Raw genomic sequence first — 57,252 nt, 5'->3', positions numbered from 1 at the left:
CTCGTAGGGGTGGCCCTCCGGCGTGAAGATGAGGACGAAGTTCTCTCCGGTCCCAACAGCTACCTCCCGCAAGCAGGCCAAGACGTCTGCCTGGTCCGGAAGGTCGAGGCCCAGGGCTGCTGCGGCACGGTCTCTCCGAGTCACGAGATCCGGCATGTCCTCCAGGTACTCGGCCGCGAGCTCGCGACTCTCCTCGTCCGTGAACGCTTGGCAGTCGCGCCACCAAGGGGCGACCAGCAACAGGCGCAGGAGATCGGGCAGGCCGATCGCAACCAGAACCGCACCTCCTTCGGGGGCGGCATAGAGGATGGGACGGTCCTCGCCACCTTCACCGCAGAAGAAGTACGTGCCCCCCGGCGCCGTCGCCCGCGGAACCCTCGAGCGCGGCACCCGAGGCGGGATGGACTTCTTCGACATGATCGCCTCGGTCCAGGTCGAAGTCACCCGGCCAAGCGAGCAAACGGGCGACTGCGTCCCGTTCGCGGACGGCAGCGATCAGCGATTCCATGGGCCGCACCTCACGGCTCACCGGGTTGACGAGAATCGATGGGAATCAGTCGGCTGTTCCACTGCGGGCTGCCCGAGGTGATCTTCAGCAGCATGTCGCGGCGGACGGTCAGCGGCTGGGCCACGAAGGAAGAAGTGGGACTGCTCGCCGACGCCAGCAAGGGGCGGGATCGCGAGCCGGCCCCTCGTCCTTCCCCTTCGTTGCGCGGAGCCCCTTCTTACTGACCGACCGCCTTGGCCGCCCACGCCGACGCGGTCCTCGCCGCGAGGGCCGGCGTCGACTTTGCGCCCACAGGGCCCGCCGAGCAGGAGCGGCTGCTGCGCGATGGCCGGGGCCCCACAGTCCTTGACATTATCAATTATTTACTTAAGCACCTCAAACATTTACTTGACCACCTCAAGCATCAGGACCTACCTTCGTCGTATTACTTGAGGACATCAAACATCTATGAGCTGAAGCACTGAGAAGGTCCCCACCCATGAGTCACGAGATCACCCCGCCCGCCGCCGATCCCCGGCGCGAGACGCTCGTCGTCTTCGCGCTGAGCCTCGCCGCCATGGTCGTATCGATGATGCAGACCCTGCCGGTTCCGATCCTCGGCCTCATCCGCGCTGACCTGGGCACCTCGGCCGCGAACGTGAGCTGGGTGACCACCGCCACCCTGCTCTCCGCCGCCGTCTTCACCCCGCTGCTCGGCCGCTTCGGCGACCAGCACGGCAAGAAGCCCACCCTGGTCGCCGTCCTCGGCGTCATGGTCGCCGGCTCCGTCGTCGCCGCCCTGGCGACCTCGCTCCCCCTGCTGATCCTCGGCCGTGTCCTCCAGGGCGCCGCCACCGCGATCTTCCCGCTGGCCCTGTCCGTGCTGCGCGAGGAGGTCCGCCCGCAGAAGCTGCCCGGCGCGATGTCCCTGGTCAGCGGCACCCTGGCCTTCGGAAGCGGCCTCGCGCTCGTCGCCACCGGGCTGCTCACCTCGGGCTCCGACGCCGACTACCGCAGCGCTTTCTGGATGGCCACCGGCTTCGCCGCGATCGCCCTGCTCGCCGTCGTGTTCCTGGTCCCCGCGACCCGCCACAAGACCGGCGGCCGCACCGACTTCCTCGGCGCGCTCACCCTCGGCGCCACCCTGCTGCTGCTCCTGCTGCCGATCTCGCAGGGCCACGAGTGGGGCTGGACCTCCGGCCGCGTCCTCGGCAGCTTCGCGGCCGCGGCCGTCATGACCGTCGTCTGGGTCCTCACCGAGCTCAAGGTCCGCGAGCCCCTCGTCGACATGCGGATGTTCGTGCACCGGCCGGTGCTCATGGCCAACCTGGCCGGCATCCTCGTCGGCTTCGGCATGTTCGCGAACTTCCTGGGCGTCTCGTACCTCGTCCAGATGCCCGAGGCCCTCACCGGCTACGGCTTCGGCGCGTCCATCCTGCGCGCCTCCGTCGAGTTCCTGCTGCCCGGCGCGATCGTCTCCCTGCTCGCCTCGCCGATCGGCGGCCGGCTCGTCCGCCACCGCGGCCCGCGCACCGCGCTGACCCTGGCCGCCGCCCTCGGTGCCGTGGGCTTCGGCTGGCTCGCCCTCGACCACGGCCACACCGCCTCGGTGATCGGCGCGGGTGTGATCGTCGGCGCGGCCGTCAGCTTCGGATACGCGGCGATGCCCGCCGTCATCATGTCGAGCGTCCCGCACCACCAGAGCGGCATCGCCAACGGAATCAACTCCATCTCCCGCTCCACCGGCAGCGCGATCGGCAGCGCCGTGGTCACCACGATCCTGGCCTCGCAGACGATCGAGCACCTGCCCACCGGCGTCCCGGCCCTGCCCTCAGAGTCCGGCTTCACCCTCACCTTCTGGATCGGCACCGCGGCCTTCGCGCTCGTCGCGGTCATCGCCCGCCTCGGCCTGCGGGCCGGCCAGACGCCCCGTACCGAGCGGGTGAGCGCGCCGGCCGCCGCGAAGGAAGCCGAGAAGGAGAAGGCAGCCGCGGCATGACCAGAGGGCGGGCCCGCCGGACGACGGGCCCGCCACTGTTCCGGAACGCCGTCAGGTCGTACTGGAGGGAGCCGTCCTCGTACGACTCGATGAACGGCTCCTCGATACCGGTGACCAGCGAAGACAGCCGACGTCAGCCAGGGAGCGATGCTGGTGTCGAGATCCTGAAACAGCCGCTGAGGCTCACGCCGCCGCCGGGCACGGCCGGTCGCGGTTGACGGGCCAGAAGACGAGCAGGGCGACGTGGTTGCCGTTGGCCCGGTCTCGAATCTGCCTCCGGTCTCCGGCGTGGTCGTCTCCCGTCGGCCGGAGAGGCGCCTCATGCCGGAGATGCCGACATGGGCATACGCGGTGGTGTCGCTCCAGCCGAAGGTCGACTTCAGCCAACCGCTCGGCCATCGGCCGGATCGACTTCCGCCGGCCCTGCAGCATCAGGCCCCGCAGATGACACCCGCCCCACGGCAGCGCGGCGGAACGCGGCCAGCGCCGCAGAGCGGGTGGGTGCGGCCGGCCGCGAGCCTCCCGGGCAGCCATCCGCCGCATGCTCCGGCACGAACCAGTCGCCGTCATCAAGGACCGGCAGAAGTGCGGGGGTACGCAGCTGCACTGCCGAGCGTGCGGCCGAGAACGCGTCTCTCGCCGTCCCGATCCGCCCCGAGCGCGCGGCCTGTCCGCAAGCTCAGGGAGGCGGCGGCACCTCGTCCAGAAGGACGCGCAGGCGCTCCAGCGCCCATGCTTCCGCATCGTCTGCCGGCTCCCGTTCGAGACAGGCGTGCAAGTCGACGCGTCGGTTGGCCCAGCTCTTCCCTGCCTGGTCGTACGGGTAGAGCACAGAGACGAGGAAGTGCGCCAGGTCCGAGTGCCGGGGATCCTCCGGCTCAGGGGAGATGAAGAACGTGCGGATCGGCGGAGCGTGATCGCCAATCGTCCCCGCCCCCTCCAGGTCGACGACGCGCACACGCTCGTCCTCGCCCTCGCCCTCGCCCTCGTCGGCCCGAACGTCGACGAGGAAGTTCGCCAGTTTGGCGTCGCCCAGGTAAACGCCTTCCGCATGAAAGCGTTCGAGCAGCAGCCACGCCTGCTCAAGGTGCCGCGGGCGCAGCCGCCCGTTCAGCTTGTGGTGCAGGAAGTTCGGCCCGTCGACGTACTCCAGGACGAGGGCGACCTTGCGCGGGACGTCCAGCGTGTCCAGCAGCGCCGGGGCCATCCGATCCAGTCCGCGTTCGGCGAGGAGCCGGTAGCAGGCGATTTCCCGGCGCAGCAGGTCGCAGCCGTCGGTGCCGTCCGGCTGCACCTGCCCGCGGTGGTAGCCGGCTTTCAGCACGACCTGTTGGAGCGTTGCCGCCGTCGCGTCCATGGCGTGGAAGACCCCGCACTTGCCCTGCTGGGCGAGGGCGCGGAAGGCGGGGTACCGGCGCAGGAAGCGCCGGACGTCGGGGTCCTCGGCCTCCGGCTCGGTGAACCCGGCGAGGGCGTCCGTCACGCCCTCAGGCACGGCGCGCGCGAGGCTGCTGCGGTCGTCCACAACCTCGCGACCGCCCAGGACGAGCGTGCTGCCCACGTACGCGCCGAAGCGGTAGAAGAGCGGCAGCCGGCCGCCGAAAGGCCGGGAACACGGCACCGCAGGGCACTGGTCCCGGTATTGCCCGAGCGCCTTCTTGAGCACTCCCAGGAACGACGCCTGCGGATCCGGCAGGTAGACGACCAGGCACTTCCCGATCTGGGAGTAGCCATGCACCCCCGCGTTGAGCTGCTGCAGGGTGGCGAGGTCCTTCACGTACTTGAAGTGATGGCCGGCATCGAGCAGCAGCGGCGCCACCTTGTGCAGCATCTCGCGGGCGTTGAGCAGCGTCATCGGGACGTACAGCTTCCACCCCTGACGGATGCCCGGGACGGGAACCCCGCACGCGTACCAGAGGGCGGACTCGGTGAAGGAGCTGCCGGCACCGAGCTCGCGGGGGTGGGGCAGCGCGGGGAGCGCCGGGGCGGCGGGTGTTCCCGGGACCGCCGCCGGCGCGCCGCGCACGACGGCAGGTCCGGCCCTCAGCACTCCACCAGGACCGTGGTCACGGTCACCGTGGTGATCGTGGGAGTGGCAGCCTCCTCGTCCGCTCCGGACCGGGCCGGAAGGAGGGCGGCCAGCTCACGCTCACCGGTCGCGAAGCCGATCAGCCTCTGCACCCGTTCCTCGTCCGTCTTCATCGCCTCCAGCTCACGGATGACGGACTTGTACTGCTCGGGATCCTCGCGCATGGTCCGGATGACTTCGAGAATCGCTTGTTCGGTTTCGCGTTGCGCGTCCGGCTCGCTCGGCTCGCTCGGCTCGCTCGGCTCGTAGGTCATGATTCCTCCTGGTCGTGGGAACGGAGATCGACTAAGTCAGCACTGCTGTCCGGGCGTCGAGAGGAGCCTCGGGCGCCGTCCCGGGCCCGGCCCCCGTCGCCGCCCCGAGCTCGGCCGCTGTCGGCTCGGGATGCCGCTCTGCCGTCCGGCTTGCGCAGACCGCAATGGCGAGAATCTTCCCGTCGATGCGGATCACCAGGCCGTCCGACAGCCACTGTTCGACCAGCCCCGCAATCCCGCTCGCCCCGCCGAGCGCCTCGAACGCGCCGGGGTCCTCGTCCCGGAACTTCTCGGCGAGCAGCCTCTCCGCCGAACCGGCATCGAGGTGCCGGTACAGCGCGCTCGCGGCCCGGCTGAGGGGATGCCGGACGGGTGGGCTCCCGACGTCGCGGTGATCGACGACGACACCCTCCCCGTCGGGACGTTCGACGAACTCCAGGCGCGCGCCCGCCCGATTGGTCCGCCGCCACTCCACGACCGCCGCCTCCACCTCCGAGGTGTCCACGGGCTCGCCCAACGACGGGTCCAGCGTGAAGTCGTGGAGATAGACGAGCTGGTCCAGGTCCGCCTTGTCGATGGGGAAGGCGTAGGCGAACATCCGGTGCGCTCCCTCCCACCGCACGCCGTGGACCTCCGGCTGCTCGAAATACGGGCTGAAGCGGTGCAGCTGGAACCTGCCGCCCCCGGAGGGTGGCTGGAGGTGCGTGAGTTTGGGAATGAGCTCCGCCATCCGCGCGTAGGACGCCTGGCTCTCCCCCGGAAGACCGAACAGCAGGTTCCAGCCGCAGTAGATGCCCAGCTCATGGCACCACTTGAGCAGCTGAATGTTCTGGTACGGCTTGACCCCCTTGCGCATCAGCGCCAGGAGGTCGGCGTCGAGGCTCTCGATGCCCGGCTGTACCCAGCGGACTCCCGCCGCTGCGAGCGTCTCCAGCTCGCTGCGCCGCATGTTCGCCTTGATCTCGTAGAAGAACATCCAGTCGTGGCCGCGCGCGACGATCTCGGGGAGGAGGGTCCGCAGGTACTCCCGGGGCATGATGAGGTCCATGGAGTAGAAGCGCCCTACGCCGTAGCGCTTCTGGAGGCTCTCCAACTGCGTCAGGACCACGTCCGCATCCCAGGCGCGGAAATCCATGATGTCGTGGAGGCCGCAGAACGTGCACTGCACCTTTTGCCCGTACCAGCAGCCGCGACTGCTCTCGAAGGGCAGCCACGGGTTCATCTTCTCCGTCAGCCCGAGGCGCTCGAGCCGGTGGAAGTAGGCGTCGTAGCCCAGGTCCAGCTTCCGGCTGCCCGCCACCACCAGCTCCGCGGCGGGCGCGGTCACCACCTCACCGTCTGCGGTCCGATGGCTTACTCCCGCCAGCCCGCTCAGCGAGCGCCCGTCGCGGAACCGCCGGACCAGTTCGCCCAGCACCTGCTCACCCTCGACGTGCACGACCGCGTCGACGTACGGGCAGATCCGCATGATCGTGCTGCCCATGGGGCCCGCGCACTGCGACCCGCCGAACACGATGCGCAGTGAGGGGAACGCGTGCTTGAGCCGCCGCGCGAACGCCATCGAGGCACCGAGCTGGGAGATCGTCAGCGAGAAGCCGACCACGTCGTACGCGGACCAGTCGACCTCGTCGACGAGGTCGTCCAGGTATTCCTCGGTGACGGGTGCGAGCGCGGCCAGGACCGTGTCGGCTAGTTCCGGCCACGGGAAGCCGACGCCCAGCGGGCGCTGTTCCAGCATGCCCGTGAGGTGGTCGCCCTGCTCGGGTCCGTAGTAGTGCCGGGAGAAGATCCACTCTGGCAGGTGGCCGAGCAGGTTGCCCAGGACGTTGTAGAGGTTGAGTCCGATGCGTGCCGCGTAGTCCACGTACACCTCGTGGACGTCGGACGCGACGCCTTCCTGCCGCAGCGCCGACGCGAGCGTCGCCAGCTGGATCGACGGCAGGGTGGGTGACATCCACGGCAACGAGACCAGCGCCACCCGGGCGCCGGCGGTGTCCGTCCCCCGTGTCTGCGCCTCCCGGGCCGCCAGCCCGGGGAAGTCGACGCGCTGGCCTGGGAGGCTGCCGGATCCCGCGATGAGCCGGTCGACCTCCTGGAGGAAGCATCTGGCCAGACGTCGGTGCTCGCGCTCCAGCTCCTCAGGCCCGAGAGAAGTCATGTTCGCGATCACCGCGGCCCCCAGCCCGCCGGCCGCTGTCGGCTGCGCGGCACCGCGGTCCCTTGGTGTCGGGGGTAGCGGGCTCTTCTCCGCGCGCCTGGACTTCTCCGCGCGCCTGGACTTCTCCGCGTCGGCCCGGGTGAAGAGCAGGCGCAGCAGCTGAAGCCGTACGGGGTCGGACCGGTCCGGGCCCAAGCCGTCCACCACAGGATCCTCTCGAACAACCACGGCCCCATACTGGCCGGTTGTCCACCACCGACAGCCCCGGCCCGCCAGGGACGCGCCGACGCTCACCCGAGCGGACCAAGGGCCGCGTCCGGCACACCTGCCGGGCGCGGCCTGACCCTGAGGGTGGAACACGTTTCGACACCGGCGGCGGCAGAGGGGTCGGGAGAGGGAGCGAAGTACGCCGGGTGTGGGAGGAGGTTCTGGCCGACGTCACCGGCCGTGACCTCGCCACCCGCGCCGAGGTGGCGCGGCAGCTCGTCCACGGTGCAGCGGGACCGACGACCTGCTCGAACCGGCAGCTGACGTCCGTTCCCCAGATCGGCCGCTATCCCCGATGCTGGGATCCGCCCATGGCCGTGGATCAGGCAACACGTACATGACGGTGGAGGCCGGCACCCCGTATGAGGCGTGCGCGCGGACTCTCAGCAGCAGACGGCAGCACGCCGTCACGCACAAGAAGCGTCCCGTGCGGCCGACTCCATGGCAGCCTCCATGGCGGCCTCCGAACGGAGTTGGCCTTACGCGGCACAGGCGGCCGCAGGTGAGGTGGAGTCCGCTCTGGACCTGGTGACTCGGCACCGGCGGCCGGACAGCATGCGCGCTCGTGCCGCGTGGCGGAAGGCCGACCGGGTCGCGCGCATCGCCGTCGCCACGGAACTCGCGACGCTCGCACCCGACGTCTCCGCCGAACTGATCCGGCCCGTGTCAGGGGACTTCTTACCTCGCTCGTCGAAACATGAAGGGTCGTCAGTGCCCTGATCCACGCAGGCCGGTCGGGTGAAAGCGCGCAGAGAACAGAGAAGGATCGCAGCCCTGCCGTTCACCGAGACGGATCGGGATCACGCCCGCACGCCGTACGCTGCCGACGCCTCCGCCAGTCCCTCCAGGCCGCCGTCCTCCCCTGCGCCCTCACCCACGCGGGATATCCAGAGCACCCGGGCCGGCAGGCCGGTGGCAGCGTACGCGGCGAGCCGGTGGTGGCCGTCAAGCACCACGCCGAGGAGCCACCGCTCCTCGTCCCGGGCCTCCACGTACCGGTCGTCGACCCAGCCGAGGACCAGGGCGGCGGGCCTCTCCCCCGCCGCCACGGCGGCCGCGTGTCGGGCGAGGGCTGTAGCGTCGAGTGCCTCTGGTGGTTGCGAGGGCAGCAGGGCGCCGTACGTGGACTCTCGGCCAGCCAGCGCTGCAAGTGCGGTACGGCTGCGCTGTCGCCCATGAGCTCCAGGGCGACGGTGAACGCGGCGTGTTCGAGCCCGGTCACCTCCGACAGCCGTTCGGCGATCGGCACCGTCCACTCGCGTGCACCAAGCCGGCCCAGCGCCACCGCCGCACGCCCGCGCGGGGCGGCGGGGTCCGCGAGGAGAGCGCCGAGGCGCGGCGCGAAGGACTGGTCGCCGGACAGACCCATGGCGTCGACGAGCTCGGGGGCGGGAGGGCTGCCGACACCGGCATCGCCCCCGTCGGACAGCGGGCCTTGCTGCGCGTAGGCGTGCAGCGGTCCGGGCGGCAGCCTCAGCCCGCGCCCCACGGCGGTCCTCAGCAGGTCCTGGCGTTCGTCGGCCGCGAAGGCGGGCTCGGCGAACAGACGCAGCAGCGCCTCGTCGCCCGCATCACCGAGGTCGCGCAGCAGCCAGGTGAGGTACCGGCCGAAGGCGGCCCGGTCGGCGTCCGACCGGTACAGCTCCTCGGCCGCCTCGGCGAGACGGCTGGGCCGGTCGGTGTTCAGCGCGCACAGCTCGGTCCACGGATCGTCGGCGCGCAGGGCGGCGCGCAGGCGTGTCCGCGTGGTGTCGTAATCCCCCATGCAGGCAGTATCCGGTACGCCGCGGCTGACTGGCAGCGCGGGTCGCACGCCCGGCGGCGACCGGGGCCCGGGCTGTTGGCGTTCCAGGAGAGCCGGATCGGGCCACGGCCGTGGCAGGTGGCCTGCCCTGCGGGGAAGGCGGCGCTCTCAAAGCTCATCCGACCGCCTCATTCCTGCCAGGTACACACCAAGGGGCGTTACCCTGCGAGCCATGTCATGCGCGCAGTATCAGTGGCCCAGATCGCAGCAATGCCCTGGCGACGCAGGGCTGTTGGAGTGCCACGGGAGTGGGCATCGGGCCCCGGTAGACCTGCGTGAGGGCCTTTGCTTGTCCCGGACTGCTCTGAGCCCCGACGGCCCGGCGCCGAGGACGGCAGCGCCCTCAGGGTCACCCGCCGCCGTCGGCTAGACCCGTACGATCGCCGACGGCGGCTACCCGGGAACCAGACTCGTCATCCCGCGCCGCCGCGAACGCGGTCAGAGCGAACTCCCGGCCTGGGAAGAGGAACACAACAAGTCCCACAAGCAGGTCCGGGCCCGCGTCCAGCCCGCCTTCGCCCGCACGAAGACCTGGAAGATCCTCCGCGACTGCCGCCTCCGGGGCGACGGCATCCACCGCTCCGCACTCGGCATCGCAAGGACGCACAAACTCGCCCTCGCCGGACAGACCAGCGGGCCACACTGCGGCCAGCCAGATCCGAGGCGGCTCGCAGATCAGTTACGGGACAGCCCTCAGCCGACGAGGCGAGCGAGCGTGGGTTCTCGTCAAGTGCGCCGCATGTCGTGCCGAGGGCGACACTCATCCGGCGGGCCGTCACCGTCCTCGGCGCCGTACGACGCTAGCGTCGTACGGGCACCGGATCACCGGCCAGACCGTGGTCAGAAGGGAAGCATCCGAGATGAGCAAGCCCCGAGTTCTCCTCGCCGGCCGCGGACTGGTCGAGGCGCCGCGCTGGCACGACGGCCGACTGTATTTCTCCGACTGGTCGGCCGGAGAGGTCCTCGCCGTCGACCTCGCGGGCACGAGCGAGGTCATCGCGCGGGTCAAATCGCTGCCCCTGTGCAGCGCCTGGCTCCCGGACGGTCGCCTGCTCATCGTCTCCTCAGCGGACGGCCGACTGCTCGTGCGGGACGCCGACGGGTCTCTGTCCACCTACGCCGACCTCGGCAAGCCCGGCTGGAACGACATCGTGGTGGACGGCCGCGGGAACGCGTACGTGAACCGGGTCGGCTACAACCCGATGGCCGGAGAGGAGTTCCGGCCCGGTTCGGTCACGCTGGTCACAGCGGACGGGACCGTGCGCGAGGCCGCGAGCGGCTTCGCGTTCCCCAACGGCATGGCGGTGACCCCTGACGGCTCGACGCTCATCGTGGCGGATTCCCACCGCAGCGAACTCGTGGCGTTCGCCATCGGCGCCGACGGCAGTCTGTCCGGGCGGCGGGTGTGGGCGGCCCTGCACGACGCAGCCCCGGACGGCATCTGCGCCGACGCCAAGGGGACGGTGTGGTACGCCGACGTGCCGAACCGACGGTGCGTGCGGGTCGCGGAGGGCGGCTCGATCCTGCAGACAGTCGCCCTGGACCGCGGCGCCTTCGCCTGCGTCCTGGGCGGGCCCGAGCGAACGACCCTGTTCGTGACGGCCGCCGAGTGGCGGGGCATGGGCGTCGACGAACTGGTCGCGCCGGGATCCGGACAGGTGCTGGCCGTCGAGGTCGAAGTGCCGGGGGCGGGATGGCCGTGACCGGACGCCAAAACACGCCCGGGCACCGCCCAGCCCCCCCGCTCCTTCGGCACGTGGGTGGCAGAGCTGCGGCACGAGGGGGCTGACGCGGTTCGCAGAAGTCAGCTGTGGAGCCTGCCGCTGGAGGATCGGATGCTTCTTGGTCACGGCCTCCTGGCGTACCAACTTGACGTTACGACAGCGCGCCCCACCGTTCGGCGTCTCGAAGTCCACAGCCAACTGCATCGTCAGCCACTTCGGCCCCCTGATCGCGCTCGAACCCCGCAGGCGATTCCGCAAGAGCACCGTCCTCATTGTGGACGGCACCTTGGCCCCCACTCACGACCACGTGGTGGCCGAGCAGTCGAAGAACCACCGCTGCTCCACCAACCATCTGGTCGTCTTCGACGCCGACACCCGGCGCGTGGTCGTGGTCGGACGGCCGTTGCCCGGCAACCGCAACGACTGCAAGGCGTGGGCACTGTCCGGAGCCAAGGACGCCGTCGGCCGCACCACCGTGATCGCTGACGGCGGCTACCGGGGCACCGGCCTGGTCATCGCGCACCGCCGTGATCGTGCGCCTCGCTCTTCCCGGAAGGTGCTGACCGGCCGGATGCCGACCCAGGTCACGTGGCGTCAGGCGGGCTGCGGGGCGGGGGTCGCCGGAGCGGTCGCGGGATTGCGGGTCTCGTGCGTGATCAGCAGGCCGTTGACCACCATCAGTGTCGCGGTCAGGCAGTGGACGCCGAGCGCGGTGGCCACGGAGCCGTGGTGGGCCAGTACGTTGGCCATGTCGCCGTACGCGGCGAGGGCCTCCACGAGCAACGCCCAGCCCAGCGCCCTGCGGTGACCTGTCACCAGCAGGATGCCCAGGACCAGGGCCATCACGACGTCGCGGATTCCCTTGACGACCAGGAAACCGCCGCCGTCGCCGGACGGCCGGCTCGGCAGGCCGTAGCCCGGCGCCATCGTCTCCGGGCTCAGGATGTATCCCGTCCCGAACCAGAGGACGAAGAGGATGAAGACGGCGGCCAGGACGGTGTTGAGCTTCTTCAGTGACATGGTTCTTCTCCTTGAGGGTCCTCGCCGGATGGGTGTGCTTGATGGGGCTTGCCGAGTCGTGTGGAGGGGAGTTGGGAATGGTTGCGTCGCCGGGCGCCGCGCCGGCCCGCGCGTTCAGGTGAGGGCGGTGACGAGGAGGGTGAAGGCGGCGATGATGACGGTGACGCGGGCGTAGTGGTAGCGGTCCCAGCGGTTCATCTGCTGCTTCCAGTCGGCGGGGCGGTTGTCGGGGGTCCAGGTCTTGCCTCGGTTGTTGATCGGGACAAGAAGGAGGACCGACATGATCACGCTGACGATCAGCAGGCCGGCGGCGATGACGACGAGGCCGGTGCCGGCCTGATGCCATCCGGTGACGGCCCAGGCGGCGGTGAGGGCGAGTGAGCCGATGTACCAGAAGGGCATCAGGGCGCCGAGCATGCGGCCGCCGTGGGCTCGGCCGAGTTGGCCGGCGTCTTCGGGGAGGGCGTCGAGGATGCGGTTGACGACGAAGGCGACGGAGAACTCGACTCCGACCATGAGGCCGACGGTGACGGTGGTGAAGACCTCGAGTGCGGTGAGCATGACGGCCCCTCCAGGAATGGCGCGCTAGCGGCGCTAGATGATGAGGCAACGCTAGTACTGCTGCCGCTTGATTGTCTAGCGGTGCTAGGATCGAGTCATGTCGGTACAGGAACGCAAAGCACGCGAACGCGCGGACCGCGAGCGCCTCATCGTGGCCACCGCCCGCGAACTCGCCGAGCAGCAGGGCTGGGACGCGGTCACCACCCGCCGGCTCGCCGAGCGCATCGAATACAGCCAGCCCGTCCTCTACAGCCACTTCCGCGGCAAGCGCGAGATCATCGGCGCCGTCGCCCTCCAGGGCGCCGCCGAGCTCGCCGCGGCGGTGCGCGCCGCGACCTCCGCCGCCGACGGCCCGCTGGCCCGGGTCGCCGCCCTCGCCCACGCCTACCTCGACTTCGCCGAGCGCAACCCGGCGGTCTACGACGCCCTGTTCCAGCTCGACGGCGGTCTGCCGTACGCACAGGACGACACCCCCGAGCCGCTGAAGGACGCCTTCGCCGCGCTGCTCGAAACCCTCGAAGAGGTCGCCGGAGACGACGTCCACCCGGGCCTTTTCACCGAGACGTTCTGGGCCGCCCTGCACGGCCTGGCCGCCCTCACCCGGGCCCGACGACTCCCCCCGGAACACACCGCACAGAGGGTGGAACTGCTCGTCGGCCGCCTCGCCATCGTCTGACGTCCGCCCGGTCGCACACGGCCGAGGACCTCGGCTCCCCCGCCGCCGAGTAGCCCCGCCATCGCGCGGAGCAGGCGCTTGACACCCGGTTGCTCCACTCCGAGCGGGTGCACATGCCAGTCGTAGGCCGCGGTCTGCGCGGTGGGGCGTCCGTCCGCGTTCGGCGGAGGCGGCTGCTGGGCGGTCAGCGCGTCTCAGTACGGTTCCGCCATGAAAGACGCGCGTGACCAACAGGGGGCCGACGGCCGGCAGGGCAGCGAGCAGGCCGCCGTACCCGACCCCGCCATGACCGAGGGAGCCCCGCCCGCGGCGGCCGTGTTCGCGTGCGCCGCCTGCGGTGCTGCGCTGACCGGTCCGCTGAGACCCCTGGCGGCGGTGCCCGAGGCTCCCTACCACCCGTGGTGGGAGGCCGAGGAAATGGGGCCGTCGCCGGCCACCGTGCCGTCGGGCTGCTACGCGATAGAGACAGAGCCGTACGGCCCGCCCCTCGTCGTCGCCGACGCGCCCGGCTCTGTGATGCCACGCCACGGGACTCGCTACAACATCGACGGGCAGCCGCTGGTCTCCCAGGGGCCACGAGGCAACATCGTCGTCAACCCGGATGACTCCCGTGGACTGACGACGCGACACTCCTCCGCCGCCTGCTGCGGGGCCACTCCAGACGGGGGACTGAACCAGGCCTGCGCCTGCGGAACACTGGTCGCGACGCTCAGCTCCGACTGCTGCCTGCCCTATGAGCTGCATCTCTCACCCGACCACGTCCGGGTCCTGCCGTCCCACCCGCCCAGCCCCGACCTGACCGCGTGAGCCCGCACACCTCGACTTCAGCGCAGCCTCAACTCGCCGACGAGCCGGCGGAACACCGGCCAGCCCCACAGGCGCAGAAGGCAGCGCACCTCCGCGCCCGTACGAATCAGGACCGGGGGACCGTCCCCAGGCACGCAAGGAGCCAGGCGAGCGCTCCGCCCGACAGGAGCGCAACCGCTGGATCAGCCTCGCGAAGACGTCGTGGCGCCGGGAGTGGTCGTGGCGCCGACGGCGACGGTCAACGCTGTTCGCGTCGACCGCGGATGCTCAGGGCGATGGCGGAGACGAGGAACCAGAAGGCACCGAAGGCCGAGTATCCGGTCGACGGCGGTCAGGCTGCCGGTCGCCGAGGCGGACATGGCAGCGAAGGAGGCACCGGCGAGGACGGACAGTCCGCCGCTGATGGCCATGGGCCACTGGGCGCCGACGGTGCGTCGGCGCCGGATCGCCACGATGAGCTGGATCGCTCCGGAAAGCAGGGCCCAGATCCCGAATACGAGCAGGGCCGTCCCGATGGTGGCGAACGCGGCGGCGATCATTCCGGCGGTGGTGGCGAGGCCGAGGGCCACGTTGGTGGCACCGACGCGGTCCATGGGGGCGGTGCCGGCGATGCGACGCTCGAGGAGCGTGACGATGGCGTCCCACAGGGGATAGATCACGAGCAGCACGGCCGCGATCGCTGTGGGCCGGTCTCCTGACGCGACCGGGCCGGCCGTCTACATCATTCGAAGTGCACGACCGCAGCACATGTGGCCGAGAATCAGCCCATGGTCAAGGCGCAGAACAATGTGGACGGGCCCGCAGCACAATGAGGACGGGCCCGCAGCGCCCCTGTGGGTCCGCCGCCCCGAGGCTCTGCACCTGGTCGCCTATGCGATGGCCGCGCTGGTGTTCACCGGCCAGATCGTGGCAGTGATCCTGCGAGGCTCGGACGGGCCGACAGCCCTGTCCGTACTCCTCGCCGGTGGCGGTGTCGCCCTCTCCTGGTGGAGGCCGTGGGCGGGACTGGTCGTGGCGAGCGCGGCGTCCTTCGCCGTCACGACGGTCGGCCACGATCCCCTGTCGGTGTGGATGATGGCGGTGCTCGTACTGTTCTCGGTCACCCTCCGGGGAAAGCAGCCGCTTGCCGGAATCGGCATCGTGGCGGCGTTCTTCCTTGGGGCGTTCATGACGCTGGGAGGATTCCGGGGCGGCGCGATCGTGGGAGCCGCCGCACTCTTCTCGGCCATAGCCGGAGGTACGACAGGAGCCGCGCTGCGCATCCACCGAGAGCACTGGCTCACCCTGGAGGAACGGGCCGAGAGCGCCATCGCCACCCGTGAGATCGAAGCCATCCGACGAGTCGCCGAGGAACGGCTCCGTATCGCCCGGGATCTGCACGACGTCATCGGACACCAGGTCGCGATGCTCAGCATGTATCTCGGTGCCGCGGAGATCGGGCTGCCCGAGGACGCCGATTCCTCCCGGCAGGCGCTCGTATCGGCCAGGTCGAGCGCCCGCACCGTCGTCGTCGAGACGCAACGGATCCTCGCGCTCATCCGCCTCGGAGACGAGATCTCCGGCGACGAGGCGCTCCGGCCGACCCCGGCGCTCAGCGGCCTGGAAGGCCTTGTCGCCTCCTTCGAGAGCATCGGGCTCGACATCCGGCCCTCTATCGACATCCCCGCCGGTTTCGTCGAGCCCAGCGTCGGCGTGACGGTCTACCGGGTCCTCTAGGAAGCGCTCACCAACACCTACCGGCATGGAGAGGGGGCGGCAACGGTGGATGTACGCGAGCGCGACGGCAGGATCTGCGTCACCGTGGAGAACCGAATCGGACATTCACCGCGCGGCTCAGGATCCGGCGCTGGATCGCGCTCCGGCTCCGGCTCCGGCTCCGGCAGCGGTCTCGGACTCGGACTCGGACTCGTGGGGATACGCGAACGCGTCGAGTCCTCCAACGGGCAGCCGACGATCGACAGTGACGACGGCCGATTCCGGGTCCATGCGGAGTTCAGCCCCCTGGGAGCCGCCGTATGACGACGCGGATTCTGATCGTCGACGACCAGGCCGAGATGAGGGCCGGCATCAAAGCGATGCTCCGGCTCGACCCCGGTCTCGTAGTCGCGGGTGATCTCTCCGACGGACTCCAGGTCGCACCCTCCCTCCGGGACCACCCCGTCGACCTGGTCCTGATGGACATCCGGATGCCAGGCATCGACGTGTCGAAGCCACCCGCCGGATCCGCAAGGAGCACCCACCCGAGAAGACACGGGTGATCGTGCTGACCACCTTCGACCAGGACGACATCGTTCTCGCCGCCCTTCGCGCGGGCGCCAACGGTTTCCTGAGCAAGCCCGTGAGCCCCGCCGAACTCGTCGCCGGAATCACCGAGGTCGTCGGCGGTGGCGGTGCGTTGTCGGCCACCGCGACGGCCGCGCTCATCGGTCACATGACCGACAGTCCGCCCCCGGTGATCGACCAGGAGCTGCTGCGACGCTTCGACGCCCTGACACCCAGGGAGCGGGACGTGGTCGTTCTCGTCGCCGGCGGTCTCGGCAACGACGAGATCGCGGCCCGGATGTCCGTGTCACCGTTCACCGTGAAGACGCATGCGGTACGGGCCATGAGCAAGGTCGGCGCACGTGACCGAGCTCAACTCGTCTCGTTCGCCTTCCGAGCCGACCTCTACCCCTGAGCCCGCCCGGCCCCCGCAGAACCCCGAAACAGGTGGCTGCCGTAGCGATGCCGATCACCTGCGCCCGATTGTCCCGGCCTCCGAACAGGTCGGACCGCCTGCGGATCGGCCCCACCCGCAGGCAGGCCCGAGGAGCGCTGGGCCCGTCGGTGGGCCGGGCCAGCGCTCACCGGCGTCCGCTTGTGAGCAGCGACCTGGCGCGGTGCCGGAAGGCTTCGTCCTGGCGGATGATGCGGTCTTCGACTCCCGAGCGGACCACCCGGGCGTCGCCGTCGGCGAGGACTTCGAGCCGGCGCAGTTGATCGCTGTTCAGGGCGGCGGCTCCGAGGGCTTCCAAGGCATCACAGGCGCCGGTCGGATCGGCCTCCGTTTCGGCGGACGTCAGGGCGGCCGAGGCGAGCGCGGCGTGGTCCAGAGCGGCAGGGTCCGCCACGGCTACGAGGGCCAGTACCGCGGCCGGCGCCTGCACCGGATCGTCGAGGGCCGCCTCCAGCCTGGCGGTGAGCGGACGGCCGGCCGGGCCGAGCAGCGCGGTCACCCGGGCGGCCCTCGCCACGGACCAACGGGCCCACTGGCTCTGTGCGGCGCGGTCGAAGACCGACGCGAGGACGGCCACCACCGGTTCCGGGTCCCCCGTGACACGCCACAGGGCTTCGGCGAGGGCCGTGTCCGTGTCCAGAGCGGGCGTGGTGTCCTGGCCCGGGTCGCTGAGCGCCCCACGCAGAAGTGGTGCCAGGGCCGCTCCGCGGGGACCGAGCATGGCAGCGATACCGACGGCGTCGCGCAGGTCTCGGCCGCCGCGACCGAGTTCCTGTTCGAGGCACCGCAGCAGCGGCGCGGGATCGTCCGCGAGGTCGTACAGGGCCTTCGCCGCCGGGAGGACTCCTCGTCGGGCCGCCTCCCGCAGTGCGGTGACGGCGAGGTCGCGGTCCGACGGAGCGCAGCCGGCCGCGACGGAGACGAGGGCGCGGGAGGCCTGACCAGGATGGTGTGGGAGCGCCGCGCACAGCTCGGGCAGCGCAGCCGCCGCATCCGGGCCCCACCCGGCCAACAGGCTGGTCAGCTGCCATGGTTGGTTGCCGCCGAGGTCCGTGGGCCGGGAGAGGCGGGAGCGGACGGCGTCGAGGAGCTCACTGTCGTACGGGAAGGGGGCGCTCGACGCGAGCCCTCGCCCGGCGGCCGCGTCGAGGGCACGCGGTCGGCGCCCGAGGCCCGCCGCGAGGAGCGGGGCCGCCTGTGTGGGCGCGACCCGTACGAGCGCGGCCAGCGCACGGTCGGCGTGGTCGTCCTCCCGGTCCGGGTTCCGTGCGGCAAGCGGGGCGAGCACGTCCGCGGCCGGTGCGGCAGCACTGCCCAACCGGCCGAGAAGGGACGCCATACCGAGTACGGATGGCTCGTCGAGAGCTGCCGCGCGCAAGCCCTCCACCAACTGCCGCGGGGCACTTCGCGAGAGCATGCAGGCGCGGTCGGCCGCCCAGGCGCCTTCGGCCCGGACCTCGGCCCGGCCGTCGCGCAGGGCCGCGTCGATCAGGGCGAAGGCCGCCTCGCGCTCCGGCCCGGCGTCCCGTTCCAGGAGGGCTTCGACGACGGCCGCCAGCGGCTCGCCGCGTTCGAGGTCGGACTCGGAGCGCAAGGAGTCGGCGGGCAGGAGCGACAGCGTTGTCGACTGCAGGGCCTCCGTCCACGCAGCGCCCCCGTCGAGACAGGCGAAGACCGCGGCCAGCCGCACCACGGCGGGCTGGGACGGGTCCAGGACGGAGGCCCCCTCAACCGCTCCGCGCTGCGGATCGAGCCGCGCGATCCCGGACAGGACCTCCGCCCGGACGGCGGGCTCGGGCTCCTCCAACCATCGGGCGCACAGCGCGGGCAGGGCGGTGTCCGCGACGCGGGTGTGCGAGACCGCCCAGGCGGCGGTCCGGCGGACGACCGGCGCGGTATCGGCCAGCAACGGCAGAAGCAGCACCAACTGCCCAGCCACGGCCGCCCGCACGGCACCGGGCGCCACACCGTACTCGTCCTCGCTCTCCGCCATGTCGCCGAGGAGCCCCAGGACGTCAGCCGTACGATGGCCGGCTATCGCGATCCTGGCGAGGAAGGGCACCGCTTCCGCGCTGGCGGCGTAGACCGTTCCCTGATGCAGCACGCTCCCGTACAGCTCCGACAGTGCTTCGTCCGCCGCAGCCGCGTCCGTACCGGTCAGGGCCCGAAGCAGGTCGGGAACGTCCTCCGCGCTGCCGTACGCGTGGGAGAAGGAGGCCCAGGAAATGGCGTCCAAGTCGTCGAGCGGGTGTGCGAGATCCATGTGGAACATGGTGCCAGCCACCCCTGACATCGCATCGCCATGAATCCACCGGCCCCGAGGCGCACCAGCCACAGCGTCTGTGCCGGCCTGGGCCGTGTGGCGAGTGCTGGAAGATCGCTGTGTTCCTGTGCGTTGTGTCCGAGTATGAAGATCGGCGACGCTTCCAGAGTCAGTGGTGTGAGTGCGAGATCGTTACGGCACTACGAGGACGAGGGCCTGATCGTCCCCGGCCGTTCCGGCAACGGTTTCCGCGACTATTGCCAGTCCACGATCGACCAGGTGCTCGTCATCCGCACGCTGCTGGAGTCCGGACTGCCCGTGCGGTTGATCAGGGAAGTTCTGCCCCGCCTCACTGACGGATCCGACGCCGGCACGGATGGGGTGTGCTCGGAGTTCCTGAATGAGGTGCAGAACCACCGCGATCGGCTCGCCGCTCGCATCGCCGTTCTCAGCGCTCAGCAGGCGGCACTCGACACCTACCTGCGAGAGGCCCGCGATGCTGGCCGCTGACCGCCGCTTGACGTTGACGCAAGTGTCAGGGTCCTACGGTCGGTGCATGGAGATCAACGCGCGGCGGCACACCGCCCGGCAGACGATACGAGCACTGGTCCAGCAGTCCCTCAGGGGGCCGGAGGATCTGACCCTCACGACCGATCACCGCCGCCCCACCCCGGGGCCCGGCGAGTACCTGATCCGCGTGGGCGCCGCCGGGGTCAACTTCGCTGACGTCATGCAGACCCACGGCACGTACGGAGGGGGTCCGCGGGCACCTTACGTGGCGGGCTTCGAGGCCGCCGGCGAGATCGTGGAGGCCGGCCCGGAGGTCGAGCGTCCGCTGCCGCCCGGCACACACGTCGTCGGCGCCGGGCCAGGAGCCTTCGCGCAGTACATGACGATGCTGGCCGCGGGTGTGCTTCCGGTGCCGTCCGGCTGGAGCGACGCCCAGGCCCTCGGCCTGGTGCTGAACTGGGCCACCGCCCTGGCGGCCCTGAAGCCGCTGGGCGAGATCAAGACGGGTGAGGTGATGCTCATCCATGCAGCGGCCGGAGGTGTGGGGCAGGCCGCCGTCCGCCTCGCCCGCCACTACGGTGCGCGCGTGATCGCCACGGCGTCACCGGCGAAGCACGACACCGTCAAGGCCCTCGGCGCCGACGAGGTCCTGGACAGCCGACGCCCCGACCTGGCCTCGGAGATCAGCCGGCTGACCGGCGGTGTCGATCTGGTCCTGGAATCAGTGGGCCGGGCCACGTTCCAGACCAGCCTGTCGGTCACCAAACCCTTCACCGGACGCATCGTCGTGTTCGGCGCCGCGTCCGGCGACGCCACCCTGACCACGCACGACCTGGTCTTCACCCACCAGGTCCAGGTCAAGGGTCTGCACATCGGTGCGCTGGCGACCGCAGCCCCTGCCCTGTACCAGTCGTTGCTCGTCGAGCTCCAGGCCCTCATCGCCCGCGGCGTATACCCGCCCGGAACCCCCCAGGTTCACCCCCTGGCCGAGGGGGCGACGGTGCTGCAGCAACTCGAAGCGGGCCAGACCCGCGGCAAGCACGCCCTCGATCCCTGGCGCTAGGCCGAGTCCGGAGAGTCCTTGAGCCGGAGCCGGAGCCGGAGCCGGAGTCGGAGTCGGAGGCAGGCGAGGGCACCGTGTGCGCCAAGTCGACGAGTGGAGGCTGCTGTTCACTCCCACCACACCCGAGATGCGCTGTCCGGCACATCGTTCATCTCGTGTACACGTCAGATCGGGGTCGCCGGTAGTCGCGTGGCTGCTGTGCCGACACGAAGGGGGGTCACGCTCTCGCACGACCACCCCCTTCCAGAGGAGATTCGCGTGAATCGCTCCACGATCGTCCGGTCGACCGTGCTCACCGTGACCACGGCCCTCATGGCGGCGGCCCTGGCCGTGCCGGCCGAGGCAGAGGGCCGCCACCGTCTCTCCGGCGGTTCGCTGCCGGCCGTCACGCCCCGCGCGGAGACGCCGGTGCTGCACGACGACGAGGAGGGTGGCAACGCCGACGCGGACGACCCCGCCATCTGGCGCAACGCAGCGGCCCCCGGTCGCAGCCTCGTGGTCGCCACCGCCAAGGAGGGCGGTCTGCGTGTCTACGACCTGGAGGCGCGACTGGTGCAGTCGATAGCCGCGCCGCCCGCCGTGGGCGAGGACGAAGCTCCGGGCCGGTTCAACAACGTGGATCTCGTCCACGGGCTGCGGCTCTCCTCAGGGAGGGCCGACCTCGCCGTCACCAGTGACCGGGGCCACGACCGGCTGCGCTTCTACCGCATCGACCGCGACCGCCCCGGCGGCCCGCTGACCGACATCACCGACCCCGCCGCGCCGCCCGTCTTCTCCCGGGACCAGGCCGAGATCAACGACCAGCAGACCGCCTACGGCCTGGCGACCTGGACGGACCCGGCCACCGGGAAGGCCTACGCCCTGGTCAGCCGCCGCGAGCGCACCGGCATCGCCCTCCTGGAGCTGCTGCCGACCGCGAGCGGCGACGTCACCTACCGCAAGCTCCGCACCCTGGACCTGCCCTCGGCCTTCCGGCTGCCCGACGGCACCTCGTGGTCCCCGTGCGGCGAGCCCGGCGAACTGCCGCAGGTCGAGGGCATGGTCGTCGACCCGGCCAACGGCATCCTGTACGCCGGTCAGGAGGACGTCGGCATCTGGCGCATGCGCGCCGACCTCACCGGCACGCCGAAGCTGATCGACAAGGTCCGCGAGTACGGCGTCCCCGGTGTCTACGACCAGGAGACCGAGGAGTGCACGCCGGGCGCCGACCCCGGCTACGGCGGTACGAGGCTCACGGCGGACGTTGAGGGTCTGACGCTGCTCACCGAGCCCGACGGCGACGGCTACCTCCTCGCCTCCAGCCAGGGTGACAACACCTTCGCCGCCTACGACCGCGAGCTCGAGGACGCCAACGAGTACGAGGGCGGCTTCCGGGTCATCCCCGCGAGCGGCACCCTCGACGGCTCGGAGGAGTGCGACGGCGCCGCGGTCCTGAACGCGCCGCTCGGCGCCACGTACCCGAACGGTCTCCTCGTCGTCCAGGACGGACACGACTCCCCCGGCGACGGCGATCGGCCCGCGACCGACTTCAAGTTCGTCGACCTCGGCAAGGTGAAGGACGCCCTCGACGACTGACCCACACACCCGGCAGGCCCCGGCGCCCCAGGCCGTGCGGCCGGAAGGCCGGCTGGGCCTGGTGACACTCCTGCCAGGCGTCTGATCCGGCGGCGGTCTACTGGCTTGTAAGGCGACCGCTCCCCGCTAGGCGCGGGACCAATGGTTGGCGAAGTCGCACTGGAGGTCTGTCCAGCGGCGCTGTTCGGCGGGGGTGTAAGCGGGGTGGTCGTGGAGGTGAGTCAGGGCGTTGACCCACTGGTCCCAGAGGCCGTCGGGCTGGGTGAAGAGGTCGGCATGACGGGTGCCGAGGTGGGCGTCGAGGCGGAGGAGAGCGCCGAGGGCTGCGGGCTGGTCGTAGCGGAGGTCGGTGCGGGGGAGATAGCGGTTCAGGTAGGAGGTGAGGATCTCGGCGTCCGCGTGGGCGCCGAAGCGGGCCAGGGCGAAGCAGTAGGCGCTGCCGGAGAAGCAGACCTCGCTGGCCAGGAGCAGGTCGCCGATGCGTTCGCGGAACGTGACGCGTCGGCCTACGCCGATCAGCCAGGCGGCGGTGAGGCGTGAGCGCCACTCGTAGCCGAGGAGGGCGTTCAGTTCGGCATCGGTGATCGTGGCCGAGTCGTCGATGAGGTGATGGGCGAAACGTTCGGCGTGAGGCCACTCGGGCCGCAGGAATCGACCACTATTCAGGACGAGGTAGCGCGCGTGGCCGGAGTCCTTCCTTGCCGCGTAGCGCTCGATCACATAGCCGTAGCCGATCTCCTCAGGGTGCTGGAACGGCATTGGTCACCTCTCCGGATACAGGTCGGTACGGTCGATCCAGGTGGGGGCGACGAAGATGTCGTCGCCGGCGGGGGCTTCGGAGGCTTCCAGCAGGGACCAGGCGCGGGACTCCTCGACCAGGTGCTCCCCGGGCGCGGTCCAGTCGAGTTCCCAGTCCAGGCCGGTGCCGGAGACGCCGTACGTGCGGCCGGTGTCCACCCGCCAGAACTGGGAGTAGAGGATCACCTGGGCGTGGTCGGCCAGGTCGTTGATGATCTCGGTGAAGTGGGTCGAGGGCCAGCGAGGGGCGCCGTCTGCGGTGGTGGCCCGTAGGCGAGCGGTGAGCGGCGGGACGACGGGGGTGCGGGCGCCGAGTTCGGTCAGGGCCCAGCGGATGCCTTCCGGCTCGCTCCAGTCCGGTGGCGTCGCCCGATCCAGGCAGGCGCGATAGGCGCGGCGCACGGGCTCGACCGCGCCGTCGATCTTCAGGCCCGCCAGGGCCATCGCCGCCCATTCCCGGACGGTGGAGTCGTCGTTGCCCAGGAGGGCGATCAGGGCGGGGCCGCAGCGCGGGTCTGCCACCTCTTCGAAGACCTCGATGGCGGTCAGCTGACCGAAGCCGCCGAGGGAGGGCAGTCCATCGATGATGGCGGGGACGGCGGCGTAGCCGATGCCAATGAGTTCTGCGCGAGCGTCGTACGACGGGCCGGTCGAGTCATCGAGCTGCTGGATGAGTCTCTCGATGTGAGTGGTCATGGGTGATCCCGCCGCCAGAAGGTGGGGAGCCACCAGCAGAGCACCGAGTGGTCGTCGGGCCACGGGGCGCGGTCCTCGGCCGCCCAGTCCTCGAAGGAGTCCCGTGTCGGATCGATGGGGCGCCAGGCGGGGTCGAGCGGCTCGTCCTCGGCCGGGGGACGCACGAAGCGTCGGCCGTGCTGGTCGCAGGCGCCGAACTCCTGGTAGTTCTGCTGGGCTTCGATCAGGGAGACCTTGTTCGCCCCGCCGTCCATGGTCGGCCAGCGGAACTGGACCCCGTCGTCCTCCCAGAAGCAGACGGGGCAGATCTCGAACGAGCCGGGCATCTCGTCCAGGACGAGGTGCCCGCAGCAGGGACAGGGGAGGCGGCGACTCATCTGCGCAGTCTCGTTGACCTGCTTCCTCCCGCGCCATGTATTTCCGGGCCGGGCCGGTTGCGGGCCGCCGGGGTGGTGATCACGGTGGCGCGGTCGGCCTCGCTGGCGAATTCGTCGATGTACAGCAGCTCTTCCGCGAGCCCGCACCTGGATGGGAGGGCGGGTTCATCAGGTGATCGGAGTGGCGCCGGTCGCCGCGAGGGACAAGTCCCAGGGCCGGGCGGCGGCGTCGGGGGCGATGGCGTACGCGCGGACGCCTCCGTCGTCCATGGGCTCTCAGGGGCGGAGACGCGTGTGACGTCGCAGTCCTCCAGGTAGAGCCCGCCGAGTCCGTCGAGGAGGGGCGACGTGGCTGCCCACAAGCCGGTGGCGGCGCCCTGGGAGGGGGTCTTGAAGCCGGCGCCGATCACGTGGCCCTGCGCGTCCACCCATCGGCGGTCCATCTGCTCCTGGAGACTCATCTCCCGCTGGAGACCTGTGATGATCCTGCCGGGGTGGAGCGCGAACGCCCGGACGTCGTGGTCGCGTCCGAGGGCGTCGAGGTGGACGGCGAACAGGGCGTTGGCGGTCTTGGCCTGGCCGTAGGCCAGCCGCTTGTCATAGCCGGTGCGGAAGCCCTGCCGCTTGTGGAGGTGGAAGGCGATTGACGGGGCAAGGTCGTTGGCAAGCTGCCGACGACAGGCTCCACAGCCGGACCTAGCGAACCGGGTCCGTGTCCTCGCGCCCTAACAGAAAGATCAGCTTGCCGAACTGCCGTGGGCCGTCCGGGGGGGGGCTCCGACGCCGTGGTCGCACCTGTCACCGGGGGATCATTCCCTTGCTTCCGGCTCTCCTTGCTCGAAGGCGACGCGGCAGCGTTCGACCTGGTCGGCCACCTGCTCCATGAACCAGCACATGATCTCGTAGGGCACCACACGCTCGTCAGGGCTGTAGACGCGGACGGTCGGTTCCAGGTTCGGGTCCTCGTCCGGGACGAGGGCCGCCAGGAAGGCAGTGCCGGGCAAGTGGGACGCCTCGGCATCGGAGTTGGCCGGCGCAGGCCGGGCTTCGCTCAGCTCCACGGCCCACGCATCGTCAGGCAAGGCGTAGTGGAACAGGACCGCGTAGTGACGGCCCGCATGTTCTCGCAGCTCCCAAGGCATGCCGGCAGGCTGCCACAGCCGCCGCGTCGGACGCTCGCAGGTATTCCGTTCCACCTGTGCGCATACCGGTCGGTGTCTGCCGGACGACCCTTAGGCTCGCCTTCATGACGAAGGCTGTACGCACCGACGACGGGCGCGTCCTCGTGGCCGAGGAATGGGGGGACCCGGCGGGGAGTCCGGTGCTGCTCCTGCACGGGACGCCGGGTACCCGCCTCGGCACCGCCCTGCCCGGAGTCGCCGGCCAGTGCCCCGGTGTCCGGTTCCTCTCCTACGACCGTCCCGGGTACGGAGACTCCACCCGCCGGCCGGACCGCCGCGTCGCCGACGCGGCCCGGGACGCGGCCACGGTCGCCGACGCCTTCGGAGTGGAGCGGTTCGCGGTCGTCGGGCGCTCCGGCGGGGCTCCGCACGCGCTCGCCTGTGCGGCCATGCTGCCCGGCCGTGTCCGGGCGGCCGCCGTCCTGGTGGGGCTCGCCCCGCCGGACGCGGCCGGCCTGGAGTGGCACGCCGGAATGACCCCGTTCAACGTGCGCGAGTACGGGATGGCCCGCGCCCACCTGGACGGGCGCGATCCGGGCGGGCTGGAGCGGGACCTCGCCGACCGCGCCGCCGTCGTCCGGCAGGACCCGGAGCGGCTGATCGAGGATCTGCGCGCCGAACTCTCCCCGTACGACCTGCCGGTCGTCGACGACCCTCGGGTCCGCACGGTACTGCTGCGCACCTACCGCGAGGCGCTCCGGGTTTCGCACCACGGCTGGCTCGACGACTGCCTGGCCTTCGTCCGCCCGTGGGGATTCGACGTGTCGGCCGTCGAGATACCCGTCCTGCTGTGGCACGGCCTCGACGACGCCTTCTCCCCCGTGGCGCACACCCGGTGGCTGGCGGCCCACATCCCGGGCGCCGAGCCCGTCCTCGTACCCGGCGCGGGGCACTTCGCCGCCCAGTACGCCCTGCCGGAGGTGCTGCACTGGCTGGAGGGTCAGGACGCCTGACGCTGGTACGCCGTCGACCGGGCGCCCTTCAGGGCGTCCAGGACCCGCTCGTGGCTGTCGCCGACCACGTCGACCACGCGAACCCTGAGGTGCAGGGCCTCGACCTCGTCGACGAAGCGCTGGGAGAAGGCGCCGAGCATCGTCGTCTCGTAGCTGCCGGTGCCCACCAGCGGGAAGTTGCCCATGGCGACGAGCTGGAAGTCCTCGCCCACGGTCAGACCGGCGCCGGTCAGTACCGCCGCCGCCCCCTGGACGTCCGTCCACGGTGCGTGCGCCGCGTCCCCCGGTTCCGCGCCCCGCAGCACGACCTGGCATTCGTACTCCTCGACGACCACCGTGTGCGATCCGCCGTTGAGCAGTCCGACCTGCCACTCGGGCACGCCGCCCCGCAGGTGTCCGGACTTCCAGTCGGCGCGCCAGCCGAGGTGGGGCCGCACGGTACGGGCGTACTGGGCGCGGGCGAGCACCGAGCCGGCAGCGACCGCGAGGAGGCTGCCCAGCGGCTCCATGTCGAGTATCTGGAGCCGCCACGGCCACTCGGCGCGTGCCGCAGCCGACATGTTGCCGCGGACGATCTCCCAGGCCAGCACCACCGTGAGCAGGACGAGCATCACGATGGGCGCGGTGAAGAGCAACGGGCTGCGCCGCACCCGCCGTTGGGCGTCCGGTACAACCGCCGTCCGAGCACGTCTGAACCTGCCCACCGCACCCACTCCCCCCGAGGACCGTCATCCTCTCCCCATCGTGCCTCATGGCCAAAGGGGCGGACCAGAGGCTTTCGACCGGCCGTCGGTCCGCCCGCCCCCGACGCGCGCAGCAGAGGCCGGTTCTTCACGACGCGTGCTCTGGGGACGGCCTTGACGGCGCGGAACAGGCCTGCACCGGCACGGTCGCGAACCCGGCGCTCCGGGGCCGGTACGCAGGGCCGCTGCGCGGGATCGGGCGCCATCGGCCCCTTTCGGGGCGCCCCGCGCCGTTGCCGCCGTCCCGTCCCGGCCTTGCAGCATTCGCGTGATGGGACGGGCCGGTCGATGCCAGGTCCCCGCTTTCGGAGTATCGCTGCGCGGGTCTCGTACGCTGGATGCCCGCAGCATTCCGCGCACGTCCTCGTAGTGGTCCACGAAGGCCCGGATCTCCCGTTCCGTGCCCGAGGTGAGGATCACCCATGGCCCGTCCACCACCACTGGGTCGTCCCACCACACCTCGGCGTCGGGTTCGGGAGGCGGTGGCGGCGTCCAGACGGGATCGACCGCCGCGATGGCGGCGAACAGTTCCTCCATCACCGGGCCGTTGAGCAGCACCCCCTTATTGCCAGGCCGCCGGAACACCGTCCCCTCATCCCAGACGAACCACGTCCCGGGCACCTCCTCCGAGGGCAGTGACGTGCAGGGACAGCGAAGCCCTGGGCCGATCCAGGCGCTCGACAGCGTCGCGGTGGCGCACCGCTTTCCCTACGCACGGAGGGCACCCCTGGCGGCGTTCCTCCGCACGGTCGCGCCCGCGGTGCCGGGCCCCGTCCGGTTCACTAACGTCGGCGCCATGCACCTCACCCGCCTCACCCGCTGCATCCGCCGCATCGCGGCCCCCGCCGCCGCGCTGGCCGCGGCCGTCTGCCTCTGCGCCACGGCCACTGCCCGGGCCGACACCGTCGTCCTCGACACCATCGACGAGACCACGACCCACACCGGCGAGGCCCCGCTCGAAGGCTGTCTGCCGGCCGGCCTCGTCGGTCGGTACACCGTCGTCGAGCACACCGTCGCCCAGGTCGTGCGCACCGACGGCGCCATGGTCGTCAAGGGCGTGGACAGCTACGACTTCCACATGGACCTGCCCGACGGCCGCTACGTACAGAGCGGAACCGACTACGAGCGCTTCACGGTCGTCCTCGCCCGCCCGTACCACACCGTCCTCAGCACCGTCTCCGAGGACGAGCGCACCATCTACGCCGCCGACGGCACGCCTGTCGGCACCCTCACCATCACGGAGCGGAAGAAGGTCGTCTTCGAGGACGCCGACCTCGACGGCGAGGCCGACCCGGGCGAGATCACCGTCGAGCGCGTCCGCTTCGACCTCACCTGCGGGTGACCGCACGGTTCAGGCCGGACTCCCTCTCCCGTACGGCGCGGGCAGAACGAGCGGCCACACCGCGTCACAGGGAACCGCAGCCTCGCCACCGTCCACGGTGATGCGCGGGCACCTCCCGCTCTCGGGCCTCCCCCAGCAGGTTTCGGCCAGCTAACCGCTGAAGGCGTCCGGCACCTCGCCTGGGCCTGCCCGTACACCGACTTCCCACTCGTGGAGATCCGCCCCGACCGGCCGGTGAAGGCGCGGGTGGACACCGTGCGGGGCGCCCATGTGGTCGCCGTCCCCGGCACACGGGGCGACGCTGGGAGTGGCCCTGCCTCTCCGCCTGCGGCGACTCGGGCTCGGCGTCTGAGTGTTGTCCGGCCGATCATGACGGCCTGGCGGGCGCAGGGGATCATGGCCATGGCCCAGCCGATCACGACACAGAGGGAAGGGGTCATGGCCGCGTTCCACGCATCCGCGCTGGACGGCGTCGCCCGCAATCCGGCGCTGCCGACACCGTTGCTGCTGCGCTTGCTCGCCTTCGAGGGCGGCGGCGGTGACGGTCCACCCCGTCATGCCCTCCAGCGGGCCGGGCTTCCCGAGCCGGCCGTCGCGGTGATCCTGGCTCACCCGCTCCCGGGCGCTCGGATCGACTTCGCGATGAGCGCCAGGGCGGATCCCGAGCAGCGGGCCCGGCTCGCGGACGACGCCTCCCCCAAGGCGCGGGCTGCTCTCGCGTACGGGCCCGAGCGGCACGACCGGCGTGCGAAGGTCGCGCCGCTCGCGGCCGATGTGTGTAGCCGTCTGCTCGACGACCCGGCCCCTTCCGTACGGGCGGCCCTGCTGGACTCGCCCCATCTCGCGCCGGCGTTCGTGGCCTCCCTGGCCACCCACCGCACCCCGGCAGCGCGCCGGGTCGCGGCGCGCGCCTGGGCGACGCTGACGGCGGGCGAGCGGTCGGCGCTGCTCGCCGACCCCGACCCCGAGGTGCGACGGGCCGCCGCGCTCTGGGAGTGCCGACGGGACGCGGACGTCACCGCCCGACTCCTCCGCGATCCGCGACCCCCCACCGAGGCGCTGCGCCGCGGACTCCTCCACCGCACCGACGCCGAACGGTGCGTCGACGAGCGGACGCAGCCGGCCGCCCTCGCCGAGAATCCTTCGCTGCCCACCGACCTCGTGGAACGGCTCGCCGTCGACCCCGACCAGGCCGTACGGCTCGCGGTCTCCATCAGGCCGGAACTGGCCGAGACGCGACGCATGGCGATCGACTTCACGGTGGGGGCCTTCGACCGGAGGGATGTGGAGTGGGTACGGGACGGGCTGGCCGACCCGGTCGTGCTGCGCCGGGCCGCGGCCTCCGCCCACCCGCTGCTCCGACGCACCGCCGCCCGGAGCCCCCACCTGTCGCCCGACCTTCTGCGGCTGCTCGCACGCACCGAGGACCCCTTGGTGGAGGACCTCTTGGCCGTGCATCACCCTGACACCCCGCAGGAGGTGCTGATGCGTGTCCACGCACGGCTCGGCGGCACATTCTCCGCCTGGATGGCGGAGACACACCCCCGCTTCCCCCGCGAGGGGCTCGCCGCGCGCTACGCGGACCACCCGGACGGCCACTACCGCCGACTGGTCATCCGGGACCCGGCCGCCACACCCGCACTGATCGAACGGCTCAGCCATGACCCCCCGGTCTGGACACGCCAGGCCGCGGCCGCCGACCCGCGTCTTCCGCTCCCCCGGCTCCGCGAGGCGCTTCACGTCCCTGAACTGGCCTCCAGCGCGGGCGCCAACCCGGCGCTCCCCGAGTGCGAGATGGCCGCCGTCATGGACCGGGTCCACGTACGCCGCGGGAATCGCGATGGATCCGAGGAACGACACGCCGCCTGGCCGGCGGAGCAGATCGGCCGGTCCGTCATCGGCCCACCGCAGGAGTAACCCTGGCAGGGCGATCTGACGGATGAGGACGAGAGGCGTGTTGTGAGTACGTTCGTGTTGATCCACGGTGCTGGTGATGTCGGCTGGTACTGGCACCTGGTCGAGGCGGAGCTTCGGGCGCGCGGGCACGACGTGGTGGCTCCGGACCTTCCGGGCGGCGACAAGTCCCTGACGCTCGACGACTACGCCGACGCCGTGGTCGAGGCGGTCGGCGACCGTGAGGGGCTCGTGGTCGTGGGGCAGTCGTTCGGCGCGTTCACCGCGCCCCTGGTCGCCGCGCGCCGCCCAGCCGAAGCGCTGGTGCTCGTCGCCGGGATGGTCCCCGAGCCAGGTGAATCACCTGACCAGTGGTGGAACAACACGGGCTACACCCAGGCCGTGAGGCGCAAGGCCGCCCGGGACGGCGGCCTCACGGGCAGCGACGACCCTTATGTCGCGTTCTACCACGACGTGCCCCGCGAACTCGCCCGGGAGGCGATGAGCAGGGAACGGGAGCACCCGTCGCCGGCCGCGTCGGCCCAACCGTGGCCGCTCGACGCCTGGCCTGCGGTGCCGACCAGGTTCGTGCTGTGCACCGAGGATCGCTTCTTCCCTGCCGACTTCCTGCGCCGGCTCGCGCTGGAACGCCTTGGTGTCGTCCCGGACGAGATCGCCGCGGGCCATTGCGTCGCGCTCAGCCACCCCGTTGAACTGGCCGACATCCTGACCGGTGCAGCCACTCACTGACGTCACTCCCCCACCGCCCACCCGGCGATCCTGGAAGGGCAGCGGGCGGCCCGATCCTCGCAGCGGCCAGCGGCCGGGTAGTTCATCGCCACGTCAAGGTGGTCGGCTCCACCACACGAACCCGTGAACCCGCGATCTCTGGTCATGGTGCTGCACAGGCGCGCGGCGTCCAGGCACGTGCGGGCCACACGCGCGAGAGCAGTACGCGGACCCCGGTACGTGGATCACCGAGAGAATCACCCTGAGAGAACACTCGGTCACGGATAGCTAGGATCGCGGGCGTCGCCGCAGCCACGTGGCGGACCGAGACAGGAGCATCGCCATGGCCATCATCGTCACCTTCGACCTCCCCGGCGCCGGACAGGAGTTGTACGACGCGGTCATCGCGCGCGTGACCGACGGGCGGGGCTTCACCCAGTTCGCGGACCTGCCGAATCCGGGTCTCGTCTCTCACGCGGCGGGGCCGGTGGACGGCGGGTTCCGCGTGACCGAGGTCTGGGAGAGTCTCGAAGCCCTGGAGACCCATGCGAAGACCTTCGGTCCGGTCCTGGCCGACCTCGGCCACGCCGACGTGCAGCCCACGATCATTCCGGCGCACAACGTCGTCGTCCGGTAGGGAGAGTTCGGACAGCGCCCGAACCCCGCTCTTCCCCGCCTGCCGGGTCTCAGATTCCGTCCGGCTGGAAGAACGCGAGCATCTTCTGGGCGGCGTCCGGCGACATCAGCAATTCCCGTATGTCCGCGGACATACGGGCGGCGGCACTGGTGCGTTCGAACATCTCGCGTTCGTATTCCTCGACGGCGGCGGGCAGGTCGTTCGGGTGTCCGGCCGGCGCGAGGCCGAACAGGGCGCCGTCGAGCAGCGCCATGTTGGCGCCCTCGCCCACCGGCGGCATCAGGTGCGCGGCATCGCCGATCAGCGTGACGCCCGGCGTCGTCGGCCAGGTCAGGCCGACGGGAAGAGTGGTGATCGGCCGGGGCACGATCGTGTCGTCGCAGGCCGCGATCGGCGCGGTGAACCGCGCGTCCCGGCCGGCGAACAGGTCGATGAGCCGTGCCCGGGCGGCGGCCGGGTCGTTGAAGGGGCTCCCGCTGGTCGCGATCCAGTCCTCGGCGGAGCCGATGTGCGCCGGGCGGGCGTCGGTGCGCTGCGCGCGGACGCGGGAGTTGGCGCCGTCCGCGCCGACCAGCAGGTCATACGTCGCGCTGCCGCCATCGGCGAAGCGCAGCAGGCCGTTCTCGGCGGACGTGAACGCGCGGCCCCAGCGCACCGCGCGTTCGGGGATCGAGTCGAGGAGCAGATCGCGCAGGTCGGCACGGTCGGCCTCGGGGCGCGCCAGCGGGGCGTCGTCGGGCGTGTCCTCCTGGAGCAGCAGGGTGCCGTCCGGGGTGAGCAGACGCATGTCCTGGCCTTCGCTGCGGGCGATGGCGTGGAACTGGTCGGTCAGGCCGGCCTCGCGCAACGCCCGCTGGCCTGAGTGGATGTCGAGCATGCCGCCCTGGCCACGGGCGCCCCGTGACGGTTCACGTTCGTACACGACGGCCTCGATGCCGTTCACGTGCAGTACACGGGCGAGAGCCAGGCCGCCTGGCCGGAGCCGCCGAGTCGACCCGTCCCGGCCGGATTGAGCCGGGACGGATCGTGCGAGCCGCGATCCGGCTGGCCGACGCCGACGGCCTGGAGTCGGTGTCGCTGCGCAAGGTCGCCACCGCGCTGGACGTCCGCCCGATGCGGATGTACGGCTACATCGCCGGCAAGGAGGAGTTGCTCGACCTGATGGTCGACACCGCCCACGCCGAGATCCGGCCGGCCGGAGACGGCTGGCGGGAGGTGCTCCAGTCCCTCGCCGAAGCCACCCGGCACGCGTTCACCAGCACGAATGGCTCGCCGACCTCCTGGGCGGCCGGCCCCGACTCGGGCCGCACGCACTGGCCAGCGGGAAGACCGCGGTGGCCGCACTGGGCGACGTCGACCTGGACGCCGTCATGCCGGTGGTCGCCGCGGTCAACGCGTACGCGATCGGCGCGGTACGCCGGGAGATCGCGGAGCGGCGCGCCGAGCGGGCCACCGGGATGGACGAGAAGCGCTGGCAGACCTCGCTCGGGCCCTACCTGGAGCGGACCTTCGCCACCGGCCGATTCCCCGCGCCGGCCACGGTGGTGCACGATGCCGCCCACCTGGACGCCGACCGCACCTTCCGGATCGGCCTCGACTTCCTGCTCGACGGCATCGAGGCCCGCATCTCACGGTGACACACGGGCAGACGGCCCGGGTACCCGACTCCCGCACGGGGCAGGCTCCGACCGGCGATCGGGCCTGCCCCGTGCGGGAGTCGGGGTCAGCAGTAGAGGTTGGCGCCCGCTGTCACCCCGAGGGTGGCGGTGAACCGGAGGTAGGCGTCCACCCGGCTCTGGACCTGTGCCGGGTTGCGGCCGTCGCACTCCAGGGAGCCGTTGATGGAGCGGATCGTCTGGCCGAAGCCCGCACCGTTGACCATGGCGTTGTGCGGGGTCATCGTCGGCCTTGTAGTTGAAGTTCCAGGAGAGCTGGATGGGGCCGCGGCCGTAGTGGGCGGCCTGGCCGGCGGGGCAGACGTAGGGCTGGTTCCAGTCGCAGGTAGTGCGGGTGGTTGGCGGTGTTCTGCTCGACGGTGTGGACGAGGCCGCCGGTCTCGTGGTTCACGTTGGCGAGGAAGGCCGCGGCCTCCTGCTTCTTCACGGTGTCGCTGCCGGTGGCGGCGAAGGCCGGGTACTTCTTGGTGGCGGCGACCAGACCGGCGTACGTGTAGAAGGGGTTGCGGTTCGGGAACATCTGGTTGAACTGGGCCTCGGAGACCACGAATCCGGAGGGGGCGGGGGTGCTGCCGCCGCCGGCGGCGGGCGCGTTCCACTTCTGGTTCGCCCCGCCGGTGCAGCTCCAGATCTGCAGCCGGGTGCCGTCGGCGCTGTTGTTGTCCCTGACGTCCAGGCACTTGTTCGCGGCCGGGTTGACGATGTCGTGCGCGGCGGTGACCACCCACTGCTGATTCGCTCACCGCTGCAGTCCCACAGCTGGATCGAGGCTCCGTCGCCGGTTCCGCGGTCGACGACGTCGAGGCATTTGCCCAGGGCGCGGAGGGTTCCGTCGCCGGGGTTGGACCACCGCTGGGCGTTGGTCCCGTTACAGGAGTAGAGCTGGACGGCGGTGCCGTTGGCGCTGCTCGCGGCCGCGACGTCGACGCACTTGCCGGCGAGTCCGGTGATGGCCCCCTCGGCGGCCTCGGCGGGCGCCAGAGGCACGGCGGCGGTGCCGCCTGTCACCACCTGCGATCGGACGTCGGAGGCAACGCGGACGCCCGATCCGACGTCTGCCAAGCGGAGAACGAACCGGGCGGACCACGTCCGCCATGTGAAAGGAGCCTGCTGGTGCTCATAGGACTGCTGACCGCCGTCGCCGCCTCGATCTGTTACGGCACGGGATCCGTCCTGCAGGCCGTCGGCTCCCGCAAGTCCGCCCGGCGGGAGGCGGCCGCGGCGGGGCAGCTCACCCAGCACGGCGGGCCGAGCCTGTCGTCGACCGCGAAGGCCGCGATGACCTGGGAGTTCATCGTCGGCACGATCCTGGACTTCGTCGGCTTCGGCCTCGGCGCCCTCGCCGCCCGCCTGCTCCCGCTGTTCCTCTCCCAGACCGTGATCAGCGCCAACCTGGTCATCACGGCCGTCCTCAGCGTGCGGCTTCTCGGTATCCGCCTGACCCGCGCGGAGTGGACCTCGATCGGTGTGGTCTGCTCGGCCCTGGTGCTCCTTGCGAGCGCGGCGGGCCCGGAGGGCAGCGGGCGCACCCCGATCGCCACGCACTGGTGGCTGCTCGCGGTCTCCCTGCTGCTGATCGTCGGCGGCACGGTCCTCGTACGGGCACTCGGCGCCCGGGCGGCGATCCTCGCAGGCCTCCTGTCGGGTCTCGGCTTCGGCGCGCTCGGGGTCGGAGTGCGGATCCTGAACGGCCTCGACCCCTTCGACCTGGGCGCGCTCCTGGCGGATCCGGCGCTGTACGCGATTCTCGTGGCCGGCGTCGGCGGCATGTACCTGCACACGGTCGCGCTGCAGATCGGTTCGGTGAACGGCGCGACGGCGGCGCTCGTGGTCGGCGAGACCGTGCTGCCGGGGATGATCGGCGTGTGGTGGCTGGGCGACGCCTCCCGCCCGGGCTTCGCCTGGCTGGCCGTCCTCGGCTTCGTGCTGGCGGTCTCGGGCGCGGTGGCGGTGGCGTGGTTCGGCGCCCCGGAGAGCCACGGGGCGGACCTTGAGAGCGCACCGGAGCCCGGGAGCCCGTCGGAGCCCGGGCGCGTTCCGGAGCCCGCACACCTGCCGTGACCCCGGCGCCCGGCAGCCGGATCACGTACGCGGTGCGGTCCGGGCCGGCCGGGCCCGCGAAGATGGCGGGGACCGCGCTGCGGGAAGGACACGACGACCGGCGGCGGTGTCCTCCGGCAGGCGGGCAGCCCCGTTGCCGACGCGGCCCGCACGGCTCCGTTCAGGCGACATCCGGTCGAGGACCCGGCGTGTCGCGGGCGCCACCACGTCCGAAGAAACGATCGGGCTTTGGTAGGACGGGCGCGATCCCACGACCGAAAGGTGATCGCCCATGCCTCCCACCCACGGCAGCCCGCCAGAGCCGGGGACGCTCCCCCGGCCGAAACCCCGCCGTCGGCGCGGTCTCACGGCGCTGCTCAGCGGCGTCCTGATGGCCGTCGCCCTCCCCCTGGCCGCAGGAGCCACGATGGCCCGGGCCGCCGTCGGCATCGACGAGTACCCCGTATCCCCCACCAGCACGCCGGTCGGCATCACCACAGGCCCCGACGGCAACCTGTGGTTCACCGAGGCGGCCGGGAACAGGATCGGCCGGATGAGCCCGACGGGCACCCTCATCGCGGAGTACCCCCTGCCCGGCGAGTTCAGCACCCCGCACGACATCGCCACGGGCCCGGACGGCAACGTCTGGTTCACCATGCAGCACTTCGACTCCCGGGTCGGGAAGATCGACACGAACGGCACGGTCACCGAGTACCCCCTCCCCGACCAGCTCGTCGAGCCCACCGGCATCACCGCCGGCCCGGACGGGGCCATGTGGTTCACCGAGCAGAACGGCAACCGGATCGCCCGTATCACCAGCACCGGCGCCCTCACCGAATACCCTCTGCCCGCCGGCTCCGGCCAGCCGTCCTACATCACCACCGGACCGGACGGGAACCTCTGGTTCACCGAGAGCAACGCCGACGTCATCGGCCGTATGACGCCGTCCGGCGTCGTCACCGAGTTCCCGGTCCCCGGAGGCGGCGGGCCGACCGACATCACCACCGGCCCCGACGGAAACCTCTGGTTCACCGTGTTCGGCGGCAACAGGATCGGCCGGATCAGCACGTCCGGCGTGATCACCCAGTACGAGCTTCCGGTGGGCGAATTCTCGCCCCAGCCCCAGGACATCACCGCCGGGCCGGACGACAGCCTCTGGTTCACCGAACGCAACGGCGGGAAGATCGGGCGGATCAGCACGTCCGGCGTCATCGCCGAGTTCCCCCTGCCCTTCGCCACCCGGGACCCCTGGGGCATCGCCAAGGGCCCGGACGGCGACATCTGGTTCGCCGAGACGGCCGGCCTCATCGGGCGCCTCCACCTGACCGACGCCGATCTGGCCGTCACGAAGTCCGACACGGGCTCCGATCCCGTCGTCCAGGGGCAGAGCGTGACGTACACGCTCACCGCGACGAACAACGGCCCGCAGACGGCCGAGGGGGTGGTCCTGCGTGACACTCTCCCGGCCGGCATGGAGGTCGTCTCGGCCTCCCCCGGATGCACCGCGGCCGGCACCGCACCGGACGTCGTCACCTGTGGCATCGGCAGCCTCGCCGCCGGGGCGAGCGCCGCGCGGACCATCACCGCGACGGCCACGACCGAGGACACCGCCGTCGACACGGCGGGCGTGGCCGGCGCGGTCTCCGATCCGGCCCCGGCCAACGACACCGCGACGGAGAACACCACCGTCGACGCGGTCACGTGCTTCGGTGAGCAGCCCACCGTCACCGGCACCCCCGGCGACGATCAGATCAACGGCACACCCGCACGCGATGTGATCCTCGCCCACGGCGGCAACGACACCATCAACAGCGGCGGGGGCGACGACCTCGTGTGCGGCGGCCCCGGGGCGGACTCGATCACCGGCGGGCCCGGAGCCGACGTGATCGACGGCGGCACGGGCGACGACATCCTCCACGGGTCCCAGGGCATCGACATCGTCTTCGGCGGGCCCGGCGACGACTCCCTCTTCGGCAACGCGGGCAACGACAACCTGGACGGCGGCCCGGGCACGAACAGCAACAACGGCGGCCCCGGCACCGACTCCTGTGCCAACCCCGAAACAGGCATCGGCTGCCCGTGACCTGATCCGGCCCTGCCCCGGGCCCGGGCCTGTCCGGGCCGGCCGCGACAGGGTGCTCCCGAAACCGGAACGGGAATCCGGACCGGGAGCACCCCCGGCGGCGGCCCGTACCGCTCAGGGGCGGGTGTCCTCCGGCTCCGGGAGGACACACTCGATGAGGTAGTCGCCGGTGCCGGGGTCGAGGGTGACGCCGTGGGTCTCGCTGTGGAAGCCGGGGAACGCGCGGTCGAAGGCTTCGAGGGCGCCGAGGTAGCGCAGGAGGGGGCCGTCGGAGGTGCCGACGGCCTCACCGGGCATCAGGACGGGGATGCCCGGCGGGGTGACGGTGACCATCGCGGCGGAGATGCGTCCGGCCGCCTTGGCCAGGGTCAGACGTTCGGTCCCGCCGCGGGTCAGACGCTGGTAGCAGTGCTGCGGTGGCGCTACGGGCTCGGGAAGCTCACGGAAGGCCGTGTCAAGGGCGTCGATCAGCTCGGCCTCCGTGAGGTGTTCGTGCATGTCCTGGCACAACTGCCTGAGCGTGAGGCCGGTGTAGCGGTGCGGGTGTGCCTCCACGAGAGCGGGCAGCACCCTTTCGAGCGGAGCGGCACTGTCGTACAGGGCCTTGAAATCCATCAGGGCGTCCATGAGGGTGCCCCACTTGCCCTTGGTGATGCCCATGGAGAAGAGGACGAGCGTGCTGTAACTGTCGGTCTTCTCCACGACGATGCCACGAGCGGCCAGGTAGGCGGTCAGGACGCGGGCCGGGATGCCCCACTCCTCGGTGTGGCCCGTGGCGGTGACGCCGGGGCAGGTGAGGGTCGCCTTCACCGGGTCGAGCAGGCAATAGCCCTCGGTCAGCCCCTCGAAGCCGTGCCAGTCTGCGCCGGGCTCCAGCTGCCAGCAGCGCGGATCCGACGCGAGCAGGGAGGGCGGCGCGTCGACGAAGTCCACCCGCTCCCCGGTGGCGGGGTCGGTCACGGTGTCGGGCTGCCACACGCCGAAGAACCAGCCGGGCCGGTCGCCCGCGGCGGCGATACGACGGCCGGTACGCACCACCGTCTGCCGGAAACGGATGGCCTCGGTGATCGCCTCGTCGATGAGCGCCCGGCCCTGGGGGCCGTCCATCATGGCGGTGGCCACGTCCAGCGAGGCGATCGCGGGATACAGGGGCGAGGTGGTGCCGTGCATCATGAACGCCTCGTTGAACCGCTCGTGCTCGACCGGCGCGCGTGGCGAGGGTTTGACGTGCACCATCGCGGTCTGGGAGAGCGCGGCGAGCAGCTTGTGCGTGGACTGGGTGGCGAAGACGGTGGGCCGCATCGGGTCGTCGAAGGTGTCGGGGCCGACCGCCATCCCGTACCGGCCCGCGTAGAGCGGGTGGAAACGGGCGTAGGCGAACCATGCCTCGTCGAAGTGCAGTCGCGGTGTGCTGGGCGCCAGCGTCCGGGCGGCCTGGACCGTGTCGTAACACAGCCCGTCGTAGGTGGAGTTGGTGAGCACGGCGTACTGCGCCTGCGGGGAGAGGGCTTCCGCCGCAAGGGGGTGCTCGGCGATGAGTGCGGCCACCGCGTCCGCTGCGGTGCGTGCCGGGGGCAGGGGGCCGGCAAGTCCGTACCCGTTGCGGGTCGGGACCAGATAGACGGGGCGGGCGCCGGAGATCACCAGGCCGTGCAGGACGGACTTGTGGCAGTTGCGGTCCACGAGGGCGATCTCGTCGCGCATCACGCTGAAGTGGCCGACCATGCGGTCGGCCGTCGAGTCGCCGTGGAGGACGAAATACGTGCGGTCGGCACCGAAGACGCGGGCGGCGTTGCGCTCGGCCTCACCGATCGGACCGTTGTGTTCGAAGAGGGAGCCCAGTTCCCCGACCGAGATCGACAGATCCGTACGGAACAGCCGCTCGCCGTAGTAGTCGAAGAACGCCCGCCCCGCCGCCGACTTCAAGAACGCCACACCACCCGCGTGCGCCGGAGTGTGCCACGAGTACTGGTGCGTGTCGTCGAAACGGCGCAGAGCCTTGAAGAACGGCGGCAGCACCCCGTCCCGGTATGTGCGTGCCGCGGTGGCCACACGCCCCGCGATGAAGACGGGCGTGTCCTCCAAGGCCCAGACGTAGCCTGTCACCACCTCGGCCACCCAGAGCGGAAGCTGCTCGAACTCGCCTTCCGAGTCCTGCGGCATCAGCAGGAACACGGGCAGGTCCTTGAACCGCCGCCCGATCGCCCCGAGCACCTCCGCCCCGCCGCCCGCCCCGTCTCCGGGCGCGGCCTGCGGATCCAGATCCCAGGCCACCACCGCCCCGACAAGACCCGCCTCCGTCCGCAGCACAGCCTGAGCGTCCCGCGCATCGGCCGCCCACCGCACCTGTAAGCCCTGGCCCTCCAGCTCCTTGCCGATCCTCCGGAGCTGCTCACTGACCGCCCCGGAACGCGCGCCCAACTCCCGCGTCGCCAGAAGAACCGTTCCTGTACTCATGCCCTGCTTCCCATTCCCGATCACGGACACATGCCGCGCGGATAACCGGTCGAGGCATCCGACGACACCGGCGCCCCGCCAAGATTCACTCGATGGAGGAGGCCTCGGTCCCCGACCACTCCCCCGCACACGAGGTTGCAGGGACGGCCGCCGACCGATCGAGGGCGAGCAACCGCCGACTCATGGAGAGCAGGCGCCGAGTCCGGCAGCAAGGGGGTCAAGCGGGTGTTGGCGCCGGACCGGTTGGTTCATCGGTCTTGTGACGAGATGCCGTAGGGGACATCCGGGTGGTATCCGGCGCGTACCGCAACTGATCCCACTGCCGCCACAGTCGTCTTCTGCAGTGGCATGACGACCAAGGAGGCACTTGTGACTGGTTTTCAGGCTTTCACCACGAGCACCGCTGGGCTGATGGATCTCGACCCGTACCGCTTCCCGGCCGCGATCGACGGCGACCTGCCCGCGCGGGCCGCGACCGCCTGCGGCGTCATGGAGACCGACGACTGCTGCCCGCTGCCCGCACCGGACCCGGCAAGCCGGCTGTCCGCTCCCCTCGAGCCGGCCGACCGTCGCCGTCTGGAACTGCACGCGGCTCTCACCACCGCGGGCATCGCACCCCTGCCGGGCGACCTCGACGCGATCGAGGCCTTGTGCGGTCTGGACGACACCACCCATGCCGCGCTCCGGCGATGGATCAACCACATCATGTGACCCGCGCTGCACCGGATGCACCTGCACCGCGTGATCGACCATCACGGGGGGCCACGCTGCCGTGACGGCCGATCACCCGGGTGCCGATTCGACACCGATTCGCCACTCACCGGGTCGCGCAGATGCGGTACGCATCGTGGTAGGGCCTACGGCTCTTGTGAGGGTGGAGGCGGAGGCGGCCAGGGAGACGGTCCGGGGCGGAGCGTGGGCTTCGTACGGCCGCTCCTGGTGGCCACCATGGCCTGACGGATCTCGGCGGCGGTTCTGCGGGCGTGCTCGCTGGTGGCAGGGGCCTCGGCGATCCCGGGGACGAATCGGTGCTCGGGCTTCTGGCAGTAGGGGCAGGCCGAGCTGTCGCGGATGAGATGCCCGTCTTCGCATGCCGAGTTCCGGCACGGGCCGCGACCGACGAGGAACTCGGCGATCTCCTGGGGCGCCCAGCGGCGCCGGTCGTCCTCGTCACGCTCGTGGATGGCGTGGGACCAGCGGGTGTGCCAGCGGCGCTCGATGCGGTCGAGAAGCTGGGCCGGGGTCCGGTGGGCGAGCTCCGCGTAGAGGATGTCGTGGAGGGTGGGTGGTACGCGATGCCCGAGGGCCTGGAGCAGTGGCTGGGGGAAGCCCTGCATGATGAACCGGATCGGATCTCGTCCGGGCCCCCGCTTCCAGGTCCGGCACGGGCACACGCCGTCTTCCGGAAGGTTGTCGCCGCAGCGTGCGCAGAGGCCTCGGCACTCCGCGCACAGGCCGTTGGCCAGCCCGTCGAGGTGCGGCGCGGGAGCCCGTCCGCACACCTGGCAGCACGAGGCGCATAATCCGCAGAGCCGTTCGTCGCCCACCCGCTTGGCCCAGGGGCGTTGCTGGCACCGGCAGCACAGGTGGACCTTGCAGAAGTCGCCGTGAGCTCCTTCGTACCGGCCGAGGTTGTTCAGCATCGTTCTCTCCTCCTGTCGGATCCGCCGGGTCCGGGCCATGTCGACGAAGTGGAATCAGTGCCCTTGAGAGGCCGCGACGCGCCTGTCGCGTTGCCCCTGGGCAGACGCTAGGAGCACGCCTCCATCCCTGGTCGCCGTTCACCGATCATTCGTCACATTGAGTGATCAGGACCTGCTCGCGGCAGGCAGACAGCTGTGCCGACGCGGCGTCGGAGCATCGTCGGAGCATTTGTCTGCACGCTTTGACCATGGAAAGGGTGGGCACGCGTCGGGAGACTTGCCGCGACCGGCCGATCTTGTGGGGAGCAGTCTCGAGCGACTCCCGCCGGTGGCTCCCCCGGCAGCCGCTTCGGGGGGTCACCCTGCCCACGGCGAGCGGCTCGCTTGTAGTTGCGATCGAGACGACCCTCTGCCCTGAAGCGCAAGAGACGGCAGATCAAAGACTTCTTGCGGGGTCGTGGAACCGTTCGCATGTGCTCATCGTCGAATGAATCGAGTTCGATCCCGCGCACAAAGCCCTTGCCCGGAGCCGCGGTTCGGACCGGCCGACGGACAAACCCTCTGGAGATCACCTTCATGAATCCGAGATCACGCCGACGACGTGTGCTCGCTGCTCTCGCCGTACTGATGACCGGCGCGCTCCTCTCGCCGGCGGCGACTGCGAGCGCATCTCCCTCAGCACCTCCCGAGGCCCCGGAGCCTGCCCGGATCGACCTGGTTCTCGACCTGTCCGGTTCGATGAACCAGAACGACGCCGGCGGCCAGACCCGCCTCGCCGCGGCCAAGCAGGCGGTCACCCGGATCATCGAGACCGCCCCCGAACAGGCTCCGCTGGGACTGCGCGTCTACGGCGCCACGTACCCCGGACAGGACAAGAAGCAAGGGTGCGCCGACACGCAGCAGGTCCTGCCGGTCGCCGCCATGGACGGGGCGGCGCGGGCCGACGCCAGGAAGCGGGTCGCGGGCTTCAAGGCGGTCGGGTTCACGCCGATCGGCGTCTCGCTCCGCGAAGCCGTCAAGGACCTGGGCACGCGTGGCAAGCGCCGCATCATCCTGGTCTCGGACGGTGAGGACACCTGTGCGCCGCCGCCTCCGTGCGACGTGGCCCGCGAGCTCAAGGCGCAGGGCGTCGACCTCGCCGTGGACGTGGTCGGATTCCGGACGCCCACCTCGGCACGTACCCAGCTGGAGTGCATCGCCGACGTGACCGACGGGTCGTACGCGGACGCCGACGACGCCGACTCGCTGACCGCCAATCTGGGCACCCTGTTCCGCAAGGAGTGGCGGACCTACCACGCCACCGGAAGGCCGGTCGACGGCTCCCTCAACGGCTGCCAGGACGCCCCGCTGGTCGCGCCCGGTCAGTACCTGGACAGGTTCACCGGGGGACGTGACCTCTACTACAAGGTCAAGAAGCGGCCGGACCAGCGGCTCCAGGTGAGCGCCACCGCCGTCGCCGAGGAGGGGTACGAGCGCGGTTCCATCATCACCGTCGCGGCGGGCCCCGCGGGCGACGGCGAACCCCGCGACTGGCTGCGCGAGTTCGACCAGTCGATGGGGTGGGCGAACATCATCACCACCGGTGGCCGCAGCAAGCCCGGGGCGGGCAACGAGAAGCCCGCGCCGGACGACACCGGCTGCATCATGGTCGAGAACGACGTGACCGAGTTCGGCGACATGCCGATGCCCGTCGAGCTTCTCGTCGGCATCGCCGACAAGACGACCACGGCGGCCGGCGCGCGGACTCCGGAGCCCCGTACCGGGGCCGCGGCCGAGGGCGGCTTCTCCTTCAACAGCGCCACCCCGATCGGACCGGGCACCCACCGGCAGTCCATCGCCGTCGGCGAGGCACCCTTCTGGCGGGTCGAGCTGAAGGCGGGCCAGAAACTGACCGTCAAGGCCGGCGTGGACATCCCGGCCGACTTCCCCACCACCGTCACCACCGGGTGGGGCGTCACCGTCTACAACGCCCAGCGCGAGGAGACGCAGTGCAATGAGGACAACGACGTGACCGAGCTCTTCGCGGGCCGGACCGGGCACATCGAGCGGGTCTGCGGGCCCTGGGAGATCACCGAGCAGGACGACACGGGGAGCTCCGACGCCAAGGGGTACGACGTGCCCGGCACGTACTACATACAGGCGCAGGTCGCCGAGCCGAAGGACAAGGCGAAGGGCATCGTCGTGCCGATCTCGCTGGCCGTGGACGTCTCCGGCACACCGCGCGCCGGAAACGGCCCGGTGTTCTCCTTCGGTGACGACGCCGCCCAGGGCCCCTCGCCGTCCGGCGCACACGGGAACGGCGAGCAGGGTGGGACCGGCGGCGCAGCCAAGGAGACCGCCAAGGAAGCCGCCAAGGACGACAAGTCGACGGTGAGCAGGCTCGCGCTGCCGGTCGGGGTCGGTGCCGGGGTCGTCCTGCTCGGCGCCATCACCGTCTACGCCCTGAGGCGCCGCAAGGCGGCGTGACACCGGCCGGGAGGGGCGGGCGACTGTCGGTGGGGGGCGGCACTCTGGTCCACCCGCACCCTCCCCCCGGTCCCCGAATTCAACGGTGCTTCTGGTTCAGCAGGGCGCAGACGAACTTCTCCTCGGTTGCCCGCAGCCGGGCGAGCAGGGCGGGGTCGAGCGGGACCTGGCTGGTCACGGAGACGGTGATCGTGCGGCGGCCGTCGGGGGTGGCGGCGGCGAACTGGGTGTAGCCCGGGGTGTTGCCGGTGTGGCCGAAGACGGTGCCGCAGCGGGTGGTGTAGCGGAACAGGGCGAGCCCGGCCGCGTTGGCGCCCGGTCCGGCCGGTTCGGACGCGCCGCCCGGCAGGAAGTCCTGCTGGGCATGGCGGGTGGCCGGGGCAAGGAGCCGGGGACCGGCGTAGCCGCCGATGAAGGCGGAGAGGTCGGCCGGTGTGGAGACGATGCCGCCCGAGGCCCAGGCGCCGGACGCGCTGACCGCCTCGCTGACGTCCTCCGGTGCCTCTCCGGGGGCGGTGGCGTATCCGTGCAGGTAGGGGCGGGGCAGCCGGAAGCCCTGGGGCAGACTGGTCTCGCGGAGGCCGAGCGGCCGGTACACCAGGTCGCGCAGGAGCGCCTCGTACGGGCGTCCCGTGGCCTGTTCCGCCATCAGCGCGACCGCGATGTTGTCGGAGTTCGAGTAGGCGTAGCGGCTGCCGGGCGGGAAGGCGAGATCCTGGTCCGCCACGAACTCCAGCAGCCGACGGGAGTCGAAGTGGTGGCGGGGGTCGGCGCGGACGATGTCCTGGAACGCCTGGCTCCGGCTGTAGTCCGGCAGGCCGCTGGTGTGCTGGAGGAGCTGTCGCAGCGTCACCGCGTGCCAGGCGGCCGGGAGGTGGGGCAGTCGTAGGCCGATCGTGTCGTCGAGGGCGAGGGCCTGCCGGTCCACCAGGCTGAGGGCCACCGCTCCGCTGAAGGCCTTGGCCGCGCTGGCGATACGCATGTGGTCCCCGGCCCGGGGCGGGCGCCCCGTGTCCACGTCGGCCGTCCCGGCCCGGTAGACCCGCCGTTCACCGTCCCGGGTGAGCACGGCGATCGCGCCGGGCGGCCCGCCCCGCGCTGCCACCAGGTCGGCCAGGGCGCGCTGGAGTCCCTTGTCATGGGTGCCATGGCCGTTGGGTGACGGTACGTCGGCGGAGACGGCTGTCGCCGTCGTTCCGGTCAGCACGGCCCCGGCCACGAGGGCCGTGCCGACGGCACGCCGGGCGGCACGCCGACCGAAGCGGGCTGCGTGGGCGGGTACGGGCACGTGTTTCCTCCTCGGACGCGGTGCGGCGCCTGCCGGTGTGGCAGGAGTCGGCTGCACCCAGCATCGGGTTCCTCCCCCGCCGTCGCCGCTCGGCCGCGCGATCCCTGCGCCATCTGGCCCTGGGGCGGTCCGGCGGGGGCGGAGGAAACCCAGTGGCCGGGCCGACCGGCGGGTGTCATGCTGTCCGGCACGAAGGGGTGTAGCTCAGATGGCCAGAGCGCCGGTCTCCAAAACCGGATGCCGCAGGTTCGACTCCTGTCACCCCTGCCACCGCCCGCGGCCCCGTCCTTCCGACGGGGCCGCGGGCGTTCGCGCGCCGGCCACCGGCAGGATCGCCGGAGGCGTGTTCACTCCGGAGTAGTGATTTCGCCGGATAATCCGGCGAAGCCGTGATGCGGGCACGGGGCAGCCGCCAGGATGCCGGCATGAGCCATGAGGATGCGGGGCCGGGTGAGTGGCCTGTGGTGGTGAGGTTTCCGGTGGAGCCGGTGGAGGCCGCGGTGGAGGCCGATGCCCGCGACGCGGCGGTGCACAGCAACGTTCTGGCCGTGCGGGGCCCGCTGTTCGGGGTGATGGCGCAGCGCGAGGGGGACGGGCGCCGGTGGCGGGTGGTCGTCGAGGTCACCCATGGCGGTCCGCAGGAGGCCCGTGACGGGCTGAACTCCCTGCTCTGGTTCCGGGCGAAGGACGACACCGAGGACCGGGCGGAACGGCGCGCACTGCTGAAGGCCGTCGCCCGGCTGGAGACGGAGCGCATCGACGAACTCACCGTGCTGGGCACCCGCTACCGCGTGGTGCGGGCCGAGGAGTACACGGGCATGGACGCGCACGGAGACATCGAACTGCCGCGACCCACCGATCCCGAACCCCTCACCCCCGACTGGGACCGTCGGGCTCACAGCCCGCGCATCGACGAAGGCCTGGTGCTGGACCCGGATGCGCCGCTCTCCCCCACGCAGGCGGCGGAGCGCCTGTCACTGCGCTCGCTCGCCTATACCGGGAGCAGGTTCCCCGCCTCCGTGCGGCGCGACTCCGCGCAGGCCGTGGAGAGTCACCCCGATGTCCTGCTCATGCCCGCACTGTTCCGGATCATGGAGCGGTCGGACGGCGAGCCGTGGTCGACGGGCAGCGGCCTGCACGCCACCGCCCACGACGCGCGCCGGACCCTGGACTTCGCCCTGGTCTGGTGGGAGCCACGCGCACGCGGCCTGATCCCACGCGACGTCCTGGGCGACGCCCGCACGCCGGTCGACGCGCGTACCGTCGTCGCCGAGGGCACCGACCCCGCGGTCGCGGAGCTCGCGGTGCTCGCCGAGGCCGCGGACCGGATCCGGGCGGAACGGCTCGACGAGATCGAGGTCGACGGCACCCTCTCCCGGATCGGCCGTATCCGCCGCCTGCTGCGCTGGGGGCCCGACGGGCCGGAGGGCCCGCGCCCGTCCGACATCGACTCCCAGGACCCCTGCAGGCTCCACCCGCTGCTGGACGAGGACGGCACGATCCACTACGAGGACTCCGAGGAGGTGGAGGACGCCACGTAGGCGGTCGCAGCGGCCTTCTCGGGTCGCCGGACGCGGAAGGGAACGCCTCCCGGTGCCGGGCCCGATCAGTGGCACTCCGCCGCCGCGGCGGCCCAGGGCGGCAAGCACGCCGCCGGCCACCAGCGGCAGCCCGGCTGGGAGGCGGCCGCGAGGACGGCCGTGTTCGCGGGCCGGTCGGTCATCGAGGGGATCACCTCCTCCGTACGGCCCGAGGAGGTCGTGCCGGCGCGGAAGTTGCTGCAGGCGATGGACGACCTCCCGCCGTTTCCCTCGCGGTGAGTGACCGCCTTGGGAGCGAGCGAGGCCCGCCCGGCGGCCCCTCCGGCGAGCGGATTGCGAGGCTCGCCTACTCTCGGACGATGGTGAATCGAGCGGCAGCTGGTGGGATCGGTCTGGCACGGGTGATGGCGCATTGCGGGGGCAGCCCCGCGGCGGCCGTTCACCTTCCTCGAGAGCGACATGGACGGCGCGGTGCCGGCGCTCGGCTCGGTCGCCGGCGTGCAGCCCACCGTGGCCTGGGCGAAGGCCCCGCGGTTCGGCGAGGCGCGCTTCCTCGACGGGGTGAGTGCCGACGCGCCGGCCGCCATCGAGCGGATCATGATGACGGAAGTCGTGCGGGCCGGCACGTGGCGGAAGTCGGGTGACCTCGACCGGACCGCGGCGGCGTTCCAGCGCGCGCTGGCTCTGGACCCGGCCAACTGGTCGCTGTATCTCGACCTGGCCGACGTACGCGCCGAACAGGGCGACTTCGCCGCCGCGGTCCGGTCCGTCGAGCAGGGTCTGCGGCACGAGCCGACCGAGGTCACGCTCCGGGCTGCCGGGGCCGCCTACCGTGCCCGGCTCACGGGTTCGTCCGACGACCTGCGCGAGCTCATCGGCGTGGCCCCGCGGCTGCCGAACGACTCGCATCGGGACCTGCTGATCGATCACGCGTGTGCCGGCCCCGCCCTCCCGGCGAGCTCGTCGCCGAGGCCCGCCGCCTCCGGAGCAGCTGACGCGGACTCCGCCGCCCCGGGCTCCCGAACGCCGTGCAGGGCCTCAGCAGCGGGCGAGCGTGCCGCTGTCCAGGGTGGACTTGTCACCGAACACCCAGCCCTCGGTCTCCGTTCCCGAGATGCGGGCGTAGATCCACTTGTTGGCGTGGGCGTTGGAGACGTAGCACTCGTAGGAGACCTTCGTGCCGGTCTTGAGCACGGTCACATACGAGCACTCCGCGTAGGGACCGGTGTAGAGGTGGGTGTTCTGCGAGGCGTGGCCCGTGCCGCTGCTGCGGTTCGAGTGGGCCCAGCCGGTGCAGGCCGTCGACACCGGGGTGGGCTCCTTCACCGTCGCACTGGGCGTTGTCTTCGGAGAGGCCGACGGGCTCCCGGACGGCTTGTCGTCTCCGGCACCCGGCGCCGACGTGGGATCGGTCTTTCCGTCATCGGTCTTCTTCGAGGGCGTGCCGGACGGTGTCGCGCCGGGGCTGATGGACGTCAGGTCACCGGGGGCGGTCGGACCGTCGGGCAGGCCCCCCGGGCCGGCCCCGTCGCCGTCGGCGGAGGTGCTCGCCGCGGGAAGGGCCGTGCTCGGGCCTCCGGCGTCCTGGTCGCCTCGCATGTCCATCAGGGCGTAGGCGACTCCTCCGCAGGTGAGGACGGTGGCGGCCGCCACCGCGACGATGGTCCGGGTGCGGCGACGGCGTGCGCGGTCCGTCGTGGCACGGGTCTCGGAACGGCTGTGGTGAACGGCGGGCATGCCGGGTGCCATGCCCGGCTGCGCGCCGGCGGCAGCCGACGGAGGGGCGGCGTACCCGCCGGGGACGGGCGGGGAGAGCGGCGCGGCCATGGCGGGACCGAAGCCGGGCGGGGTGACGGGCTGGGGCGCAGGTACGGGTACGGAAGCGGGCGCGGGCGGCGATGCGGGCCCCGGCGCTGGCGCCGGTCCCGGTGCCGGTGCCGGTGCCGGTGCCGGTACGGGTGCCGCCGCGAGGTTCGGCCCGCCGCCTCCGGCGACGGCCTCCAGCATCTCGCGGGCCTGCGCGGCGTCGGGCCGCTGCAGCGGGTCCTTGGCCATCAGCGCCCGCAGGACCGGGGTGAGCGGCCCGGCGCGGCGGGGTTCCGGCAGTGGCTCGCCGACGATCGCGGCCAGCGTCTCCCACACCGACGTACGGCGGAAGGCCGAGGCGCCCTCCACGGCCGCGTACAGCGTCATGCCGAGCGCCCAGATGTCCGACGGGGCTCCCGGTACCTGCCCCTGTGCGCGCTCCGGCGGCAGATAGTCGAGGGATCCGACGATCTGGCCGCTCTGGGTCAGTTTGGCCAGGGCCTCGTCGCCGGGGGCGTCCATGCTGGCGATGCCGAAGTCGGTGAGCACGACGCGTCCGCCGGGTTCCAGGAGCACATTGCCGGGTTTGACGTCCCGGTGGAGGACCCCGGCCCGGTGTGCCGCGTCGAGCGCGTCCATCAGCTTGGCGCCGATCGCGGCCGCTTCGCGCGGATCCAGTGAACCCCGTCGCGCCAGCACGTCGTCGAGGGAGGGCCCGTCGACCAGCTCCATGACGATGACCGGAAGCCCTCGCTCCTCGACCACGTCGTGCACGGTGACCACACCCGCGTGCCGGATTCGGGCGGCGGCCTGTGCCTCGCGCTGCATCCGGACCCGCAGGTCGGCCAGGTCGGCCGGGGAGGCGTCGGTGTAGGCCCGCAGAACCTTGACGGCGACCTCGCGGTTGAGCAACTGGTCCGTCGCCCGGGCCACCACACCCATGCCACCGCGGCCGATCGTCGCGGTCACGCGATATCGCCCGCCCAGAACCTCGCCGACCAGATCCGCGCCGTTCTCCCCCGTCACCTGTCACATCCCGTTCGTCGCACTGTTCGAAATCCGCCATGTGGCGGGCACCAGGGTAGGGGTTCGCCTCTGTGCGACTGCGCACGGTCCGGCCTTCGGCACGGGGACCCGAAACCGGGACCCGATCACTGTCCGGTGCCGGGACCGGGGACAGGGACGGGCGGGGGACGGGCTGGGGACGGGCCGGGGATTCGGCCGGCCCCTGCCCGCCGTGTTTTCCTTGGTGAGCACCCCATCGACGAAGGCATGGCACTCATGAACCGCTCGGCCCGCACGGGAGACCTCACCGGCCTCGCTGATCTCACCGGCAACACCGGCGACGCGGGCACCCCGCCGCTCCCGGCCGTGGAGCGGTTCGACGCGATGGGGCTGCCCGAGGCGGTGCTCACGACGCTCGCCGACCAGGGTGTCACCAGCCCGTTCCCGATCCAGGCGGCCACGCTGCCCAGTGCCCTCGCGGGCCGCGACATCCTCGGCCGGGGGCGTACCGGGTCGGGCAAGACGCTCGCCTTCGGGCTCGCGCTCCTCGCCCGCACGGCCGGCCGGCGCGCCGATGCCAAGAAGCCGCTCGCGCTGGTCCTCGTACCGACGCGCGAGCTGGCCCAGCAGGTGACCGAGGCACTCGCGCCGTACGCCGGGGCCCTGAGGCTGCGCCTCGCCACCGTCGTCGGCGGTCTGCAGTCGGGTCGGCAGGCGACCGAGCTCCGCGCGGGGGCCGAGGTCCTCGTCGCCACTCCGGGACGGCTCAGGGACCTCGTCGAGCGCCGGGACTGCCGCCTCGACCAGGTGGAGATCGCGGTCCTCGACGAGGCCGATCAGATGGCCGACATGGGCTTCCTGCCCCAGGTGACCGAGCTGCTCGACCAGGTGCGGCCGGGCGGGCAGCGGATGCTGTTCTCCGCCACGCTGGACCGGGACGTCGAGCTCCTGGTCCGCCGGTACCTCCAGGACCCGGTGGTCCACTCCGCCGACCTCGCCGAGGAGACGGACGCCGGGGCCGAGCACCACGTGCTCCACGTGCACGGCGCCGAGAAGTTCGCCACCGCCACGGAGATCGCCGCCCGCGAGGGGCGCGTGCTCATGTTCCTGGACACCAAGGCCGCCGTCGACCGGTTCACCCGGCACCTGGTCGGCAGCGGAGTGCGGGCCGCCGCGCTGCACGGCGGGAAGTCCCAGCCGCAGCGCACCGACACCCTGGAGCGGTTCAGGACGGGGGCGATCGACGTCCTGGTGGCGACGAACGTCGCCGCCCGCGGCATCCATGTGGACGATCTCGACCTGGTCGTCAACGTCGACCCGCCCACCGACCCCAAGGACTACCTCCACCGCGGCGGCCGTACGGCGCGGGCCGGGGCGTCCGGCAGTGTCGTCACGCTCGTCCTGCCCGACCAGCGCCGCGACATGGCGCGTCTCCTCGCGGAGGCCGGCATCCGGCCCCGGACCACCAAGGTCCGCCCGGGCGACGCCGAGCTGCGCCGTATCACCGGAGCGAAGGCACCGTCCGCCACCCCCGAAGGCGGCACGTCCGCCGCCGCGGCCCGCGACCGGCGTGGCAGCGCGGCGTTCCGTGGCATCGGCACGGTCCCGGGCAAGCCCGGCCGCGCCAAGAACGAGTCGCGGAAGTCCGCCGAGGCGCGGCGTACGGCCGAGGCCCGCAAGGCCGCCCGCGTACGCCGCGGCAAGTAGCGGCACGGCGGCACGCAGGCGACCGCGCCCGGCACCGCCCGCCGCGTGAACGGCCGGCGCCTTCGCACGCGGTGCGTACGGGGTTCCCAGCTCCTGTCTCCGTGTCAGGTGTCCCCAGGGCGATCCGTGTTGTCAGTGGCCCTCGTTAGTCTCCCCTCATGTCGCAGTTCAGGGGCTTGATCGCCCCTTGTTCGGGCTGCGCCGGCATCTGATGGACAGGCGGAGGGGCACGGCTCATGGCGTGGCTGGCAGCGGGTGAGGGGTACGAGATCACCCTCGAGGACGGGCGTGTGGTCGCACGGCGCGCCGGGGGGCGGCAGTTGAAGACGCTGCCGAAGGCGTTGCGCGACAGTCCGGAGGCGGACCGGCTGAAGCGGCTGGCCGAGTGGCTGGACCGGCACGCCGCCTCGTGCGTGACCCAGGTGGATGCCTGGATGGTGTCGTCGCTTCCGGTGCCGACCGAGCTGATCGCGCGGGTGTGGCCGGACGAGGCGTGGCAGGCGGCGCTGCGTGACATGGCCGTCGTGGGCGACGATCCGGACGAGGTCGGCTTCCTTCGGGACGTCACGGCCGACGGTGAGCTCAAGGTCGTCGACCTCGACGGCGAGACGGTGCGGTTGTCGCCGCGTACGGTGACGCTTCCCCACCCCGTGCTGCTGCCTGACCTGGACGACGTACGGGACTTCGCGGCGGACCTCGGCATCACCCAGAAGGTGGAGCAGATCCACCGGGCGACCTGGGCCAGGCCGGACGGGCAGGATGCCGGGCGTCCGGAGTCGGCGACGGAGGTACGGGACTACGCGGGCGGGAAGTTCGCCTCGCGGTTCGGTCTCGCGGCGCGCGCCACGGCGCTCGGCTACCGGGTGTCCGGCGGCTACGCCACGTGCAGGGTGCGGGACGGGGGCCGCAGCACGGAGGCGTCGGTGTGGATCGGCGAGCCGTACTGGGACGGGGAGTCGGAGACCGGCGGGCTGAGCTGGCACGACGAGGACGGCCGCGCGGTGCGGCTGAGCGAGGTCGGGCCGGTGGCCTGGTCCGAGGGGATGCGCATGGCCGCTGCGCTGTACGCCGGCCGCACGATCGAAGAGGGTGGGAACGCGTGAGCGGCACGGTGGGGAACGACAACAAGGAGCTGCTCGCGGCGGGCGCGGTGCTGCCGGCCGACGCGCGGGGAGCGGGTCCTGCGGCGGTCGAGCTGACCGCGCGGGCCTACCGCCACGCGGTGCTCGGCGAGGGCCGGGTCGTGGTGCGGCTGGCCGCGGCCGAGCTCGGCCCCGCCGAGGACCTCGCCGCCGGATTCCTCGGGCTCGAGCCGCAGGGCGAGCCGGCCGTGGTCGGTCTCGGCCGGCGCCAGGAACTCGGCTTTCCCGAGTGGGTGCTTGTGCATCACCCGGAGGACGGGCACCACGCGCTGGCGGTCGTGCCGGAGCTGGACCGGCTGGCCCGGCAGGCCAAGACCAAGCCGAAGGCCGCCCTGGACGCGTGCCACGAGCTGGCCGGGCGGCTCGCCTCGGCCGTCCCGCACTTCCTGCCTGTCTTCTACGAGCAGGCCGCGCGGGTCTTCCTCGGCGTCGAGAACGCCACGTACGCCGGCCAGTTGTTCGGCCGTGCCCGTACGAGCGAGGCGCAGCACGGGCTGACGGTCGACGAGGACCGGCTCGATGCGGTGTTCCTGGAGTTCGCGCTGGCCGGCGCCCTGCCGGTGAAGGTGCTGACCGGTTACGGCAAGGACCTGTCGGCCCGGCTCGCGCCCGTCGAGGCGTACGAGCGGTTCCGGCGGCTGTGCGTGCGCCGGACCGCCGGCGGTCTCGCGCCGTCCGCGCAGGCCGCGGTGGAGCTGAAGCGGCTGGCCCGCGCCGCGTCCCTGCCGGGCGACGAGGCGGAGCAGGACTATCTCGCCGAGCTCCTGCCGCTGCCGGCCACGTTGCGGGCCGCCGCCGGCTGGTGGAAGTCGCACCGCGGCGCGCTGGTGGCGCTGGCCCGGCGCGTTCCGTCCGTGCGGGGCACTCTCCTTTCGATGACCCCGCCCGGCGACAACGGGGAGATGACCGAGCTGTGGCTGGGGATCCTGGCGGAGTCGGGGGCCGACGCCGGTCTCGCGGACGCGGACCTTCCGCCGGAGGAGCAGTGCGCCGACGGCGCGGCGGGCTGGCTGGAGCGCTTCCACGCCGCCCGGCACCGTGGTTGGGGGCCGCGCCCGACCCCGCCTGCCCTGCTCGAGCTGGTGCGGCGGGCGGCCGGCCGGCTGCGTGCCGATCTGGCGGGGCGGCCCGAGGGCGAGCGGTTCCTGCGGGTCGGTGTCGAGGACGTGAACCTGCTGGACCTCGTGCTCTCGCTGGAGATCGCGGTCGCGGACCCCGAGGAGAAGTCCGCCCGGCACCGGCGCGGCAACGCTCTGAACCTGTCGGACTGGGCGCGCGGCGAGGAGCCGCGGGATCTGGTCGCGCTGGCGGCCGACCCGCGCTTCCGGCCCGCCTTCGCGCGCGGCGCGAACGGCTACAACGACGCGACCTCGGGTACGGACGTGATGCGGCGGCTGGCCGCCTCGCCCGGCGGGCGCCCGATGCTCGCCGAGTGGACGCGCGAGGTGGCCGCCTCGTCGGTGGCGGCCGGGCTGCCCGGACTGCCGAAGGCGATCCACCGGCTCTCGTGGCTGCCGGCCGAGGCTCTCGCGCTCGCGCCCGAGGAGGTCGCGGCGGCGGCCGGCGCCGATCTCGGCGAGGCGGTGGCGCGCACCCTGCGGAGCGGTCTGTGGGAGGAGCTGCGCTGGCCGGCCTGGGAGGAGGCGCTGACGGAGCTGGCCCCCGGGCGTCACACGACCGAGGGCCTGACGGTCGCGGAGGCCTGGCCGTATCTGATCGTGGCCAACGCGACGCAGGTGCGTGTCATCGACGCGGACTCCACCGTCCTGGTGCACGATCTGCGCGTGCCCACCACGTCGGTGTGGCGGACGGGCTTCCACTACGTGGACGGCGCGCTCCTGGTGTTCTGGAGCACGTACGGGCGCGGTGAGCCGCAGGGTTACTGGCACACGGCGCCCGACACGGTCTTCGACCTCGCCGCCGCCAACTCGTGGGCCATGCGTTCGGAGCACCTCAGCCTGCAGCTGCCCGGCGGCGGCCGCACCACCGGCGGCGGGGTCCTGCACAGCGGCGACACGAAGCTGCCCGCGGAGCGCGAGCTGCTGTCCGACGGCACGTCGTACTGGGTGTGGCAGAACAGGGACGGCGAGGACCAGGGCGGCTGGCTCGAGTACGACCCCGAAAGCGGCGCGTACGGCAGGCGTTCGCAGCCCGGTTTCCTCGCCGACGCGCTGCTGCGGCACGCGCCCGGGGCCGACCTTTCGGCCTCCTCGTGCCGGCTGGTGCCCGCCCCGGCGGTCGAGGGTTCGGTCCAGGGGGCGTCCCCGGACGGGCTCCTCGGCTGGCGTGTCGTGCGGCTGCCCGACGGCGGCCATATCGGCGAGGACACCACCGGACGGGTCGTCATGCTTCCGAAGGGCGCCGACCGGCCGGTCGCCGCGCTGACGTTCCCCGGTGACGACCGGCCGCGCGCGCTGACCCAGCAGTGGCGCGAGCTGCTGCTCCGCGACCCGGAGGGCGTGGTCACGACATCGGCCGAGTGCGACCACCGCAACGAGCTGTACGGGACCGCGGCTCAGGCCCTGCCGCCGCTGCCGTACCTGTACATGCTGCGCGCCCGTGACCCGCGGGGGTCGGCGGCGCTGCGGGGCGCCGACGCGGAGTCGGCGGGCGTCCTGCTGAAGGCGGCCGCGATCGCGGAGCGGGTGGCGGACCTGCCCGAGCTGGTGAGCGCCGCGCTGCCGCAGATCTCGGCGCCCGAGCTGATCGCCGGCGTGGTGAAGGTGCTGCGCTTCGCGGTGCGGCAGCAGAAGGCGCTGGACGCCGTGGCCGCACGGCTCGATCCGACGGCCGCGCCCGCGGAGGCGCGGGTCCAGGGGCCGAGCGACCATGTGCTCGCCAAGGCGCTGTACGGCATCGCCGACACCGGCTACTACCGCTACGGCGCGGAGAGCGACGTGACCTACCGGTACCTGGAGCTGCTGGCGTCCGTACGCGCGGACACCGGCGCCACGGCGCTGCCGGGCCGGCTGCACTTCGACGCGCCGCCGTTGCCGTACACCGGGCTGCCGTTCGTCTCCCTCCTGGACGAGCCGGCCGCGATCGCCTACCGGGCCGTCGCGCCCGGGGTCGACCCGGCGCACCGGACGGCCCTGCTCGGCGTCCTCGACCGGGTGGACGCACTGGGACTGGCGTCGACGGCGGCCTCGGCCGGTCATTGGCGCCGGATCCTGGTCCACCTGGCCTCGGCCCATCTGGACATGCCGGACGGCCAGCGGCGCAACCCCGCGCACCGCAGTGTGCTGCCCCTGGGCGGCGGTGCGGCGCTCGGCATCAGCGAGCACAACTCGGGTGACGCCGACGGCTGGGAGTTCGGTGCGCTGCTCCACGACCCGAGTGGCCGTTTCGAGGTGCCCGGGCCCTACACCGTGCGCGGTGAGGCGCCGGTGGGCGACCGGGCGCGCGACGCGGGCTGGCTGACCGGCTTCCTGAAGGAGGCGCGGTCCCGTGCGGAGGAGGCGCCCTTCCTGCCGGAGGCCGCCGAGGAGTTCAGCCGCCTCACCGGAGTGTCCGGGGCGCTGGCCCGGATCGTTCTCGCGGGCATGCCCGACGTGGACAGCTGGGAGAACAACTTCCTGCCGAGCGAGCTGCGCAAGATGCTCGGACTGAAGGTGGCCGAGGCGGGGCACGCCCGCGACGAACTGCGCGCGCTCACGGTCGAGGTGCGCCGGGCGCTGCTCGCGGCGCTCCTGCCCGACGACCCGGCACGGCTGTGGAACGAGGGCCCGGACGTGGCGTCGGCGGCCGCCGTGTGGAACGAGAAGGTGGGGCGGCGCCGGCAGGTGCCCGACTGGCTGGCGGCGGAGGCCGCGCGCGCCGCGCGCAGCGGCTGGCCCGTGCACCGGGCGCTCCCGGCGCTCCTCGACCCGGCGGCCTCCTCGGAACTCGGCACCGACGTGCCGTGGCGCATCGAGGGCGACCGCCCGACGACGGCGACACCCGCCGAGGCGCCGTTCACCTCGGCGGTGCTGGCCGGCTCGATGAGTCTGACGGCCTGGCTGGCCCACCGGCTCCCCGCCGGCGATCCGGTGCGGGCTGCGCTGCCGGGTGCGCTGACCGCCGTGCGTCAGCGTCTGGCGGCACCCGGACTGCTGCTCTCCGTGGGGCACTACACAAACCTCGCGGACTTCCGGAAGGTGGCCGGCGCTCCGACCGAGACGGCGCCGGACCACGAGCGGTACGGCGCGGTGCTCATGGCCACTCGGGACGGCCGGCCCCAGCCGGCCGTACGTCCCGTCCTCCTCGACTCCACCGGGTCCGACCCGTATCTGGTGGCGCTGCGCGGCGCCGATCAGGAGCCCACCGGGGTCGAGGTGGCCCTGCGGCGGGCGCACGAACCGGCGTTCGCGCGGCTGCTGGCCGACCCGGGCGCGCCCGCGGCCGGTACGGCGGACGACGAGGGCCTGTGGTGGCCGCAGGATCCGTCGCGTTCGGTGCCGGAGCTGGTGACGGAGGTCGCCGAGGCGCGCGGTCTGGGCGCCGACGCGGCCACGCTGTATCTGATGCTGCTCGCCATGCCCGACCCGACGGACCGCAACACCGCGCGGTGGACGGGGTGGAAGCCCGCCCGTCTCAAGGCGGCGCGGGCCGAACTCGCGGAGACCGACCTGGTGGTGTCGGGCGTACGGGCCCGGGCAGGCCGCTCGCTGTTCCTCCCCGGGGCCTGGGCGGAGCAGTCCTCGCCCGTCCTGCCCGTCGAGCAGTGGAAGCTGCCGATGTACGGGGTGGTCTCGGGCAGCCGCCCGGTACTTGGCGCCCTGGTGCCGACCGAACCGGCCGTGGAGCTGTTCGCCCGGGCCTGGCGGCGGATCCTCGACGGCGACCTCCCGCGCTTCGAGGAGCTGAAGGTGCGGCGTACGAGGCGCCGCCGCTGAGGCGGCGTCACCGTGGCCCGGCCGGTCAGCGGCGCCTGAGCCGGCGCCGACCGGCCGACCGGACGACCGCCCGCCGTCGGCACCGGCGCGGGGGGGGCCCCCCCCCCGGGGCCCCCCCCCCCCCCCCCCCCCCCCACCCCCCCCCCCCCCCCCCCCCAAGAGCGGTAGGAAAACCAAGGGAAACCCAATGTGCGGAAACAAC

At 72.0% G+C, this 57,252-nt stretch carries 43 protein-coding genes, 1 tRNA gene and 6 pseudogenes (1 of these 50 only partly in view); 28 read left to right on the top strand and 22 right to left on the bottom strand.

Features of this window, described 5'->3' with window-relative positions:
* Positions 1 to 417, bottom strand: partial view of a hypothetical protein gene (locus AB0M18_RS30925; RefSeq protein ID WP_365763834.1) — the 5' portion only. 18 nt of this gene lie to the left of the window's left edge; only the first 417 of its 435 coding nucleotides appear in the window; the start codon lies at positions 415 to 417; its stop codon lies beyond the left edge, outside the window.
* A 569-nt stretch (positions 418 to 986) separates the two neighbouring features.
* Here AB0M18_RS30925 and AB0M18_RS30920 point away from each other — a divergent pair.
* Positions 987 to 2,486: an MFS transporter gene (locus AB0M18_RS30920; RefSeq protein WP_365763832.1), complete on the top strand. Its 1,500-nt coding sequence runs from the start codon at positions 987 to 989 to the stop codon at positions 2,484 to 2,486.
* A 195-nt stretch (positions 2,487 to 2,681) separates the two neighbouring features.
* On the opposite strand, the pseudogene AB0M18_RS30915 reads toward AB0M18_RS30920, so the two are convergent.
* From AB0M18_RS30915 to AB0M18_RS30895, 5 genes and pseudogenes are all read right to left on the bottom strand, one after another.
* A pseudogene (locus tag AB0M18_RS30915) lies at positions 2,682 to 2,869 on the bottom strand (chitinase); the annotation flags it as partial.
* Between the two features lie 296 nt (positions 2,870 to 3,165).
* Positions 3,166 to 4,341, bottom strand: a complete 1,176-nt coding sequence (locus AB0M18_RS30910) for a hypothetical protein (protein ID WP_365763830.1) — start codon at positions 4,339 to 4,341, stop codon at positions 3,166 to 3,168.
* Positions 4,342 to 4,529: 188 nt separating this feature from the next.
* Positions 4,530 to 4,829 carry a hypothetical protein gene (locus tag AB0M18_RS30905; protein ID WP_365763828.1) on the bottom strand — a complete coding sequence of 100 codons (300 nt, stop codon included), beginning with the start codon at positions 4,827 to 4,829 and terminating at the stop codon, positions 4,530 to 4,532.
* Between the two features lie 31 nt (positions 4,830 to 4,860).
* Positions 4,861 to 7,191: a RiPP maturation radical SAM C-methyltransferase gene (locus AB0M18_RS30900; RefSeq protein ID WP_365763826.1), complete on the bottom strand. Its 2,331-nt coding sequence runs from the start codon at positions 7,189 to 7,191 to the stop codon at positions 4,861 to 4,863.
* Between the two features lie 844 nt (positions 7,192 to 8,035).
* Entirely contained in the window at positions 8,036 to 9,019 is a 984-nt protein-coding gene (locus AB0M18_RS30895) for a hypothetical protein (RefSeq protein WP_365763824.1), read from the bottom strand.
* A gap of 382 nt (positions 9,020 to 9,401) precedes the next feature.
* Here AB0M18_RS30895 and AB0M18_RS30890 point away from each other — a divergent pair.
* From AB0M18_RS30890 to AB0M18_RS30880, 3 genes and pseudogenes are all read left to right on the top strand, one after another.
* Positions 9,402 to 9,683: pseudogene (locus tag AB0M18_RS30890) on the top strand (transposase family protein); the annotation flags it as partial.
* A gap of 235 nt (positions 9,684 to 9,918) precedes the next feature.
* Positions 9,919 to 10,761, top strand: coding sequence for an SMP-30/gluconolactonase/LRE family protein (locus tag AB0M18_RS30885; RefSeq protein WP_365763822.1), 843 nt, complete (start codon positions 9,919 to 9,921; stop codon positions 10,759 to 10,761).
* Positions 10,762 to 10,797: 36 nt separating this feature from the next.
* A pseudogene (locus AB0M18_RS30880) lies at positions 10,798 to 11,317 on the top strand (transposase family protein); the annotation flags it as partial.
* Positions 11,318 to 11,376: 59 nt separating this feature from the next.
* Here the strand turns inward: AB0M18_RS30880 and AB0M18_RS30875 are convergent.
* Together AB0M18_RS30875 and AB0M18_RS30870 are read right to left on the bottom strand one after the other, a co-directional pair.
* The gene (locus AB0M18_RS30875; RefSeq protein WP_365763820.1) at positions 11,377 to 11,802 is read right to left on the bottom strand and encodes a DUF4267 domain-containing protein; all 426 of its coding nucleotides are present in this window, start codon (positions 11,800 to 11,802) and stop codon (positions 11,377 to 11,379) included.
* A 114-nt stretch (positions 11,803 to 11,916) separates the two neighbouring features.
* Positions 11,917 to 12,363, bottom strand: a complete 447-nt coding sequence (locus AB0M18_RS30870; RefSeq protein ID WP_365763818.1) for a DUF1772 domain-containing protein — start codon at positions 12,361 to 12,363, stop codon at positions 11,917 to 11,919.
* Positions 12,364 to 12,460: 97 nt separating this feature from the next.
* On the opposite strand from AB0M18_RS30870, the gene AB0M18_RS30865 reads away from it, so the two are divergent.
* Both AB0M18_RS30865 and AB0M18_RS30860 read left to right on the top strand, forming a co-directional pair.
* Positions 12,461 to 13,039 (top strand): TetR/AcrR family transcriptional regulator, encoded by a 579-nt coding sequence (locus AB0M18_RS30865; protein ID WP_365763816.1) that lies wholly within the window; start codon positions 12,461 to 12,463, stop codon positions 13,037 to 13,039.
* A 210-nt stretch (positions 13,040 to 13,249) separates the two neighbouring features.
* On the top strand, positions 13,250 to 13,846 hold the full coding sequence (locus AB0M18_RS30860; RefSeq protein ID WP_365763814.1) for a hypothetical protein: 597 nt from the start codon (positions 13,250 to 13,252) through the stop codon (positions 13,844 to 13,846).
* Between the two features lie 182 nt (positions 13,847 to 14,028).
* Here AB0M18_RS30860 and AB0M18_RS30855 read toward each other — a convergent pair whose 3' ends face one another.
* A complete protein-coding gene (locus tag AB0M18_RS30855) occupies positions 14,029 to 14,514 on the bottom strand; it encodes a DUF308 domain-containing protein (protein ID WP_365763812.1) in 486 nt (161 codons plus the stop codon).
* Positions 14,515 to 14,632: 118 nt separating this feature from the next.
* Between AB0M18_RS30855 and AB0M18_RS30850 the strand changes: the two genes are divergently transcribed.
* The 3 genes from AB0M18_RS30850 to AB0M18_RS30840 all read left to right on the top strand — a co-directional run bounded on the left by AB0M18_RS30850 (position 14,633) and on the right by AB0M18_RS30840 (position 16,523).
* Complete coding sequence (locus AB0M18_RS30850; RefSeq protein WP_365763810.1) at positions 14,633 to 15,562, top strand: histidine kinase dimerization/phosphoacceptor domain-containing protein; 930 nt, start codon at positions 14,633 to 14,635, stop codon at positions 15,560 to 15,562.
* 299 nt (positions 15,563 to 15,861) lie between these two features.
* Positions 15,862 to 16,104 carry a response regulator gene (locus AB0M18_RS30845; protein ID WP_365763808.1) on the top strand — a complete coding sequence of 81 codons (243 nt, stop codon included), beginning with the start codon at positions 15,862 to 15,864 and terminating at the stop codon, positions 16,102 to 16,104.
* Entirely contained in the window at positions 16,101 to 16,523 is a 423-nt protein-coding gene (locus AB0M18_RS30840) for a response regulator transcription factor (protein WP_365763806.1), read from the top strand. Before AB0M18_RS30845 ends, AB0M18_RS30840 begins: the two co-directional genes overlap by 4 nt.
* A gap of 166 nt (positions 16,524 to 16,689) precedes the next feature.
* Here the strand turns inward: AB0M18_RS30840 and AB0M18_RS30835 are convergent, their stop codons facing one another.
* On the bottom strand, positions 16,690 to 18,825 hold the full coding sequence (locus tag AB0M18_RS30835) for a hypothetical protein (protein ID WP_365763804.1): 2,136 nt from the start codon (positions 18,823 to 18,825) through the stop codon (positions 16,690 to 16,692).
* A gap of 144 nt (positions 18,826 to 18,969) precedes the next feature.
* Between AB0M18_RS30835 and AB0M18_RS30830 the strand changes: the two genes are divergently transcribed.
* The 3 genes from AB0M18_RS30830 to AB0M18_RS30820 all read left to right on the top strand — a co-directional run bounded on the left by AB0M18_RS30830 (position 18,970) and on the right by AB0M18_RS30820 (position 21,973).
* Positions 18,970 to 19,335, top strand: a complete 366-nt coding sequence (locus AB0M18_RS30830; RefSeq protein ID WP_365763802.1) for a MerR family transcriptional regulator — start codon at positions 18,970 to 18,972, stop codon at positions 19,333 to 19,335.
* A gap of 46 nt (positions 19,336 to 19,381) precedes the next feature.
* A complete protein-coding gene (locus tag AB0M18_RS30825; protein ID WP_365763800.1) occupies positions 19,382 to 20,398 on the top strand; it encodes an NADPH:quinone oxidoreductase family protein in 1,017 nt (338 codons plus the stop codon).
* A gap of 312 nt (positions 20,399 to 20,710) precedes the next feature.
* Positions 20,711 to 21,973 (top strand): phytase, encoded by a 1,263-nt coding sequence (locus tag AB0M18_RS30820; RefSeq protein ID WP_365763871.1) that lies wholly within the window; start codon positions 20,711 to 20,713, stop codon positions 21,971 to 21,973.
* 126 nt (positions 21,974 to 22,099) lie between these two features.
* Here the strand turns inward: AB0M18_RS30820 and AB0M18_RS30815 are convergent, their stop codons facing one another.
* From AB0M18_RS30815 to AB0M18_RS30795, 5 genes and pseudogenes are all read right to left on the bottom strand, one after another.
* On the bottom strand, positions 22,100 to 22,732 hold the full coding sequence (locus AB0M18_RS30815) for a DUF6000 family protein (protein ID WP_365763798.1): 633 nt from the start codon (positions 22,730 to 22,732) through the stop codon (positions 22,100 to 22,102).
* Positions 22,733 to 22,735: 3 nt separating this feature from the next.
* Positions 22,736 to 23,467: a HEAT repeat domain-containing protein gene (locus tag AB0M18_RS30810; RefSeq protein WP_365763796.1), complete on the bottom strand. Its 732-nt coding sequence runs from the start codon at positions 23,465 to 23,467 to the stop codon at positions 22,736 to 22,738.
* Entirely contained in the window at positions 23,464 to 23,844 is a 381-nt protein-coding gene (locus AB0M18_RS30805) for a CPCC family cysteine-rich protein (protein WP_365763794.1), read from the bottom strand. The genes AB0M18_RS30810 and AB0M18_RS30805 overlap by 4 nt, the downstream gene beginning before the upstream one ends.
* Positions 23,845 to 24,012: 168 nt before the next feature.
* Positions 24,013 to 24,458: pseudogene (locus AB0M18_RS30800) on the bottom strand (oxidoreductase); the annotation flags it as partial.
* Between the two features lie 195 nt (positions 24,459 to 24,653).
* Positions 24,654 to 24,986 carry a hypothetical protein gene (locus AB0M18_RS30795; RefSeq protein ID WP_365763792.1) on the bottom strand — a complete coding sequence of 111 codons (333 nt, stop codon included), beginning with the start codon at positions 24,984 to 24,986 and terminating at the stop codon, positions 24,654 to 24,656.
* Between the two features lie 104 nt (positions 24,987 to 25,090).
* Here AB0M18_RS30795 and AB0M18_RS30790 point away from each other — a divergent pair, with 104 nt between their 5' ends.
* Positions 25,091 to 25,978, top strand: coding sequence for an alpha/beta hydrolase (locus AB0M18_RS30790; RefSeq protein ID WP_365763790.1), 888 nt, complete (start codon positions 25,091 to 25,093; stop codon positions 25,976 to 25,978).
* On the opposite strand, the gene AB0M18_RS30785 is transcribed toward AB0M18_RS30790, so the two are convergent.
* Entirely contained in the window at positions 25,966 to 26,682 is a 717-nt protein-coding gene (locus AB0M18_RS30785; RefSeq protein ID WP_365763788.1) for a hypothetical protein, read from the bottom strand. The two genes, AB0M18_RS30790 and AB0M18_RS30785, sit on opposite strands and share 13 nt — an antisense overlap.
* Before the next feature lie 835 nt (positions 26,683 to 27,517).
* On the opposite strand from AB0M18_RS30785, the gene AB0M18_RS30780 reads away from it, so the two are divergent.
* The 4 genes from AB0M18_RS30780 (at position 27,518) to AB0M18_RS30765 (ending at position 31,322) form a co-directional block, all read left to right on the top strand.
* On the top strand, positions 27,518 to 28,063 hold the full coding sequence (locus AB0M18_RS30780; protein ID WP_365763786.1) for a hypothetical protein: 546 nt from the start codon (positions 27,518 to 27,520) through the stop codon (positions 28,061 to 28,063).
* A 438-nt stretch (positions 28,064 to 28,501) separates the two neighbouring features.
* Positions 28,502 to 29,980, top strand: coding sequence for a Mucin-2 (locus tag AB0M18_RS30775; protein ID WP_365763784.1), 1,479 nt, complete (start codon positions 28,502 to 28,504; stop codon positions 29,978 to 29,980).
* Between the two features lie 42 nt (positions 29,981 to 30,022).
* A complete protein-coding gene (locus AB0M18_RS30770) occupies positions 30,023 to 30,706 on the top strand; it encodes an alpha/beta hydrolase (protein ID WP_365763782.1) in 684 nt (227 codons plus the stop codon).
* Between the two features lie 322 nt (positions 30,707 to 31,028).
* Complete coding sequence (locus AB0M18_RS30765) at positions 31,029 to 31,322, top strand: hypothetical protein (protein ID WP_365763780.1); 294 nt, start codon at positions 31,029 to 31,031, stop codon at positions 31,320 to 31,322.
* Positions 31,323 to 31,371: 49 nt separating this feature from the next.
* Here AB0M18_RS30765 and AB0M18_RS30760 read toward each other — a convergent pair whose 3' ends face one another.
* A complete protein-coding gene (locus AB0M18_RS30760) occupies positions 31,372 to 32,265 on the bottom strand; it encodes an FAD-dependent monooxygenase (RefSeq protein ID WP_365763778.1) in 894 nt (297 codons plus the stop codon).
* 262 nt (positions 32,266 to 32,527) lie between these two features.
* Between AB0M18_RS30760 and AB0M18_RS30755 the strand changes: the two genes are divergently transcribed.
* Positions 32,528 to 32,959 (top strand): TetR/AcrR family transcriptional regulator C-terminal domain-containing protein, encoded by a 432-nt coding sequence (locus AB0M18_RS30755; protein ID WP_365763869.1) that lies wholly within the window; start codon positions 32,528 to 32,530, stop codon positions 32,957 to 32,959.
* 86 nt (positions 32,960 to 33,045) lie between these two features.
* Here the strand turns inward: AB0M18_RS30755 and AB0M18_RS30750 are convergent.
* Positions 33,046 to 34,009 (bottom strand): annotated as a pseudogene (locus tag AB0M18_RS30750) (RICIN domain-containing protein).
* Between the two features lie 102 nt (positions 34,010 to 34,111).
* Here AB0M18_RS30750 and AB0M18_RS30745 point away from each other — a divergent pair.
* Positions 34,112 to 35,059: a hypothetical protein gene (locus tag AB0M18_RS30745; RefSeq protein ID WP_365763776.1), complete on the top strand. Its 948-nt coding sequence runs from the start codon at positions 34,112 to 34,114 to the stop codon at positions 35,057 to 35,059.
* 271 nt (positions 35,060 to 35,330) lie between these two features.
* A complete protein-coding gene (locus AB0M18_RS30740; RefSeq protein ID WP_365763774.1) occupies positions 35,331 to 37,121 on the top strand; it encodes a hypothetical protein in 1,791 nt (596 codons plus the stop codon).
* A gap of 114 nt (positions 37,122 to 37,235) precedes the next feature.
* Here the strand turns inward: AB0M18_RS30740 and AB0M18_RS30735 are convergent, their stop codons facing one another.
* Positions 37,236 to 39,578 carry an Orn/Lys/Arg decarboxylase N-terminal domain-containing protein gene (locus tag AB0M18_RS30735; RefSeq protein WP_365763772.1) on the bottom strand — a complete coding sequence of 781 codons (2,343 nt, stop codon included), beginning with the start codon at positions 39,576 to 39,578 and terminating at the stop codon, positions 37,236 to 37,238.
* Between the two features lie 348 nt (positions 39,579 to 39,926).
* Between AB0M18_RS30735 and AB0M18_RS30730 the strand changes: the two genes are divergently transcribed.
* Positions 39,927 to 40,289: a hypothetical protein gene (locus AB0M18_RS30730; RefSeq protein WP_365763770.1), complete on the top strand. Its 363-nt coding sequence runs from the start codon at positions 39,927 to 39,929 to the stop codon at positions 40,287 to 40,289.
* A 146-nt stretch (positions 40,290 to 40,435) separates the two neighbouring features.
* Here AB0M18_RS30730 and AB0M18_RS30725 read toward each other — a convergent pair whose 3' ends face one another.
* Entirely contained in the window at positions 40,436 to 40,915 is a 480-nt protein-coding gene (locus tag AB0M18_RS30725) for a hypothetical protein (protein WP_365763768.1), read from the bottom strand.
* 909 nt (positions 40,916 to 41,824) lie between these two features.
* On the opposite strand from AB0M18_RS30725, the gene AB0M18_RS30720 reads away from it, so the two are divergent.
* Positions 41,825 to 43,687, top strand: a complete 1,863-nt coding sequence (locus AB0M18_RS30720) for a VWA domain-containing protein (protein ID WP_365763766.1) — start codon at positions 41,825 to 41,827, stop codon at positions 43,685 to 43,687.
* A gap of 79 nt (positions 43,688 to 43,766) precedes the next feature.
* Here the strand turns inward: AB0M18_RS30720 and AB0M18_RS30715 are convergent, their stop codons facing one another.
* Positions 43,767 to 44,975, bottom strand: a complete 1,209-nt coding sequence (locus AB0M18_RS30715; RefSeq protein ID WP_365763764.1) for a serine hydrolase domain-containing protein — start codon at positions 44,973 to 44,975, stop codon at positions 43,767 to 43,769.
* Positions 44,976 to 45,168: 193 nt separating this feature from the next.
* On the opposite strand from AB0M18_RS30715, the gene AB0M18_RS30710 reads away from it, so the two are divergent.
* The 3 genes and pseudogenes from AB0M18_RS30710 to AB0M18_RS30700 form a co-directional block, all read left to right on the top strand.
* A tRNA-Trp gene (locus AB0M18_RS30710) sits at positions 45,169 to 45,245 on the top strand.
* Between the two features lie 155 nt (positions 45,246 to 45,400).
* Positions 45,401 to 46,516 (top strand): DUF5954 family protein, encoded by a 1,116-nt coding sequence (locus tag AB0M18_RS30705; protein WP_365763762.1) that lies wholly within the window; start codon positions 45,401 to 45,403, stop codon positions 46,514 to 46,516.
* A 459-nt stretch (positions 46,517 to 46,975) separates the two neighbouring features.
* Positions 46,976 to 47,257, top strand: a pseudogene (locus AB0M18_RS30700) (hypothetical protein); the annotation flags it as partial.
* Positions 47,258 to 47,554: 297 nt separating this feature from the next.
* On the opposite strand, the gene AB0M18_RS30695 reads toward AB0M18_RS30700, so the two are convergent.
* Positions 47,555 to 49,348, bottom strand: a complete 1,794-nt coding sequence (locus tag AB0M18_RS30695) for a serine/threonine-protein kinase (protein WP_365763760.1) — start codon at positions 49,346 to 49,348, stop codon at positions 47,555 to 47,557.
* A 255-nt stretch (positions 49,349 to 49,603) separates the two neighbouring features.
* Here AB0M18_RS30695 and AB0M18_RS30690 point away from each other — a divergent pair, with 255 nt between their 5' ends.
* The 3 genes from AB0M18_RS30690 (at position 49,604) to AB0M18_RS30680 (ending at position 57,050) form a co-directional block, all read left to right on the top strand.
* Positions 49,604 to 51,034 carry a DEAD/DEAH box helicase gene (locus AB0M18_RS30690; RefSeq protein WP_365763867.1) on the top strand — a complete coding sequence of 477 codons (1,431 nt, stop codon included), beginning with the start codon at positions 49,604 to 49,606 and terminating at the stop codon, positions 51,032 to 51,034.
* A 236-nt stretch (positions 51,035 to 51,270) separates the two neighbouring features.
* Positions 51,271 to 52,137 (top strand): DUF4132 domain-containing protein, encoded by an 867-nt coding sequence (locus tag AB0M18_RS30685; protein WP_365763758.1) that lies wholly within the window; start codon positions 51,271 to 51,273, stop codon positions 52,135 to 52,137.
* Entirely contained in the window at positions 52,134 to 57,050 is a 4,917-nt protein-coding gene (locus AB0M18_RS30680) for a DNA-binding protein (protein WP_365763756.1), read from the top strand. Before AB0M18_RS30685 ends, AB0M18_RS30680 begins: the two co-directional genes overlap by 4 nt.
* Positions 57,051 to 57,252: the final 202 nt, after the last annotated feature.

It is taken from the genome of Streptomyces sp. NPDC051909, assembly GCF_040681095.1.
In the GTDB taxonomy this organism is placed as follows: domain Bacteria; phylum Actinomycetota; class Actinomycetes; order Streptomycetales; family Streptomycetaceae; genus Streptomyces.
The sequence above is the reverse complement of the archived record's forward strand: the minus strand, read 5'-3'. Positions and strand labels throughout refer to the sequence as shown.

What these genes read in the sequence shown, in the direction of transcription:
- AB0M18_RS30920 (WP_365763832.1), top strand. Translation starts at nt 987, where the DNA reads ATGAGTCACGAGATCACCCCGCCCGCCGCCGATCCCCGGCGCGAGACG.
- AB0M18_RS30910 (WP_365763830.1), bottom strand. Translation starts at nt 4,341, where the DNA reads ATGACGCTGCTCAACGCCCGCGAGATGCTGCACAAGGTGGCGCCGCTG.
- AB0M18_RS30905 (WP_365763828.1), bottom strand. Translation starts at nt 4,829, where the DNA reads ATGACCTACGAGCCGAGCGAGCCGAGCGAGCCGAGCGAGCCGGACGCG.
- AB0M18_RS30895 (WP_365763824.1), bottom strand. Translation starts at nt 9,019, where the DNA reads ATGGGGGATTACGACACCACGCGGACACGCCTGCGCGCCGCCCTGCGC.
- AB0M18_RS30885 (WP_365763822.1), top strand. Translation starts at nt 9,919, where the DNA reads ATGAGCAAGCCCCGAGTTCTCCTCGCCGGCCGCGGACTGGTCGAGGCG.
- AB0M18_RS30875 (WP_365763820.1), bottom strand. Translation starts at nt 11,802, where the DNA reads ATGTCACTGAAGAAGCTCAACACCGTCCTGGCCGCCGTCTTCATCCTC.
- AB0M18_RS30870 (WP_365763818.1), bottom strand. Translation starts at nt 12,363, where the DNA reads ATGCTCACCGCACTCGAGGTCTTCACCACCGTCACCGTCGGCCTCATG.
- AB0M18_RS30865 (WP_365763816.1), top strand. Translation starts at nt 12,461, where the DNA reads ATGTCGGTACAGGAACGCAAAGCACGCGAACGCGCGGACCGCGAGCGC.
- AB0M18_RS30860 (WP_365763814.1), top strand. Translation starts at nt 13,250, where the DNA reads ATGAAAGACGCGCGTGACCAACAGGGGGCCGACGGCCGGCAGGGCAGC.
- AB0M18_RS30850 (WP_365763810.1), top strand. Translation starts at nt 14,633, where the DNA reads ATGTGGACGGGCCCGCAGCACAATGAGGACGGGCCCGCAGCGCCCCTG.
- AB0M18_RS30845 (WP_365763808.1), top strand. Translation starts at nt 15,862, where the DNA reads ATGACGACGCGGATTCTGATCGTCGACGACCAGGCCGAGATGAGGGCC.
- AB0M18_RS30835 (WP_365763804.1), bottom strand. Translation starts at nt 18,825, where the DNA reads ATGGATCTCGCACACCCGCTCGACGACTTGGACGCCATTTCCTGGGCC.
- AB0M18_RS30830 (WP_365763802.1), top strand. Translation starts at nt 18,970, where the DNA reads ATGAAGATCGGCGACGCTTCCAGAGTCAGTGGTGTGAGTGCGAGATCG.
- AB0M18_RS30825 (WP_365763800.1), top strand. Translation starts at nt 19,382, where the DNA reads ATGGAGATCAACGCGCGGCGGCACACCGCCCGGCAGACGATACGAGCA.
- AB0M18_RS30820 (WP_365763871.1), top strand. Translation starts at nt 20,711, where the DNA reads ATGGCGGCGGCCCTGGCCGTGCCGGCCGAGGCAGAGGGCCGCCACCGT.
- AB0M18_RS30815 (WP_365763798.1), bottom strand. Translation starts at nt 22,732, where the DNA reads ATGCCGTTCCAGCACCCTGAGGAGATCGGCTACGGCTATGTGATCGAG.
- AB0M18_RS30810 (WP_365763796.1), bottom strand. Translation starts at nt 23,467, where the DNA reads ATGACCACTCACATCGAGAGACTCATCCAGCAGCTCGATGACTCGACC.
- AB0M18_RS30805 (WP_365763794.1), bottom strand. Translation starts at nt 23,844, where the DNA reads ATGAGTCGCCGCCTCCCCTGTCCCTGCTGCGGGCACCTCGTCCTGGAC.
- AB0M18_RS30795 (WP_365763792.1), bottom strand. Translation starts at nt 24,986, where the DNA reads ATGCCTTGGGAGCTGCGAGAACATGCGGGCCGTCACTACGCGGTCCTG.
- AB0M18_RS30790 (WP_365763790.1), top strand. Translation starts at nt 25,091, where the DNA reads ATGACGAAGGCTGTACGCACCGACGACGGGCGCGTCCTCGTGGCCGAG.
- AB0M18_RS30780 (WP_365763786.1), top strand. Translation starts at nt 27,518, where the DNA reads ATGCACCTCACCCGCCTCACCCGCTGCATCCGCCGCATCGCGGCCCCC.
- AB0M18_RS30775 (WP_365763784.1), top strand. Translation starts at nt 28,502, where the DNA reads ATGGCCGCGTTCCACGCATCCGCGCTGGACGGCGTCGCCCGCAATCCG.
- AB0M18_RS30765 (WP_365763780.1), top strand. Translation starts at nt 31,029, where the DNA reads ATGGCCATCATCGTCACCTTCGACCTCCCCGGCGCCGGACAGGAGTTG.
- AB0M18_RS30740 (WP_365763774.1), top strand. Translation starts at nt 35,331, where the DNA reads ATGCCTCCCACCCACGGCAGCCCGCCAGAGCCGGGGACGCTCCCCCGG.
- AB0M18_RS30735 (WP_365763772.1), bottom strand. Translation starts at nt 39,578, where the DNA reads ATGAGTACAGGAACGGTTCTTCTGGCGACGCGGGAGTTGGGCGCGCGT.
- AB0M18_RS30730 (WP_365763770.1), top strand. Translation starts at nt 39,927, where the DNA reads ATGACGACCAAGGAGGCACTTGTGACTGGTTTTCAGGCTTTCACCACG.
- AB0M18_RS30725 (WP_365763768.1), bottom strand. Translation starts at nt 40,915, where the DNA reads ATGCAGGGCTTCCCCCAGCCACTGCTCCAGGCCCTCGGGCATCGCGTA.
- AB0M18_RS30705 (WP_365763762.1), top strand. Translation starts at nt 45,401, where the DNA reads ATGAGCCATGAGGATGCGGGGCCGGGTGAGTGGCCTGTGGTGGTGAGG.
- AB0M18_RS30690 (WP_365763867.1), top strand. Translation starts at nt 49,604, where the DNA reads ATGAACCGCTCGGCCCGCACGGGAGACCTCACCGGCCTCGCTGATCTC.
- AB0M18_RS30685 (WP_365763758.1), top strand. Translation starts at nt 51,271, where the DNA reads ATGGCGTGGCTGGCAGCGGGTGAGGGGTACGAGATCACCCTCGAGGAC.